At 73.8% G+C, this 56,138-nt stretch carries 46 protein-coding genes and 1 CRISPR repeat array (2 of these 47 only partly in view); of the genes, 18 read left to right on the top strand and 28 right to left on the bottom strand.

Annotated features, from left to right (window positions below; translation table 11 throughout):
* The 3 genes from AC5WAM_RS29605 to panB form a co-directional block, all read right to left on the bottom strand.
* A protein-coding gene (locus tag AC5WAM_RS29605) for an ABC transporter permease (RefSeq protein ID WP_366791451.1) crosses the window boundary here: on the bottom strand, nt 1-226 show its 5' end (the start). The gene continues 629 nt to the left of window position 1, outside the view; only the first 226 of its 855 coding nucleotides appear in the window; the start codon lies at nt 224-226; its stop codon lies off the left edge, out of view.
* On the bottom strand, nt 223-1,260 hold the full coding sequence (locus tag AC5WAM_RS29610) for an ATP-binding cassette domain-containing protein (RefSeq protein ID WP_366791450.1): 1,038 nt from the start codon (nt 1,258-1,260) through the stop codon (nt 223-225). The genes AC5WAM_RS29605 and AC5WAM_RS29610 overlap by 4 nt, the downstream gene beginning before the upstream one ends.
* A gap of 212 nt (nt 1,261-1,472) precedes the next feature.
* Nucleotides 1,473-2,354 carry a 3-methyl-2-oxobutanoate hydroxymethyltransferase gene (panB, locus tag AC5WAM_RS29615; protein WP_366791449.1) on the bottom strand — a complete coding sequence of 294 codons (882 nt, stop codon included), beginning with the start codon at nt 2,352-2,354 and terminating at the stop codon, nt 1,473-1,475.
* Nucleotides 2,355-2,573: 219 nt separating this feature from the next.
* Here panB and AC5WAM_RS29620 point away from each other — a divergent pair, with 219 nt between their 5' ends.
* The 4 genes from AC5WAM_RS29620 to AC5WAM_RS29635 all read left to right on the top strand — a co-directional run bounded on the left by AC5WAM_RS29620 (nt 2,574) and on the right by AC5WAM_RS29635 (nt 7,750).
* On the top strand, nt 2,574-4,178 hold the full coding sequence (locus AC5WAM_RS29620) for a DHA2 family efflux MFS transporter permease subunit (RefSeq protein ID WP_495519410.1): 1,605 nt from the start codon (nt 2,574-2,576) through the stop codon (nt 4,176-4,178).
* A gap of 150 nt (nt 4,179-4,328) precedes the next feature.
* Nucleotides 4,329-4,961 (top strand): TetR/AcrR family transcriptional regulator, encoded by a 633-nt coding sequence (locus AC5WAM_RS29625; protein ID WP_495519411.1) that lies wholly within the window; start codon nt 4,329-4,331, stop codon nt 4,959-4,961.
* Nucleotides 4,962-5,206: 245 nt separating this feature from the next.
* Nucleotides 5,207-6,229, top strand: a complete 1,023-nt coding sequence (locus AC5WAM_RS29630) for an endonuclease/exonuclease/phosphatase family protein (protein WP_138959388.1) — start codon at nt 5,207-5,209, stop codon at nt 6,227-6,229.
* A 303-nt stretch (nt 6,230-6,532) separates the two neighbouring features.
* The gene (locus AC5WAM_RS29635; protein WP_495519412.1) at nt 6,533-7,750 is read left to right on the top strand and encodes an MFS transporter; all 1,218 of its coding nucleotides are present in this window, start codon (nt 6,533-6,535) and stop codon (nt 7,748-7,750) included.
* A 203-nt stretch (nt 7,751-7,953) separates the two neighbouring features.
* Here AC5WAM_RS29635 and AC5WAM_RS29640 read toward each other — a convergent pair whose 3' ends face one another.
* The 3 genes from AC5WAM_RS29640 to AC5WAM_RS29650 form a co-directional block, all read right to left on the bottom strand.
* On the bottom strand, nt 7,954-9,702 hold the full coding sequence (locus tag AC5WAM_RS29640; RefSeq protein WP_495519413.1) for an NAD+ synthase: 1,749 nt from the start codon (nt 9,700-9,702) through the stop codon (nt 7,954-7,956).
* Between the two features lie 91 nt (nt 9,703-9,793).
* Nucleotides 9,794-11,500 carry a multicopper oxidase family protein gene (locus AC5WAM_RS29645; RefSeq protein WP_495519414.1) on the bottom strand — a complete coding sequence of 569 codons (1,707 nt, stop codon included), beginning with the start codon at nt 11,498-11,500 and terminating at the stop codon, nt 9,794-9,796.
* A gap of 128 nt (nt 11,501-11,628) precedes the next feature.
* On the bottom strand, nt 11,629-12,360 hold the full coding sequence (locus tag AC5WAM_RS29650; protein WP_495519415.1) for a ribosomal eL19 family protein: 732 nt from the start codon (nt 12,358-12,360) through the stop codon (nt 11,629-11,631).
* 70 nt (nt 12,361-12,430) lie between these two features.
* Between AC5WAM_RS29650 and gadC the strand changes: the two genes are divergently transcribed.
* From gadC to AC5WAM_RS29670, 4 genes are all read left to right on the top strand, one after another.
* Nucleotides 12,431-13,951 (top strand): glutamate/gamma-aminobutyrate antiporter GadC, encoded by a 1,521-nt coding sequence (gene gadC / locus AC5WAM_RS29655; protein ID WP_366791442.1) that lies wholly within the window; start codon nt 12,431-12,433, stop codon nt 13,949-13,951.
* Between the two features lie 13 nt (nt 13,952-13,964).
* Nucleotides 13,965-14,687, top strand: a complete 723-nt coding sequence (locus tag AC5WAM_RS29660) for a DUF998 domain-containing protein (protein ID WP_495519416.1) — start codon at nt 13,965-13,967, stop codon at nt 14,685-14,687.
* Nucleotides 14,688-14,695: 8 nt separating this feature from the next.
* Nucleotides 14,696-15,484, top strand: coding sequence for an alpha/beta fold hydrolase (locus AC5WAM_RS29665; RefSeq protein WP_495519417.1), 789 nt, complete (start codon nt 14,696-14,698; stop codon nt 15,482-15,484).
* Between the two features lie 596 nt (nt 15,485-16,080).
* Complete coding sequence (locus AC5WAM_RS29670; protein ID WP_495519418.1) at nt 16,081-16,509, top strand: DUF5990 family protein; 429 nt, start codon at nt 16,081-16,083, stop codon at nt 16,507-16,509.
* A 599-nt stretch (nt 16,510-17,108) separates the two neighbouring features.
* Here AC5WAM_RS29670 and AC5WAM_RS29675 read toward each other — a convergent pair.
* On the bottom strand, nt 17,109-17,750 hold the full coding sequence (locus AC5WAM_RS29675) for a DUF305 domain-containing protein (protein WP_495519419.1): 642 nt from the start codon (nt 17,748-17,750) through the stop codon (nt 17,109-17,111).
* A gap of 30 nt (nt 17,751-17,780) precedes the next feature.
* Nucleotides 17,781-18,452 carry a thioredoxin-like domain-containing protein gene (locus AC5WAM_RS29680; protein ID WP_366791436.1) on the bottom strand — a complete coding sequence of 224 codons (672 nt, stop codon included), beginning with the start codon at nt 18,450-18,452 and terminating at the stop codon, nt 17,781-17,783.
* A gap of 339 nt (nt 18,453-18,791) precedes the next feature.
* Here AC5WAM_RS29680 and AC5WAM_RS29685 point away from each other — a divergent pair, with 339 nt between their 5' ends.
* Entirely contained in the window at nt 18,792-19,274 is a 483-nt protein-coding gene (locus tag AC5WAM_RS29685; protein ID WP_366791435.1) for an RrF2 family transcriptional regulator, read from the top strand.
* Here the strand turns inward: AC5WAM_RS29685 and AC5WAM_RS29690 are convergent.
* Nucleotides 19,169-20,458 (bottom strand): globin domain-containing protein, encoded by a 1,290-nt coding sequence (locus AC5WAM_RS29690; RefSeq protein ID WP_495519420.1) that lies wholly within the window; start codon nt 20,456-20,458, stop codon nt 19,169-19,171. The genes AC5WAM_RS29685 and AC5WAM_RS29690 overlap by 106 nt on opposite strands.
* A 300-nt stretch (nt 20,459-20,758) precedes the next feature.
* Between AC5WAM_RS29690 and glnA the strand changes: the two genes are divergently transcribed.
* The 3 genes from glnA (at nt 20,759) to aac(3) (ending at nt 24,556) form a co-directional block, all read left to right on the top strand.
* Entirely contained in the window at nt 20,759-22,120 is a 1,362-nt protein-coding gene (gene glnA / locus AC5WAM_RS29695) for a type I glutamate--ammonia ligase (RefSeq protein ID WP_138966394.1), read from the top strand.
* A 229-nt stretch (nt 22,121-22,349) separates the two neighbouring features.
* A CRISPR array of direct repeats spans nt 22,350-22,683; the repeat unit is 29 nt; unit sequence GGGACCACCCCCGCACGCGCGGGGACCAC.
* Between the two features lie 464 nt (nt 22,684-23,147).
* Nucleotides 23,148-23,621, top strand: coding sequence for a F0F1 ATP synthase subunit B family protein (locus AC5WAM_RS29700; protein ID WP_495519421.1), 474 nt, complete (start codon nt 23,148-23,150; stop codon nt 23,619-23,621).
* A gap of 86 nt (nt 23,622-23,707) precedes the next feature.
* Nucleotides 23,708-24,556 carry an aminoglycoside 3-N-acetyltransferase gene (aac(3), locus tag AC5WAM_RS29705; RefSeq protein WP_495519422.1) on the top strand — a complete coding sequence of 283 codons (849 nt, stop codon included), beginning with the start codon at nt 23,708-23,710 and terminating at the stop codon, nt 24,554-24,556.
* Here aac(3) and AC5WAM_RS29710 read toward each other — a convergent pair.
* The 3 genes from AC5WAM_RS29710 to AC5WAM_RS29720 form a co-directional block, all read right to left on the bottom strand.
* A complete protein-coding gene (locus AC5WAM_RS29710; RefSeq protein ID WP_495519423.1) occupies nt 24,549-24,971 on the bottom strand; it encodes a VOC family protein in 423 nt (140 codons plus the stop codon). The two genes, aac(3) and AC5WAM_RS29710, sit on opposite strands and share 8 nt — an antisense overlap.
* A 77-nt stretch (nt 24,972-25,048) precedes the next feature.
* Nucleotides 25,049-25,483, bottom strand: a complete 435-nt coding sequence (locus AC5WAM_RS29715) for a VOC family protein (protein WP_495519424.1) — start codon at nt 25,481-25,483, stop codon at nt 25,049-25,051.
* 211 nt (nt 25,484-25,694) lie between these two features.
* On the bottom strand, nt 25,695-26,207 hold the full coding sequence (locus AC5WAM_RS29720; protein WP_495519425.1) for a pyridoxamine 5'-phosphate oxidase family protein: 513 nt from the start codon (nt 26,205-26,207) through the stop codon (nt 25,695-25,697).
* A gap of 128 nt (nt 26,208-26,335) precedes the next feature.
* On the opposite strand from AC5WAM_RS29720, the gene AC5WAM_RS29725 reads away from it, so the two are divergent.
* A complete protein-coding gene (locus tag AC5WAM_RS29725) occupies nt 26,336-29,326 on the top strand; it encodes a bifunctional [glutamine synthetase] adenylyltransferase/[glutamine synthetase]-adenylyl-L-tyrosine phosphorylase (RefSeq protein ID WP_495519426.1) in 2,991 nt (996 codons plus the stop codon).
* A 199-nt stretch (nt 29,327-29,525) separates the two neighbouring features.
* Here AC5WAM_RS29725 and AC5WAM_RS29730 read toward each other — a convergent pair whose 3' ends face one another.
* The 3 genes from AC5WAM_RS29730 to AC5WAM_RS29740 form a co-directional block, all read right to left on the bottom strand.
* Nucleotides 29,526-30,371, bottom strand: coding sequence for a phosphatase PAP2 family protein (locus AC5WAM_RS29730; protein WP_366791426.1), 846 nt, complete (start codon nt 30,369-30,371; stop codon nt 29,526-29,528).
* A 104-nt stretch (nt 30,372-30,475) separates the two neighbouring features.
* The gene (locus tag AC5WAM_RS29735; RefSeq protein ID WP_495519427.1) at nt 30,476-31,522 is read right to left on the bottom strand and encodes a LacI family DNA-binding transcriptional regulator; all 1,047 of its coding nucleotides are present in this window, start codon (nt 31,520-31,522) and stop codon (nt 30,476-30,478) included.
* Between the two features lie 25 nt (nt 31,523-31,547).
* Nucleotides 31,548-33,242 carry a glycoside hydrolase family 13 protein gene (locus AC5WAM_RS29740; protein ID WP_495519428.1) on the bottom strand — a complete coding sequence of 565 codons (1,695 nt, stop codon included), beginning with the start codon at nt 33,240-33,242 and terminating at the stop codon, nt 31,548-31,550.
* Between the two features lie 266 nt (nt 33,243-33,508).
* On the opposite strand from AC5WAM_RS29740, the gene AC5WAM_RS29745 reads away from it, so the two are divergent.
* Nucleotides 33,509-35,248, top strand: a complete 1,740-nt coding sequence (locus AC5WAM_RS29745; protein ID WP_495519429.1) for a SpoIIE family protein phosphatase — start codon at nt 33,509-33,511, stop codon at nt 35,246-35,248.
* Here the strand turns inward: AC5WAM_RS29745 and AC5WAM_RS29750 are convergent.
* From AC5WAM_RS29750 to AC5WAM_RS29770, 5 genes are all read right to left on the bottom strand, one after another.
* Nucleotides 35,245-35,952, bottom strand: a complete 708-nt coding sequence (locus AC5WAM_RS29750; RefSeq protein ID WP_366791423.1) for a TetR/AcrR family transcriptional regulator — start codon at nt 35,950-35,952, stop codon at nt 35,245-35,247. The genes AC5WAM_RS29745 and AC5WAM_RS29750 overlap by 4 nt on opposite strands.
* Before the next feature lie 74 nt (nt 35,953-36,026).
* Nucleotides 36,027-37,109, bottom strand: a complete 1,083-nt coding sequence (locus tag AC5WAM_RS29755) for a PDR/VanB family oxidoreductase (RefSeq protein WP_495523673.1) — start codon at nt 37,107-37,109, stop codon at nt 36,027-36,029.
* 2 nt (nt 37,110-37,111) lie between these two features.
* Nucleotides 37,112-38,026: a metal-dependent hydrolase gene (locus AC5WAM_RS29760; protein WP_495519430.1), complete on the bottom strand. Its 915-nt coding sequence runs from the start codon at nt 38,024-38,026 to the stop codon at nt 37,112-37,114.
* A gap of 160 nt (nt 38,027-38,186) precedes the next feature.
* Nucleotides 38,187-40,115: a hypothetical protein gene (locus AC5WAM_RS29765; RefSeq protein WP_495519431.1), complete on the bottom strand. Its 1,929-nt coding sequence runs from the start codon at nt 40,113-40,115 to the stop codon at nt 38,187-38,189.
* Between the two features lie 172 nt (nt 40,116-40,287).
* On the bottom strand, nt 40,288-43,413 hold the full coding sequence (locus tag AC5WAM_RS29770) for an alpha-N-acetylglucosaminidase (RefSeq protein WP_495519432.1): 3,126 nt from the start codon (nt 43,411-43,413) through the stop codon (nt 40,288-40,290).
* Between the two features lie 112 nt (nt 43,414-43,525).
* Between AC5WAM_RS29770 and AC5WAM_RS29775 the strand changes: the two genes are divergently transcribed.
* Nucleotides 43,526-43,951 carry a hypothetical protein gene (locus AC5WAM_RS29775; RefSeq protein ID WP_495519433.1) on the top strand — a complete coding sequence of 142 codons (426 nt, stop codon included), beginning with the start codon at nt 43,526-43,528 and terminating at the stop codon, nt 43,949-43,951.
* An 88-nt stretch (nt 43,952-44,039) separates the two neighbouring features.
* Here AC5WAM_RS29775 and AC5WAM_RS29780 read toward each other — a convergent pair whose 3' ends face one another.
* The 3 genes from AC5WAM_RS29780 to AC5WAM_RS29790 all read right to left on the bottom strand — a co-directional run bounded on the left by AC5WAM_RS29780 (nt 44,040) and on the right by AC5WAM_RS29790 (nt 47,536).
* The gene (locus AC5WAM_RS29780; protein ID WP_495519434.1) at nt 44,040-45,548 is read right to left on the bottom strand and encodes a DUF1996 domain-containing protein; all 1,509 of its coding nucleotides are present in this window, start codon (nt 45,546-45,548) and stop codon (nt 44,040-44,042) included.
* Between the two features lie 75 nt (nt 45,549-45,623).
* Complete coding sequence (locus tag AC5WAM_RS29785) at nt 45,624-46,274, bottom strand: LuxR C-terminal-related transcriptional regulator (protein WP_366791417.1); 651 nt, start codon at nt 46,272-46,274, stop codon at nt 45,624-45,626.
* Complete coding sequence (locus AC5WAM_RS29790) at nt 46,259-47,536, bottom strand: sensor histidine kinase (RefSeq protein WP_495519435.1); 1,278 nt, start codon at nt 47,534-47,536, stop codon at nt 46,259-46,261. Before AC5WAM_RS29790 ends, AC5WAM_RS29785 begins: the two co-directional genes overlap by 16 nt.
* A gap of 291 nt (nt 47,537-47,827) precedes the next feature.
* On the opposite strand from AC5WAM_RS29790, the gene AC5WAM_RS29795 reads away from it, so the two are divergent.
* The gene (locus AC5WAM_RS29795) at nt 47,828-50,011 is read left to right on the top strand and encodes an MMPL family transporter (RefSeq protein WP_495519436.1); all 2,184 of its coding nucleotides are present in this window, start codon (nt 47,828-47,830) and stop codon (nt 50,009-50,011) included.
* Nucleotides 50,012-50,052: 41 nt separating this feature from the next.
* On the opposite strand, the gene AC5WAM_RS29800 is transcribed toward AC5WAM_RS29795, so the two are convergent.
* From AC5WAM_RS29800 to AC5WAM_RS29820, 5 genes are all read right to left on the bottom strand, one after another.
* The gene (locus AC5WAM_RS29800; protein ID WP_495519437.1) at nt 50,053-51,036 is read right to left on the bottom strand and encodes an NAD-dependent epimerase/dehydratase family protein; all 984 of its coding nucleotides are present in this window, start codon (nt 51,034-51,036) and stop codon (nt 50,053-50,055) included.
* Nucleotides 51,037-51,103: 67 nt separating this feature from the next.
* Nucleotides 51,104-51,697: a winged helix-turn-helix domain-containing protein gene (locus tag AC5WAM_RS29805; RefSeq protein WP_366791413.1), complete on the bottom strand. Its 594-nt coding sequence runs from the start codon at nt 51,695-51,697 to the stop codon at nt 51,104-51,106.
* Nucleotides 51,698-52,074: 377 nt separating this feature from the next.
* The gene (glnII, locus tag AC5WAM_RS29810; RefSeq protein ID WP_366791412.1) at nt 52,075-53,103 is read right to left on the bottom strand and encodes a glutamine synthetase; all 1,029 of its coding nucleotides are present in this window, start codon (nt 53,101-53,103) and stop codon (nt 52,075-52,077) included.
* 178 nt (nt 53,104-53,281) lie between these two features.
* Entirely contained in the window at nt 53,282-53,752 is a 471-nt protein-coding gene (locus tag AC5WAM_RS29815; RefSeq protein ID WP_366791411.1) for a hypothetical protein, read from the bottom strand.
* A gap of 238 nt (nt 53,753-53,990) precedes the next feature.
* Nucleotides 53,991-54,359 carry an arsenate reductase family protein gene (locus AC5WAM_RS29820; protein WP_366791410.1) on the bottom strand — a complete coding sequence of 123 codons (369 nt, stop codon included), beginning with the start codon at nt 54,357-54,359 and terminating at the stop codon, nt 53,991-53,993.
* Nucleotides 54,360-54,526: 167 nt separating this feature from the next.
* On the opposite strand from AC5WAM_RS29820, the gene AC5WAM_RS29825 reads away from it, so the two are divergent.
* On the top strand, nt 54,527-54,883 hold the full coding sequence (locus AC5WAM_RS29825) for a hypothetical protein (protein WP_495519438.1): 357 nt from the start codon (nt 54,527-54,529) through the stop codon (nt 54,881-54,883).
* Nucleotides 54,884-55,126: 243 nt separating this feature from the next.
* Nucleotides 55,127-56,138 carry the 5' portion of a DUF2252 domain-containing protein gene (locus tag AC5WAM_RS29830; RefSeq protein WP_495519439.1) on the top strand. Its footprint extends 329 nt past the window's final position, so only the first 1,012 of its 1,341 coding nucleotides appear in the window; its start codon is at nt 55,127-55,129; its stop codon lies beyond the right edge, outside the window.

A 56,138-nucleotide genomic window follows, 5' to 3' on the forward strand; every position in this document is an offset into this window, starting at 1 on the left:
CGGAGCCGCCGAAGACGTACACGAACAGGAGCGTGAAGACGATCGGCATCAGGACGGCGTCGAACATCGACTCCACGTCCTGCTTGATCCACAGCAGATTGCGGCGCACCAGGGCGCCGGTGTGCCGCGCGAACGCGCGCGGGCCGATGCGGGTGTCCGCCTGTCCGGTGAGCGGGACGGTCTCGCTCGGGGGCCCGGGCGGCGCCTTGACTGCGGTCGCGCTCATGCGGCGACCTCCTCGTACTCGGTGGTCGCGGCGTCGTCCGTGAGGCCGGCCTTGTGGCCGGTCAGGGACAGGAACACCTCGTCCAGGCTGGGCAGTTCGGTGGCGATGTCGGCGAGCGTGATGCCGCGCGCGCTGAGCACGCCGACGACCGCCGTGAGCTGTTCGTCGCTGAGGATCGGCACGAGGACCGTGCCGTCCTCGGTGTCCACGGTCGTGGTGGCCAGGCCGGTCAGGCCCGCCTCGTCGAGCGCGAGGGCCGTGGGGCGCAGCTGCGCCGGGTCGGTCGGGCGGATCCGCAGGGTGCGGCCGCCGACCTTCGCCTTCAGCTCGCCGATGCTGCCGCCCGCGACGACCCGGCCGCGGTCGATGACCGTGAGCTCGCTGGCGAGCTGCTCGGCCTCCTCCATGTACTGGGTGGTCAGCAGGACGGTGACGCCGTCCTCGCGGACCATGCGCCGGACCTCGTCCCAGACCTCGTTGCGCGTGCGCGGGTCGAGGCCTGTGGTGGGCTCGTCCAGATACAGCACGGCCGGGCTGCCGATCATCGACGCCGCGAGGTCGAGGCGGCGGCGCATGCCGCCGGAGTACGTCCGCACCGGGCGCTTGGCGGCCTCCGTGAGGGAGAAGCGCTCCAGGAGGGCGTGGGCCCGCGTGCGGGCCTCCTTGCGGGGCAGATCGAGCAGCCGCCCGATCATGTACAGGTTGTCGTAGCCCGAGAGCTTCTCGTCCACCGACGCGTACTGGCCGGTGAGGCCGATGACGCGGCGCAGCTGGCGCGGCTGGCGCAGCACGTCGTAGCCCGCGACGACGGCGCTGCCTGCGTCGGGGGTGATCAGGGTGGAGAGGCAGCGGACGAGCGTGGTCTTGCCGGCGCCGTTCGGCCCCAGGACGCCGAGGACCGTGCCCTCGCGGACGTCCAGGTCGACGCCGTCCAGCGCCTTGGTCTCGCCGTAGTGCTTGACCAGCCCCCGTACCGAGACGGCACTCGCTCCGCCGCTCGCTCCCCGTTGGGGGGTGTTCTCGATGCGTGTCATGCCCTCCATGAGAGCAGCCGCCACCGACAACGCGCCGACAGATTTCCTACAGGCGGACGACAGCGGCACCGACAGACGCCGATGGATCCCTGCAGACCCCGACAGATCGGCTCTGCCGGGGGCCGGCAGCCCGCCGACGGGGGACGGTCGGCGGGCTGCCTTCAGTGCCGCAGTGGCTGGAAGGGAACGCCCGTCGGCGCTCCGGGCCGGGGCTAGCGGACGGAGTGCTCCGCGGCCGGGAACGCCCCGCCGACCACGTCCTCGGCGAACGCCTTCGCGGCGTCGCCCATCACCCCGCGCAGATCGGCGTACTGCTTCACGAAGCGCGGCATCTTCCCGCCGGTGAGGCCCAGCATGTCCGTCCACACCAGGACCTGGGCGTCGCAGTCGACGCCCGCGCCGATGCCGACGGTCGGGATGTGCAGCGAGCGCGTGACCTCGGCGGCGAGCTCGGCCGGTACGAGTTCCAGCACCACGGCGAAGGCGCCCGCGGCCTCGGCGGCCTTGGCGTCGCGCACCAGCTGGTGCGCGGCCTCCTCGCTGCGGCCCTGGACGCGGTAGCCCATGGTGTGCACGGACTGCGGAGTGAGCCCCAGATGGGACATGACCGGGATGCCGGACTGCACGAGCAGCTCGGTCTGGGCCAGCGAGCGCTCGCCGCCCTCCAGCTTGACCGCGCCGACGCCCGCCTCCTTGACCAGGCGCGTCGCGGACCGCAGGGCCTGGACCGGCCCTTCCTGGTACGAGCCGAACGGCAGGTCGGCGACGATCAGGGCGCGGCTCGTGCCCCGTACGACGGCCGCCGAGAGCATGGTGATCTCGTCGAGGGTGACGGGCACGGTGGTGTCGTACCCCAGGTGGCAGTTGCCCGCCGAGTCGCCGACGAGCATGACCGGGATCCCGGCCTCGTCGAAGACGGACGCGGTCATCGCGTCGTACGCGGTGAGCATGGGCCACTTCTCGCCGCGCTCCTTGGCGGCGGTGATGTCGCGGACCGTGATGCGGCGTGTGCCCTTGCCGCCGTACAGCGTCTTGCTGCTGTCGGTCTTCCGCCCGTTCAGGGCAGGGCTCTGGGCAGCCGAAAGCTGCGTCATCGCAACGGCTCCTTCTGTCGTCTCGAGGCGCCCTGACGGCGTCCCCGGATCACGTCCATGGTGGCATCGCGTGCCGCCCGGGCGCTAGAGGGGTTCTTTTCAGCCGTTTTGGAGACGTATGCCGGACGCGGGTGTTCCTTGGTGTCCTTCCGGGAAAGGCCTGGCAAAGCCTTTCCAATACGAGACGGTCTCGTATCGGAATGTGGCTAAGGTCGGAGCATGACAACACCTGCCGTCCCCGGCACGTCCCGGATACCGGAGGCCGTCCACCGGCGCCGCTGGGCGATCCTCGGCGTCCTGATGCTCAGCCTGCTGATCGTCGTCCTGGACAACTCCATCCTGAACGTCGCGATCAAGACCATCTCCACACCCGCACCCACCGGCCTCGGCGCCACCCAGGGCGAGCTGGAGTGGGCCATCAACTCGTACACGCTCGTCTTCGCCGGTCTGCTCTTCACCGCGGGCCTGCTCGGCGACCGCGTCGGCCGCAAGAAGGTGCTGCTCGCCGGGCTCGCGGTGTTCGGCATCGGCTCCGCGCTCGCCGCCCAGTCCGGCTCGCCCGTCGAGCTCATCGCGTTCCGCGGGGTGATGGGCCTCGGCGCCGCCTTCGTGATGCCCGCCACGCTCGCCGTCCTCATGAACGTCTTCGAGCGCGAGGAGCAGCCCAAGGCCATCGGCATCTGGGCGGCGGGCGTCGGCCTCGCCGTCGCCATCGGCCCGATCACCGGCGGCGTCCTGCTCGACCACTTCTGGTGGGGCTCGGTCTTCCTCATCAACGTGCCGATCGTGATCGTCGCGCTGATCCTCATGGTCGTCCTCGTACCGGACTCCAAGGACCCGAAGCCCGGCCGGATCGACCTGGTCGGCGTCGTCCTGTCCGTGATCGGCCTCGTGCTGCTCGTCTACGGCATCATCAAGGGCGGCCAGCTGGCCGACTTCACCGACCCGGCCGTGCTCGCGACCATCCTCGCCGGGCTCGCCGTGCTCGTCGGCTTCGTCTGGTACGAGAAGCGCGCCGACCACCCGTCCATCGACATCTCGTACTTCAAGAACCGCGTCTTCTCGGCGGCGATCACCGCGATCGCGCTCGTCTTCTTCGCGCTGATGGGCGTCACGTTCTTCTCGGTCTTCTACACGCAGAGCGTGCGCGGCTACACGCCGCTGCAGACCGGACTGCTGATGCTGCCGCTCGCCGCCGCGCAGCTGATCTTCGCGCCGCGGGCGCGGCACGTCGTCGACCGGTTCGGGGTGCGGGCCACCTGCGTGGGCGGGCTCTCCGTCATCGCCGTGACCCTCGCCGCGTTCACGATCTTCGACTCGGACACGCCGATCTGGGTCCTGGAGGTCGTCTTCTTCCTCATGGGCACCGGAATGGCGCACATCATGACGCCCACCAGCGTCGTCATCATGCAGGCGCTGCCGCGCGAGAAGGCGGGCTCCGCGTCCGCGCTCAGCAACACCTTCCGCCAGGTCGGCGGCGCGCTCGGCATCGCGGTGCTCGGGTCCGTGCTCTCCGCGGCGTACCGGGGCGGCGTGGAGGACGAGCTGCGCCTCCTGCCTGCGGGCATGCGGCACACGGCGGGCGAGTCCATCGAGGCGACTCTCGGCGCGGCGGCGCGGCTCGGGCCGCGCGGCGAGGGCCTGGTCTCCGCCGCCAACGACTCCTTCCTGCACGCGATGCACGTCACCGCCCTGTGCGGCGCGGGCGTCGCCCTGGTGGGCGTCGTGATCGTGGCCCTGTTCCTCCCGGGCAAGCCCCCGGCCGCCGCCGCACCCGCTCCCACCGAACCCCACGACCGGGAACCGGCCTCCGCGGGCCGCTGACGCGGCTGGGAGCGCTCGCTGCTGTGCCCACCCGTTCCGCCCAGGGGGCGGAACGGGTGGGCGCGGCCCACAGCTGCCCCGCACCGCTGGCGAAGGGCGCGGGCGAGGCCCGCTGCAAGGGGGCACGCCGCACGGCCGGGCCAGGGGAAAATGGGGCCACCGCCCCACCGCAGAGGAGTCGACACCGTGGAGCAGAGCCCCACCCGAGCCGCCCGCGGCCGCCCCCGCAGCGAGGCCGTGGAGCGGTCGATCCTGGAGGGCGTCATCCGGCTCATCGAGGAGGGCACCCCCCTCGCCGAGCTGTCCATCGAGCGCATCGCCCGCACTGCGGGCGTCGGCAAGGCCACCATCTACCGCCGCTGGAGCGGCAAGGAAGAGATCTTCGTCGACGTCCTGCGCACCCTGGAGGCCCCGCCCGCCGTCCTGCCCGGCACCTCCATGCGCGACGACCTCGTCGTCCTCCTGGAGCAGATCCGCCGCCGCGGTCTGAACCTGCGCGCGTCGGCGATCCTGCACAACGTCTTCGCGCAAATGAAGACCTTGCCCAAGCTCTGGGACGCGTACCACGCGACGGTCATCGAGCCGCAGCGCCGCCGCACCCACGACGTCCTGCGGCGGGGCCAGGAGAACGGCGAGCTGCGCGCGGACGTCGACATCGCGCTCGCCCACGAGCTGTTCGTCGGCCCCATGCTGGTCCGTACCGTCATGCGCTCCGACGCCCCCCTCGACGAGGACCTGCCGGAGCGCGTGGTCGACCTGATCCTCAACGGACTGCGCCCCTGAGAGTGAGCCCCCGAGAGGGGTGCGGGGTGTTAGCGTGTCGCCCCGAGCAGCCCTGAACTCGCAGGCGATATGCGCGTTTCGTCACAGAGTGCGGACCCTGGGGGCGCATCCGGAACCTGTCGTGCGCCCCCGCTCGTCCTCGGCTCCGTAGGGCCGTCCGCGGACGGCGGGGACGACACCCGATCATCGCCTAGGGTTCAGGGGCGGGGGACGGTGTGCACGGCAGTCAGTGAGGCGACGAAAGTATGGCGCAGGCGTACAAGGCGGAGACGGACAGCGGCAGCTCGCGGCCCGAGCGCCAGGGCTCCCCGCTGCGGCGTTTCGTCGACGGCTGGCGGGGTGACCCCGGCATCTGGCGGCGCGGACTCGTCACGGCCGGATTCGCGGTCGTGATCGGTCTGGTGATGCTCGTGCACGCCCAGATCCCGAACGGCGTGGGCAACCTCGGCAGTCTCACCGAGACGTTCCTGCCGTGGCTCGGCCTCTTCATCCCCGTGCTCCTCGTGATCGCCGTCGTCCGCAAGTCCGCGACCGCGCTCGTCACCCTGCTGCTCCCGGTGATCGTCTGGCTCGACGCCTTCGGCGGCCTCGTCACCGACAAGTCGGGCAGCGGCGGCGACCTCACCGTGGCCACGCACAACGTGAACGCGGACAACCCCGACCCGGCCTCGACCGCCCGCGACGTCGCCGCGTCCGGCGCGGACGTCATCGCCCTGGAGGAGCTCACCTCCGCCGCGGTCCCCACGTACGAGAAGGCCCTGGCGGGCACGTACAAGTACCACTCGGTGCAGGGCACCGTCGGGCTGTGGAGCAAGTACCCGCTGACCGCCACCAAGCCCGTCGACATCAAGCTGGGCTGGACCCGGGCCATGCGGACGACCGTGCACACGCCCAAGGGAGAGGTGGCGTTCTACGTCGCCCACCTGCCGTCGGTGCGGGTCAAGCTCGACGCGGGCTTCACCGCCGGGCAGCGCGACGACAGCGCCGACGCGCTCGGCGAGGCCATCTCCCACGAGAAGATCAGCAAGGTCATCCTGCTCGGCGACCTGAACGGCACGATGAACGACCGCGCCCTGAACGCCGTCACCTCCCAGATGCGCTCCACGCAGGGCGCCGCGGGCGACGGCTTCGGCTTCAGCTGGCCCGCGTCGTTCCCGATGGCCCGCATCGACCAGATCATGGTCAAGGGCGTCGAGCCGGTGTCGTCCTGGACGCTGTCGCGCACGGACAGCGACCACCTGCCGGTGGCGGCGAGCGTCGACCTCTGAGGTCACGTCCCGGCTGCCGCCGACGGCCGCGCCCCGTCTGCCCCTGACGGCCACGCGCCGTCGCCCTCCGGCGGCCACGCGCCGTCGATCCCCGGCGGCCACGCGCCGTCGATCCCCGGCGGCCACGCGCCGCCGGCCCCCGGCGGGCGCGGGCTGTCGACCCACGACGGTCATGTGCCCGTCACCTCCCGGTACGCGCGGGCGGAATACTGGGTGCGGACCTCTTTGTTCCGTACGTGAACCAAACGATTCCCTGGATCGTCCCTGCCCTCGTACGGGCTGTTCGGAAGGTAGTACGTCTCCATGCCCCTGGCCCTGCTCGCCCTCGCCGTGGGCGCCTTCGGCATCGGCACGACCGAGTTCGTGATGATGGGCCTGCTGCCCAACGTCGCCGACGACCTGGACATATCCATACCCACCGCCGGACACCTCGTGTCCGCGTACGCGCTCGGCGTCGTCATCGGGGCCCCGCTGCTCGCCGCCGTCACCGCGCGGCTGCCCCGGCGCCGCGTCCTGATCGGCCTCATGGTCCTCTTCGTCGTCGGCAACGCGCTCTCGGCCGCCGCCTCGGACTACCACCTGCTCCTCGCCGCCCGCTTCCTCAGCGGACTGCCGCACGGGGCGTTCTTCGGCGTCGGCGCGGTCGTCGCCACCGGGCTCGTCGCGCCCGAGCGCAAGGCGCGGTCGGTGTCCCTGATGTTCCTCGGACTCACCGTCGCCAACGTCGTCGGCGTGCCCATCGCCACGCTCATGGGGCAGCAGCTCGGCTGGCGCGCCACGTTCCTCGCCGTGAGCGCGATCGGGCTCGCCGCCATCGCCGCGCTCGCGCTGCTCGTCCCCGCCGACCACGGCCACGGCGAGAGCGTGGGCCTGCGCGGCGAGCTGCGGGCGCTCGGCTCGCTGCCCGTGTGGCTCGCGCTCGGTACGACCGTCGCGGGCTTCGGGGCGCTCTTCGCCGCCTACAGCTACGTCACGCCGATGCTCACCGACTCCGCGGGGTTCGCCGAGGCCAGTGTGACGCTGCTGCTCGCGCTCTTCGGCGTCGGCGCCACCGCGGGCAACCTGCTCGGCGGGCGGCTCGCCGACCACGCCCTGCGCGGCACCCTCTTCGGCGGCCTGGCCTCCCTCGCCCTGGTCCTCCTCCTCTTCCCGCTCTTCATGAAGGCCGAGTGGAGCGCCGCCGTCGGCGTGACCCTCCTCGGCATGGCCGCCTTCACCACCGGCTCGCCCCTCCAGCTCATGGTCATGGAGAAGGCCGCCGCGGCGCCCTCGCTCGCCTCCTCCGCCAACCAGGCCGCGTTCAACCTCGCGAACGCCGGTGGCGCGTGGATCGGCGGCCTCGCCCTCGCGGCGGGCTTCGGCGTCGCGTCCCCCGCCCTCGCCGGCGCGGCCCTCGCCGTCCTCGGCCTCGGCGTCGCGGCGATCGCCTACGCCGAAGACCTCCGCCGCGCCCCGTCGACACCCCCGGCCCGGGTCATCACCGGCACCCCGAAGCCCACTCGGGAGCGGACCCACCACTGACGGCCACGCCGCCGCCCAAGGGCCCGGCCCGTCAAGACCGGACGACAACACCGCGCCGCGCGCGGCCGGGGCGGTCCCACCCACCCGCCCCCACCCGGGCACAGACGGGGAAGCCCCGCCCGCGCAGCGGGGGAGTTCCGGGAGGGCGGGTGGGAGGAAGCCCCGCCGCGGTAGCGGTGGGGGAAGCTGCGGCCCGCCGGGGGCTATTCGCGCCAGGCGTTGGTGATCGGCAGCCGCCGGTCCTTGCCGAAGCCCTTGGGGGAGATCTTGGTGCCCGGCGGGTACTGCCGCCGCTTGTACTCGGCGGTGTCCACCATCCGCAGCGTCCGCGCGACGAGCTCCGCGTCGAAGCCCGCGGCGACGACCGCCTCGGCGCCCTCGTCCCGGTCCACGTACCGCTCCAGGATCGCGTCGAGGACGGGATAGTCCGGCAGCGAGTCCGTGTCCACCTGGTCGGGCCGCAGCTCCGCGCTCGGCGGCTTGCTGATGGAGTTCTCGGGGATCGGCGGCGTCCCGCCGCGCTCGGCGGCGGCCCGGTTGCGCCACTTCGCGAGCCGGAAGACCGAGGTCTTGTAGACGTCCTTGATGGGCCCGTACGCCCCGACGGAGTCGCCGTACAGCGTCGAATAGCCCACCGCCAGCTCGGACTTGTTGCCCGGCGCGAGCACGATGTGGCCCTCCTGGTTGGAGAGCGCCATGAGCATCGTGCCGCGCAGCCGCGACTGGAGGTTCTCCTCGGCGAGCCCGGTGAGCCCGAGGGACTCCATGTACGCGTCGAACATCGGCGCGATCGGCACGGTCCGGAAGTCGAGGCCGGTGCGCCGCGCCAGCTCCGCCGCGTCGGCGAGGGAGTGCTCGGAGGAGTACCGGGAGGGCATCGCGACCCCGTACACGTTCTCCGCGCCGAGCGCGTCGCAGGCCAGGGCGGCCGTGAGTGCCGAGTCGATGCCTCCGGAGAGCCCGATGAGCACGGAGCGGAAGCCGTTCTTCTGGACGTACGCGCGCAGGCCGACGACGAGGGCCGAGTAGACCTCCTCGTCGTCGTCGAGGCGTTCCGCGTACGTGCCGGTGTGCTCGGCCTCGTACGGCGCGAGCGGCTCGGCGGAGAGCGTGACGTGCTCGATGCGCAGCCCGTCGTCGACGACGCCCGACGGCGCCTGCGCGGCGGCAGCGGGCAGCTCCAGGTCGAGCACCACACAGCCCTCGGTGAACTGCGGGGCCCGCGCGACGACCTCGCCGTCCTTGTCGACGACGATCGAGTCGCCGTCGAAGACCAGCTCGTCCTGACCGCCCGTCATCGCGAGGTAGGCGGTGGTGCAACCGGCCTCCTGCGCCCGCTTGCGGACCAGTTCGAGCCGCTGGTCGTCCTTGTTCTGCTCGTACGGGGACGCGTTGATGGACAGCAGGAGCCCGGCCCCGGCCGTGCGGGCGGCCGGGACGCGGCCGCCGTCCTGCCACAGGTCCTCGCAGATCGCGAGCGCCACGTCGACGCCGTGCACGCGGACGACCGGGAGCGTCTCGCCGGGGACGAAGTAGCGGAACTCGTCGAAGACGCCGTAGTTGGGCAGATGGTGCTTGGAGAAGGTGAGCGCCGCCTCGCCGCGGTGCAGCACGGCCGCCGCGTTGCGCGGGGCCCCTGCGGGCTGGCCGTAGCGCGGCTTGGCCTCGTCGCTGCGGTCCAGATAGCCGACGACGACGGGCAGTTCGCCCAGGCCCTCGTCGCGGATGCGGACCGCGAGCGCGCGCAGGGCCTGACGGGACGCCTCCACGAAGGAGGAACGCAGGGCGAGGTCCTCCACCGGGTAACCGGTGAGTGCCATCTCCGGGAACGCGACGAGGTGCGCGCCCTGTTCGGCGGAGTGCCGGGTCCAGCGGAGGACCGCGTCCGCGTTCTTGGTGAGGTCGCCGACGGTGGAGTCGATCTGATTCAGCGCAAGGCGTAGTTGAGGCACGGCCCCAGTGTAATCGTCAACCCGACGCGATGCCCCTGGAACGGACGGCGGACGACCGTCCAGGAGCACCGCGCCACGGCCTTGACCTGGGTCAGGAGCGATAACCGAGGACGGTCATCATTCCTGCCTCCGCGTGGTAGACGTTGTGACAGTGGATCATCCACAGGCCTGGATTGTCCGCTTCGAAGTCCACCGTCAGGCGGCCGTTCGGCAGCACGATCGCGGTGTCCTTGCGGGGGCGCCCGGGGGCGCTCGCCAGGGTGAAGGTGTGGCCGTGCAGATGGAGGGGGTGCCACATCGACGTGGAGTTGCTGAACTCCAGGCGCACGCGCTCACCGGCGCGCACCGGGTGACGCCGGTCGGGTGCGTACGGCTTCTTGTCGAAGGCCCAGTCGTACTTCTCCATGCCTCCCGTCAGCCGGATCTTGATGGTGCGGTCGGGCTCGCCGGGCTTGAGGGCCACGGAGTCGTCCGCCGTGAGCCGCTCGGCGAGCACCACGCGGCCCTTGAGCTCCTTGGGCCGGACCGACGGTGACGGCGCGCGGCCGCCGCCCGTGCGGAGCACCGCCTGGGCCGCCGCCTTCTTGCCCTCGGCCACGGCGGTCAGCGGGAAGACGCCGTCCTTGGCGGTGACCAGGACGTCGTACCGCTCGCCCATGCCGATGAGCAGGGCGTCGGCCTTCCGGTGCCGCACCGGGAAGCCGTCGGTGTGCGTGACCGTCAGCTCGTGGCCGCCGAGCGCCACCCGGAAGGCGGTGTCACCGCCCGCGTTGATCAGGCGGAGCCGGATGCGGTCGCCGGGGCGGGCGCGGAAGGAGGTGGGGGCCTTGGGGGTGCGGCCGTTGATCAAGTAGTGCGGATAGGCCACGTCGCCCGCGTCCCGGCCGAGGATGTCGCTGGTGGAGCCCATGAGCATGCGGGAAGGACCCTTGGGGGCGGGCTCGGGGGAGGCCTTCGCGGAGCCGGTCAGGGCGGTGCGGGACATGTGCCCCTCGTGTCCCGAGCCGCCGCCGCTGCCGCCGGAGCCGTCCGAACCGCCGCTGCCGCCGGAGCCGCCGTGGTCCATGCCGCCCCCGTGGTCCATGCCGCCGCCCATGTCCATGCCGCCGCGCAGCTCCGCGAGGACCGCGTCGGGGGTGGAGCCGTCGACGCCGTCGACCCAGTCGTCGAGGACGACGACCCACTCCTTGTCGTACGTCAGGGGCTCCTTGGGGTCGTCGATGATCAAGGGCGCGTACAGCCCCCGGTCCAGCTGGGTGCCGGAGTGCGGGTGGAACCAGTAGGTGCCCGGGTGCGGGACCTTGAAGCGGTAGGTGAAGGCGGCACCGGGCTTGATGTCCCGCTGGGTGAGGCCGGGGACGCCGTCCATGTCGTTGCGCAGGGCCAGGCCGTGCCAGTGCAGGCTCGTGGACTGCGGGAGGTGGTTGGCGAGGGTGAGCGAGAGCGTGTCGCCCGCTGTCGCGCGGATCTCCTTGCCGGGCAGCGCGTCGCCGTACGCCCAGGACTTGACCGTGGGGCCGCCCAGGTCGAGCGTCGCGGGCATGGCCATGAGCTTCAGCTCGCGCAGGCGGCCGCCGCCCGGGCGCTTCTTCTCGGCGGCGGCGACCTCGGGGCCGGAGGGCGACACATAGCCCTTCGAACCGGCCGAAGGGCCGCCCCGGCCGCCGTGGCCGGAGTGCGAGCCGCCGCTGGAGTCGCCGGAGCAGGCCGTGACGAGCCCGGCCCCTGCGGTGGCGAGGGCGGCGCCGAGCAGGGCTCGGCGGGATGTGTGCGGGGTGCGCTCGGTGTGGGTGCGCATGACTGGATACACCTCGTCCGTACTGAGTGGTGCGTGCAGAAGGGCGCGTCTGCTGCTTCTGGTGCACCGCCGCGGCCGCGGAGGTTCCCACCGCGGCCCGGGCAGCGCGAAGCAGCCGGTACGGCGGCCTAGATCCGCAGCACGGAGAGACGGGCGAGGAGCGCGCGCGGCGGGGGCGGCTCGGGCCACGGCGCCGCCCGGAGCCCGGCGGGCAGCAGGACGGGCGCGGCTGCCGGAGGCCGCGCCGCCACCGTGCCGAACAGCGCGAGCACGAGGGCGCCGCCCAGGACGGCCAGGCACACGGACATCGGGTCCATGCCGGTGTCGTGGGAGGGAGAGCCGGGCGGCGATGCCGTACGGGCGACGAGGTGACTCGCGGTCAGAGGCTGGGCCTCCGCGTGCGGTGCGGCCTGATGCGCGACCAGGGGTCCGGTGCCCGCGCCCGCGACGACGTCGTTCACCGCCATGGCCCCGACGCCCGCGTGCGCGATGGCGTGACTCGCGGTCAGGGGCCGGGCCCCCGCGTGCGGTGCGGCCTGGTGCGCGGCCATGGGTTCGACGCCCGCGCCCGCGACGACGTGGTGCACGGCCATCGGTCCGGCGTCCGCGTGTGCGACGGCCTGGTTCCCGACCGCGGGCCCGGCCCCCGCGTGCGGGGGCGGCCCCGCCGCGGTGCCCCGAGTGGCCGCGTGGGCCTCCCCGGGGCCCGTGGTGTCCGCCACGCGCGCGTGGGCCGAGGGTGCCGGGCCGCCGCCGTGCTCCTGCGGATGCCCCAACGTGTGCATCGTCACGATGCCGAACAGCAGCGCCACGAGGAGCAGGAATCCGCTCGCGCTCGTGGGCTGTTGCTTCGGGCTCATGGACGGGAGCTTACCCCTCCCCGGTATGGAGCGATGTGCGGGGCCCGCGAGAAACATTGATCATGAACCCATGACGACTACGGACAAGCCCGGACAGAGCGCGGGCGAGACGACGGCGGCCGAACAGGCCGCGGCGGCCGCGAAGGCCGGTGACGCCGGGGCCGCGGAGTTCGGGGAGGACACCGGGACCTCACGGCAGTTCATCTCCTGGGTGACGCTCGCCCTGATGACCACCGCCTCCGTGGCGAGCCTGCGACCCTCGCCCGCCATGGCCATCTACGGCCTCGCCGCCGTCTTCCTGTACCTCCTGCCCGCCGTGGTCTTCCTGCTGCCCACGGCCCTCGTCGGCGCGGAGCTGGCCTCCGGGTGGACGGGCGGCATCTACCGGTGGGTGAGCGAGGCGCTCGGCAAGCCGCTCGGATTCGTGGCGGTGTGGTGCCAGTTCGCGATGACCATCGCGTACTACCCGAGCCTGCTCGCGTACGTGGCCTCGACGTTCGCGTACGTCGTCCATCCGAGCCTCGCCGAGGACGGCCTCTACGTGGCCATCGTCATCGTCGTCATCTACTGGACCGGGGTGTGGATCACCTCGCGCGGCACCAAGACCGTGGCGGGCCTCTCGTCCCTGGGGCTCGTGATCGGCACGCTCGTCCCCGGCGTCGTGCTCGTCGCCCTCGGCCTCGTCTTCCTGGGGCAGGGCAACGAGCCCGCCGCGCCCATGACGGCCGACCACTGGCTGCCGCCGTGGACGGGCCTGGCCAGCCTCGTGCTCATCGTCAACAACTTCCTGTCGTACGCCGGCATGGAGATGAACGGCGTCCACGTGTCGTCGCTGCGGCACCCGCGCGCGGAGTACCCGCGGTCGATCTTCCTGGCCACCGGCCTCGTCCTGCTGATCTTCGTCGTTCCGGCCCTGGCCATCAGCTGGGTCATGCCGTCCGAGCAGCTCAGCCTCACCGCCGGGCTCATGCAGGCCTTCCAGGCGTTCTTCGACCACTTCCACATCGGCTGGATGACGAAGGTCGTCGGGATCATGCTGGTCATGGCCGCGCTCGGCGGCATGCTGACGTGGCTCGCGGGACCCGCCAAGGGCCTGGTCACGCTGGCCCGGCAGGAGGGCTATCTGCCGCCGTTCCTCCAGCGCTTCAACAAGCACGGCGTGCCCCTGAACATCATGATCGCGCAGGGTGTGATCACCACCCTGATCGGCGTCCTGTACGCGTTCAGCGACGACGTCTCCAGCGCGTACTGGATGTTCTCCGTGATCACCGTGCAGATCTATCTCATCGCGTACCTGCTGATGTTCGTGGCCGTGGTGCGCCTTCGCCGCACCCAGCCGCACGTCGAGCGCGGCTTCGTCGTGCCCGCCGTCACGCTCGTCGCCGGGGTCGGCTTCGTCGCCTCGGCGTGCGCGCTCTGCATCGGCTTCGTGCCGCCGGACCAGTTCGGCGACGCGCCGCTGTGGCGCTATCTGATGATCGTCGGCGGCGGGCTGCTCGCGATCGGCGTGGCCGCACCGGTCGCCTTCCTCAAGTTCCGCAAACCGGAATGGATCCACCCCGACCACCAAGGCGCGCATGCTCTCAACTAGCCTCACGACGCGTATGTCCCCCACGCCCCGGGCCACCGGAGCGCCCCGCGCCGTGCGCGTGGCCGTGGCCGCGCTCCTGGTCGCCGGCGCCGCCGCGTACACCTCGTGGACCCTCGAAGCGGTCCTGCCGACCGGGCTCTCGCCGCTCCGGACGTACGTGAGCGAGCTCGCCGCCGAGGACCAGCCGTACGGGGCCTTCTTCCGGACCGTGGACTTCGCCGCGGGCGTGCTGGTGTGCGCGGGGGCCCTGGGCGGCCTGGCGCGGCTGCGCTGCCGGGCCGCCGTGCCGCGCGTCCGCGCCCTGTCGGCCCTCGGCTGGGCCGGGCTCGTCCTCTTCGGCGCGGCCACGGCCGCCGACGCGCGCCTTCCGCTGAGCTGCGCGCCCACCGTGGACGCGGCGTGCCTCGCGCGCGAGCGGGCCGGGCTCGTGCCCTTCACGCACTCCGCCCACGCGGTCAGCAGCAGCGTGGCCGTGGCCGGGGCGCTGGTGGGGATGGTGCTCCTGACGGCGGCCGTACGCCGGGCGGGCGCGGGCGGGGCGCGGCAGCGGGCGGCGCTCGTGGTGCTCGTGGCCGTCGAACTCGCCGCCACCGGCTGGACCCTCGCGGCCGTCTTCGCCTTCGACGCCGGGCACGGCACGTGGGGGCTCGGCCTCGGCCAGCGGCTCCAGGTGCTCGCGATCGCCCTGTGGCTGGCGGGCCTGGCGTGGCTCGTCCTCGGACGGCGGCGGAGGTGACCGGGAGGGTGTTCGTACGGATCGACGGGGTGCCGCACCACGTAGACGTGACCGGGGACGGCCCCGTGTGCGTGCTCAGCGCGGGGCTCGGCCTCGCGTGGTTCGAGTGGGACCCGGTGGTCGAACTGCTCGCCCCCGCCCGCACCGTCGTCCGCTTCGACCGGCCCGGGCTCGGCCGCAGCGGGCCCGCGCGCGGGGTGCCCACGCTGGCGGGGGAGGCGGAGCGCGTCGCCCGTGTCCTGGACGCCGTGGGGCTGGGGGAGCGGGCCGTGACGGTCGTCGGGCACTCGCTCGCCGGGTTCCACGCGGAGGCGTTCGCGCGGTGGTGGCCGGGGCGGACGGCCGGGCTCGTCCTCGTCGACTCCAGCGTGGAGGAGCGGACGCGGGCGCTGCCCGCACGCGGGGCGCGGGTCGCGGGGGCGTGGGCGGGCGGGGCGGTCCTCGGCGCGCTCGGGGTGCCGCGGGCCCTCGGGCCCCTGCTGCGGGGCGGGGGCGTGCCGCGTGGGCCGCGGGCGGTGTACGGGGTGAGCCGGGTGTGGCGGGCCGGACTCGTCGAGTACGTGACGTACGGCGACGTGGCGCATGAACTCGCCCTGCTCAGGCGGGCGGCCGCGCTGCCGGACGTGCCGGTGGCGGTGCTCGCGGCGGGCCCTGCGGGCGCGAGCCGCTGGGTGTCCCGGCAGCGCGGCCTCGCCGCGTCCCTCGGGGCGTCCTTCCAGGCCCTGTGCCCTGCGGGCCACCTCCTGATGCGGGACCGCCCCCACGAGGTCGCCGAGGCGATCCTGGCCACGCGCTAGCCGGGGCCCTGACCCTGGCCCTCCGGCCCCTCGGCAGCTGTGGCTGTGCCTGCCCGCCCCTGCCGCAGCCGCACTGGGAGGAGCGGTTGCTCGGTAGCTGTGGCTGTGCCCGATGGCCCGCGGCGGGAAGCCGGGCTGCGCGCTGCCGGGGTCGTCTCCCACCCGTCCCCGCCGGGGTCGGGCCCTTGCCTCAGCGGTTGCTCGGTAGCTGGGGGCTGTGCCCACCCGTCCCGCCCTGCGGGACGATTGCCCACAGCGGGGGGGGGGGGGGGCGGCTGGCCCGTGGTGTCGCGCTGCGCGCGGCCGGGGCGGGCCCACCCGCCCGCCCCCACCCGGGGCGGGACCCCCTGGGGCACCACCCACCCAGCCGCGAGCGCTCCGCGTCGGGGCCACACCCGGCAACGCCGAGGAGACCCGGGTGGGCGGGTGGGAGATCCCGCCGCGGTAGCGGCGGGAACCACCCACCGGGCGGTGAGCGCGACGCGTCGGGGCCCGGTGGGGCAAGGCCGAGGCGCCACGGGTGGGCGGGCGGGGATAATCCGCCGCGGTAGCGGTGGGGGCGGCTGTTGTCAGAGGCTCGTGGTGCCATGGACCGCATGACTCAGAGGCTGGTGTTGCGGGTGGTGGGGCGGGAGTTGCCTGGGGCGGAGTGCGGGGGGTTCCGGGACGTGCACGTGGCCGTGCAGCGGGGCAGGGAGCCCGAGGGCCCGGTCCGTGGGGACGCGCCCGAGGCGGTGTGGGAGTTCGGGGTGACGATGGCCCCGGCACCCGACGGCACGCCCGACTTCAAGGGCCCGTACGTGCAGGGAGCGCGGGGCGCGAGGTTCTTCTACCTGACATGGGGCGAGCTGCCGCCCGGTGGCGGCTTCGCGATGTTCCGCCGCGCCAAGCTGTTCTTCGCGGACCTCCCCGACGAGGTGCTCGCGGCCGGGGCAGGCACCGCCGAGCTGAGGCTCACGGACGGGGCGGGGATGCCGCTGTGCGCGGCGGTGCGCCCACCGCACGTGGAGTGGCGAACGGGCTGACCCGCGCCGCCATGGGCCCGGGGCCGCCATGGGGCCGGAGCTGGTCCGGGCCCCGGCCGCGGTGGGGCCGGGCCGCCATGAGCCCAGGCCTGCTTCGGGTCCGGGCCGCGATAGGTCCAGGGCTGCTCGGGGTCCGGGTCGCGATAGGTCCGGGGCCGCTTCGGTGTGGAGCCTCGACGGGGCCAGGGCTGCTCCGGGTCCGCACCGCAATGGGTCCGGGACAGGTCTGGATCCGGACCGCGACGGGCCCGGGGCCGCTCCGGGGCCAAGTCGCGCTGAGCCCGGGGCCGCGATGGTCCGGGGCCATGGTGGGTCCCGGCTGCAACGGGCCCGGGGCCGCTCTGGGGCCAGGTCGCGCTGAGCCCGGGGCTGCGATGGTCCGGGGCCATGGTGGGTCCCGGCTGCCACGGGCCCGAGACCCCTCCGGGGCGGAGCATCGACGGGGCCAGGTCGCAATGAGCCCGCGCCGCAACGAGCCCGGGGTCGCCATGGTTCCGGGGCCGTGAGGGGGCCGGGCTGCAACGGGCCCGAGGCCGCTCAGGGTCCGGGGACGTGAGGGGTCCGGTCCCCTGGGCCGGACCACTGCTGCCGCCGGAGGGCTACGGCTTCGCGCCCCGCGCCTTCAGGAGGTCCGCCATCAGCTTGACCTCGGACTCCTGGGACTCCACCATCCCCTGCGCGAGCCGCCGCTCGACCGGCACCGCGCAGCGCTCCACGCACCCCTGCGCCATGTGGATGCCGCCCTTGTGGTGGGCGGTCATCAGCCGCAGGTAGTAGATCTCGGCCTTGCGGCCGTTGAGTTCGCCGAGCCGCTTCATCTGCGCGTTCGTCGCCATGCCGGGCATCAGCGCGCCGTCGTCGCCCGCCGGGGCGTCGCCCATGCCCATCCACTTCATGGGCGCGTCCTCGGACACCTTGGGCAGCTCCCACAGGTCGAGCCAGCCGAGCATCATGCCGCGCTGGTTGGCCTGGGTCTGCGCGATGTCGTACGCGAGCCTGCGGATCTCCTCGTTCTCGGTGCGGTCGCGGACGACGTACGACATCTCCACGGCCTGCTGGTGGTGCACGGACATGTCGCGGGCGAACCCCGCGTCGGCGGAGGTGGCCGAGGGCGCGCCGTCGACGCCGGAGCCGGAGCCCGAACCGGAGGAGTCGTCGGTGGCGGCCACGGCGGCCGTGATGCCGCCCGCCGCGAGCACCGCGCCCGCGATGGCGCCGATCAGCCAGTCGGTGCGCTTCATCACTGCCCCATCCCCGTCCTCACGGACGTGTCACTGCCCCTTGCCGTTGGTGCAGGCGGCACCCGGCTCGGGGGTCTGCTTGCCCTGGACGAACGTGGAGAAGAACGAGCCGACCTTCGGGTCGTCCGCGCCCGTGATGGCCCGCTGGTGGCCCCAGGCCGTGAGCAGCAGCGGCTCCTTCTGCTTCTTGACCGGGCTCATCAGCGAGTACGGCGTCTTCTTCACCTTCGCTTCGAGCTTCTTCAGGTCGGCGGGCTTCGCCTGGTCGTTGTACGTCACCCAGACCGAGCCGTGTTCGAGGGAGTGGACGGCGTTCTCGTTCGGGATCTCGTTCTGGTAGACGTCGCCGTTGCAGTTCATCCACACCTGGTTGTGGTTGCCGCCCACCGGCGGCGTCACCGGGTACGTCACCTTGCCCGCGACGTGGGTGCGGCCCAGCTTCTTGGCGTCCCAGACCTTCTCGCCGTCCTTGGTCCTGGTGAACTTCGCCACGGCCGCCGCGTCGCCCGCCTTGCCCGAGTCATCGTCGTCGTCGGCTTGCGAGACGAGGAAGTAGCCGCCGATGCCGAGGGCCGCGACGATGACCGCGCTCAGGGTGATGGTGAGTGCGCGGGTGCGGCGCTCGCGGGCGGCTTCGGCGCGCCGCATCTCCGCTATTCGGGCCTTGCGTTCGGCGCTGCTCGTCTTCTTGGCGGAACCCATGGTGTGTCCTTCTGCGGAAAGGGACGGATCGGATGGGTCGAACAGGGGGCGTTGCGAGTGCGTTGATCGTAGCCCGCGTGCCGCCGAGCGGAAGGGCCGCGCTTCCAATCTCCCAAATCCAGCACGGGCGGCGCCCCTTGACCGTCGCCATCCGGCCGACCGCGCGCGGGGGCGGGGCCGGGCCGGTGCCACCCCCACGCGCGGTCGGCCGGTCCGGCACCGCACGGCAGCCGGGTCGGCCCCGCACGGCGGCCGCGCCGGACCCCGCCGCTCCCGGGCCCGCCGCCCGCCCGCCTCGAAAATTTGAACCCCTCATGCGCATTCCCTACGCTGCGCGACATGCGGCTCCTGCACTCCACCGACCTGGCCCTGCGCATGCTCATGCGCCTGGCCGTCGCGGACGCGCCGGGCCGCCGCCACGGGGACGCGCCCGCCCCCGCCCCCACCACCCGCCAGGTCGCCGAGGACATGGCCGTCCCCTACACGCACGCCGCGAAGGTCGCCGCGCGCCTGACGCACCTCGGCCTCGTCGAGGCCCGCCGCGGCAGGGGCGGCGGGCTCGTGCTCACCGAGGCGGGGCGCACCGCGTCCGTCGGGGCCCTGGTCCGCGAGTTCGAGGGCGACGGGGACGTCGTGGAGTGCGAGGGCGCGACGCCCTGCCCGCTGAACTCGGGATGCCGGCTGCGGGGCGCGCTGCGCCGTGCGCAGGAGGCGTTCTACGCCACCCTCGACCCGCTGACCGTCGCGGACATCGTGGCCTCGCCGACGGGACCGCTGCTGCTCGGGCTCGCGAGCCACAGGTCGGGGCCGAAGACCTCGTAGTGGACGGCGGCGGGCGCGACCCCCTTGGCGAGGAGCTGGGAGCGTACGGCCTTCATGAAGGGCAGCGGCCCGCACAGGTACGCGTGCGTGCCGCGCGGCACCGGCAGCGCGGCCAGGTCCACGCGGCCCGTGCGGTCGGCGGGGTGGCCCGGCTCCGGGCGCTCGTACCAGAAGTGGGCCGTGGCGCCCGGCAGCGCGTCCGCGTACGCGCGGTGGGCGGCGCGCAGCGCGTGGTCGGCGGGGGAGCGGTCGGCGTGCACGACGGTGACCGGGCCCCGGTGCCCGGCGGCCGCGAGCTGGTCGAGCATCGCGACCACGGGGGTGACGCCGATGCCCGCGGAGGCGAGCAGGAGCGGCGCGGGCGTCCGGCCGTCCGGGCCGCGCAGGACGCCGTCGTCGAGGACGAGGTCGCCGTAGGGGGCGGAGATCCGCAGCCGGTCGCCGACGCGCACGCGCGCGTGGAGGTGGGCGGAGACCTCGCCGTCGGGCCCGGCGCCGCCCCGGACCCGCTTCACGCTGATCTGCCGGACGTCCGCGCCCGGCAGCCCTGACAGGCTGTACTGGCGTATCTGCCGGGCCCCGTCCGCGAGCTCGACCTGCACGGACACGTACTGGCCCGCGCGGAAGGCGGGCGGGGGCGTGCCGTCGGCCGGGCGCAGCCGGAAGGTGGCGACGTCCGCCGTCTCCTCGATCCGCTCCACCACTTCCCACGCGCGCAGCGCGTCCGCGCCCGCCGTACTGCCCCGCTCGGCGTAAAGGCGGGCCTCGATCGCGATGAGGGCGTTCGCCATCAGCCAGTACACCTCGTCCCAGGCTGCCGCCACCCGGGGCGTGACGGCGTCGCCGAGGACCTCGGCGATGGCGGCGAAGAGGTGCCGGTGGACGGTCTCGTACTGGTCGGGCGCGACGCCGAGGGACGCGTGCTTGTGGGCGATGCGGGCGAGCATGACGTCGGGCCGCTCGTCCGGGCGGTCCACGAGGTGCGCGGCGAAGGCGGCGATGGACCCGGCGAGGGCCCGGCGCTGGGTGCCCGCGGCTTGGTTGCCGCGGTTGAAGAGGTCCCGGAGCAGCTCCGGGTGGGCGGCGAAGAGCCGGTCGTAGAAGCGGGCGGTGATGTCCTCCATGGCGGCCCGGACGGCGGGCAGCGTGGCGCGGACGGCGGCGGCGGACTGGTCGGACAGCAAGGTGCCTCCTCTCGCGGGACGGACGTCCCGGCTCGCGCGGCGCGGCGCCCCGTCCCCCGCGGAGCCGGGGCACGGCTCCGCACGGGACCGGAGCCCGGCCCGCGTAAAACTTGCATCTGAGATACCACTTTAAGCGGATGGTCCGACGCGGCTGTCACCGCCTCCGGAGAACCGTGCAGTATGGGCGATGAGCGGCCGCAACGCGCGTGAAACCGTGTGGTGGGATGCTCATGTGCCGGGGCGACGTCCCATGGCTTGGGAGCAGCCGGTTCCGACCAGCAAGGATGGGTGGAAGTCGAGATGGACAAGCAGCAGGAGTTCGTGCTCCGCACTCTGGAGGAGCGCGACATCCGGTTCGTGCGCCTGTGGTTCACGGACGTACTCGGCTTCCTGAAGTCGGTCGCGGTCGCCCCCGCCGAGCTGGAGCAGGCCTTCGACGAGGGCATCGGCTTCGACGGCTCGGCGATCGAGGGCTTCGCCCGCGTCTACGAGTCCGACATGATCGCCAAGCCGGACCCGTCCACCTTCCAGGTGCTGCCCTGGCGCGCGGAGGCGCCCGGCACGGCCCGGATGTTCTGCGACATCCTGATGCCGGACGGCTCCCCGTCCTTCGCCGACCCGCGCTACGTCCTCAAGCGCGCCCTCGCCAAGACCTCCGACCTCGGCTTCACCTTCTACACGCATCCCGAGATCGAGTTCTTCCTCCTGAAGGACCGCCCCCTGGACGGCTCGCGGCCCACCCCCGCCGACACCAGCGGCTACTTCGACCACACCCCGCAGAACGTGGGCATGGACTTCCGCCGCCAGGCCATCACGATGCTCGAATCCATGGGCATCTCGGTCGAGTTCAGCCACCACGAGGGCGGGCCCGGGCAGCAGGAGATCGACCTGCGCTACGCGGACGCGCTCTCCACGGCGGACAACATCATGACGTTCCGCCTGGTCATGAAGCAGGTGGCCCTGGAGCAGGGCGTCCAGGCGACGTTCATGCCGAAGCCGTTCTCCGAGCACCCCGGCTCCGGCATGCACACGCACCTGTCCCTCTTCGAGGGCGACCGCAACGCGTTCTACGAGTCCGGCGCCGAGTACCAGCTCTCCAAGGTCGGCCGCTCCTTCATCGCGGGCCTCCTGAAGCACGCCGCCGAGATCTCCGCGGTCACCAACCAGTGGGTCAACTCCTACAAGCGCATCTGGGGCGGCTCCGAGCGCACCGCGGGCGCGGGCGGCGAGGCCCCCTCGTACATCTGCTGGGGCCACAACAACCGCTCGGCCCTCATCCGCGTGCCCATGTACAAGCCCGGCAAGACCGGCTCCGCCCGCGTCGAGGTCCGCTCCCTCGACTCCGGCGCCAACCCCTACCTCGCCTACGCGGTCCTCCTCGCCGCGGGCCTCAAGGGCATCGAGGAGGGCTACGAACTCCCGCCGGGCGCCGACGACGACGTCTGGGCCCTCCGCGACGCCGAACGCCGCGCCCTCGGCATCGAACCCCTCCCGCAGAACCTCGGCGAGGCCATCCACCTCATGGAACGCTCCGAACTGGTCGCGGAGACCCTCGGCGAGCACGTCTACGATTTCTTCCTGCGCAACAAGAAGCAGGAGTGGGAGGAGTACCGCTCCGAGGTCACCGCGTTCGAGCTGCGCAAGAACCTGCCGGTCCTGTAAGCGCGGCTCGGCCCCCTTTCGGACGGCCCTGCGGTGAGGGACCGCACTCGACGACCGCGGCCCCTCACCGCCGTCCGCCTACCTCCGGGCCGCCTGCGGGCCGTCGAACACCGAACGGGTCCGCCGCGCGGGGACCACTGGCAGCGACCAGACCCGCGCCGCAGCCCCCCGGGACCACCCGCGCGTGCAGGGATCACCCGCTCGTCGCACCATTCCCGGTCAACGAGTCGGGACCATCCCCGCACGCGCGGGGACCACTCCCACAGGGCGTCGTGGTTGGTGCCGGGCTGGGGACCATCCCCGCACGCGCGGGGACCGCCGGAGCGCTGTCATCCACGCGATGGACGACATGGGACCACCCCCGCACGCGCGGGGACCACGCTCCCGCCTGCGCCAGCCCGGTCCGCGACCAGGGACCACCCCCGCACGCGCGGGGACCACCCTGCGTCATCCCGTACCGGAATCCCTTTGCCGGGACCACCCCCGCACGCGCGGGGACCACTCAGCGGCGGAAGCGGAACCCTTGTCGTCGCGGGGACCACCCCCGCACGCGCGGGGACCACACGAGCTGACCAGGCACGTTAGCGGGGCAGAGCTCCGGTTTCATTCGCTTCCAAAAGAACGGACATTTCGCCCCAGGGTCGAGTTGAAGCGGTGCTTCGGATTCTAGGGGCCCTCCGCGGCGCGTGGCTCCGGGTTCGGTTGTGCGCTGTGCAGTGCGTGAGGAGTGGGTGAATGTCCCGGGCGTGGTGGCCGAGGCGCAGGGCAGGGGCGCTCTGGACTGTCGATCTATGCGGCCTCCGGAGTCGTGTGCGCAACAAGGAGCAGGCAGGAGTGGGAGGAGTACCGCTCCGAGGTCACGGTCTTCGAGCTGCGGAAGGGCCTGCCTGGGCTGTAGGGGTGCGAACCTTCCGGGTTCCTGGGGGGCTTGGGGGGCGAGAGGTCCCGGGCGGGGGTGCGGGACTTTGGGCGAAGGCCTGCTCGAAAACGCGTTCGTTCCGGGTGGGATATGGGTAGATCGTCCGGCATGGATCTCCTCGCGCTCGAACTCGGTCCCCTTCGGCCGCGCGCCGTCGATCTGTTCCTCGGTGGCGTGCTGTTCACCGTCGTCTTCTGGGTCTTCGCCGGGGTGCTGCTGCCCCGTCTCACGCGGGCGCTGGCCGAGCGCGAGCGGCTGACGGAGGGGCGGGCCCGTGCGGCCGAGGCGGCTCTCGCCGAGGCGGCCAGGGCGGGTGAGGCGCGCGCGGGCATCCTGGCCGACGCGCGGCACGAGGCCGCCCTGACCCGGCAGCGCGCCCTGGAGGAGGGCACCGAGGCGATACGGGCCGCCCGGGAGGCCGGGCTGCGGGAGCGGGACCAGGCCGTGGCCGCCGGTACCGCCCGCGTCGCCGCGGAGCGTGCCGCCGCGCGGGGTGAACTGGAGCGGGACGCAAGGCGCTTGGCTGCCCGTCTCGCCGAGCGCATCGTCGGCGAGCCCTTGGGTGCCGCGACCGACCGCTGAGCCGCGCGGCGGTCGCCGCCTTCCGGACTCCCCGTACGGGTAAATGAGTTGCCCGCGCGGCGTGGTGCGCGGTTAGCGTCGCGGGCATGGACGAAGAGGAACTGCTGAAGCGCTCCGGCGGTCCCGTGACCCGGGGGCGGCTCGTGCGGGACCTGCGGGCACTGGGCCTCGCCGCGGGCGACGTCGTCATGTTCCACACCCGGATGTCCGCCATCGGATACGTGGCGGGCGGCCCGCAGACGCTCATCGGGGCGCTCGGCGATGTCGTGGGGGAGCGCGGCACGCTGATGGTGACGTGTGGGTGGAACGACGCGCCGCCGTACGAGTTCAGCACGGAGTGGCCGCAGGAGTGGCAGGACGCCCTGCGCGCGGAGCACCCCGCGTACGACCCGGAGTTGAGCGAGGCCGACCACAACAACGGGCGGCTGCCCGAAGCGCTGCGCCGCTGGCCCGGCGCCGTGCGCAGCCGCCACCCCGACGCCAGCTTCGCCGCGCTCGGCGCCGACGCGCGGGCGCTGATGGACGACCACCCGTGGGACGACCCGCACGGCCCGGACAGCCCCCTCGCCCGGCTCGTGGCGAAGGGCGGCCGGGTGTTGCTCCTCGGCGCGCCGCTCGACTCGCTCACGCTGCTGCACCACGCCGAGGCCCTCGCCGACGCCCCCGGCAAGCGCTTCGTGGACTACGAACAGCCCGTCCTGGAGGGCGGCCGGCGCGTCTGGCGGCGCTTCCACGACATCGACTCCGCCGACGGCGCCTTCGACTACTCCGCGGTCGTGCCGGACGGCGTCTGGCCGTTCGAGGTCATCGCCCGTGACCTGCTCGCCACCGGCAAGGGCGCGCGCGGGCTCGTCGGCGCCGCCGAGAGCCACCTCCTGGAGGCCCGGGACGTCGTGGAGTTCGGCGTGGCCTGGATGGAGGAGAAGCTCAGATGACCTCCCGCAGCGGCCGTGCCGCCCGGACCTTGTACTCCTGGATGCACCAGCCGTTGCCGTCGGGATCGGTGAAGTACATGAAGGAGGCGCCGTCCGCCTCCGCGTAGGAGACGGTCTCGGACAGTTCGAGGCCGCGGGCGGTCAGCTCCTCGCGGGCCTGCTTCAGATCGGCGACCACGAGCTGGAGGCCCTGGTACGAGCCGGGTTCGGGCGTCGGGCCCGGCGTCGACTCCCAGACGGTGTCTCCGAGGATCACCGAGCAGCCGGAGCCGGTCGGCGTCAGCTGCACGAGCCGTATGCCGGGCGCGACCTCCCCGTCGATGTCGACGTGGAAGCCGCACTTGTCCGCGTAGAAGTCCCTGGCCCGGTCGATGTCGGTGACGGGCAGGGGGATCACTTCGAGTGTGTAGTCCATCGACTCTCCTCGTGGCCGGGCGCCCGCGGGGCCGGGACGCCCTCGTGGTCGGTCGTTCGGCGTTCGGCGTTCAGCGTTCAGCGTTGCGCGAGCGGGGCCGGGGCCTCCTGCACCGTCCAGCCGTTGCCGTCCGGGTCCTTGAAGAAGCAGAAGGAGCTCCACTCCGCGTCGCCCCTGCCGTCCTCCCAGCCCCGCGCGCCCAGCGTCCGCACCGGCGTGACGTCCACGCCGCGGTCCGCGAGCTCCGCGCGGGCCGCCTCGATGTCGGTCACGCAGAGCTGGAGGCCCTGGAGCGAGCCGGGGGCCATCGCGTCCTGGCCGGGGGCCAGGGGCAGACCGGAGACCATGGCGAACGAACAGCGCGAGCCGGGCGGCGTGATCTGGATGACGCGCACGCCCGGCGCGACCTCGCTGTCCAGGTCCGCCCCGAAGCCGCACTTGTTCTCGTAGAAGTCCTTGGCCCGGTCGAGGTCCGCGACGGGCAGCGTCACGACTTCGAGCGTCCATTCCATGGCTCGATCCCTTCCTTCGGGGCGTACGCCGCGACCGGGGCGCACACCGGCCCGCCCATGGTACGGATATTTGTTCGATTGAGGAGGGTCTTCGGCGACCCCGGCGACCCCGGCGACCCCGGCGACCCCGGCGACCCCGGCGGCCCTGGCGTGCCCGCCGCCCCCGAGCGCCCGCCGCCCCCGGCACGCCACCGCCCCGGCCCGCCCGCCCTCACCCGAACCGCCACCGCGTCTGGCTGAACGGCTCCCCCTTGCCGAAGCCGAACACCGTGCGCGGCGCCACCGCGAAGACATACGCGTTCCCGGCGCCGTGGTGGAAGCAGCCGTCCCGCACCTCGTAGTGCCAGAAGCTGCCGTACTTGTCCTCCCAGGCGGCGGCGAGGGCCAGCAGCCGCCGCTCGTCCGTGACCCGCGTCGCCGTGCCCTCGACGACCACGTCGTAGCCCTGGTCCCACTGTCCGGTGCCGGTGGTCAGGACCGTCTCGGGGTTGCGCGCCAGATTGCGCGCCTTGCGCTCCTCGGGGCCCGTCGCGAAGTGCAGCGCCCCGTCCTGCCACACCGCGGGCAGCGGCGTGACGTGCGGGCGGCCCTCGGGGCGCACCGTCGAGATCCAGAACTGCTCGGCCGACCGCAGCAGCTCAAGGGCGTACGCCCAGGGGACGGCGACGGCGTCGTCGCTGCTGTAGCGCGGATCGAGCTCGGTCACCGGTTCCTGGCTCGTCATGACGGCCCTCCTGTCGCTTCCATGCTTGCGTCCCGGGGCAGACCTCGCACGCGCGGGAAACTCATCGGACCGCGCCCGGTCACCGCTCGGTAGGCTCTGGCCAGGACAGGCGAGCGAAAGGCGTGCAGATGACGCTGCCGCAAGGGCGCAGGAGCAGCACGTTCACGCGGCTGCTGCGGCACGGATTCACCGACCCGTCGGCCGCCGAGCGGCTGCTCGCCGCGCCCGGCCTCGACGCCGTCCGCGCCGACCCGGTGCTCCTGGACGCGCTCGGCGCCACCGCCGACCCCGACGTGGCGCTGCTCGGCCTCGTCCGCCTCGTGGAGGCCCAGCCCGAGGAGTCCGCCGGGACCGACCGGCGTGAGCTCCTCGACACCCTCGTCAGCTCCAAGCCGCTGCGCGACCGGCTGCTCGGCGTCCTCGGCGCCTCCGAGGCGCTCGCCGACCACCTGGCCCGGCACCCGCGCGACTGGCGCGCCCTGGTCACGTACGAGGCCGCCGATCTGCACCCGGGCGTCGAGGAGTTCGAGCGCTGCCTCGCCGGGGCCACCGACCCGGTCTCGCTGCGCGTCGCCTACCGCCGCTGCCTGCTCTCCATCGCCGCCCGCGACGTGTGCGGCACCACCGACGTCGCCCAGACCGCCGCCGAGCTCGCCGACCTCGCCACCGCCACGCTGCGCGCCGCGCTCGCCATGGCCCGCGCCGCCGCGCCCGCCGACGCCGCCCAGTGCCGCCTCGCGGTCATCGCCATGGGCAAGTGCGGCGGCCACGAGCTGAACTACGTCTCCGACGTCGACGTCATCTTCGTCGGCGAGGCCGCCGACGGCGTCGACGAGGGCAAGGCCCTGCGGGCCGCGACCCGGCTCGCCTCGCACCTGATGCGGATCTGCTCGGACACCACGGTCGAGGGCACCATCTGGCCCGTCGACGCCAATCTGCGCCCCGAGGGCCGCAACGGCCCGCTGGTGCGCACCCTGTCCTCGCACCTCGCCTACTACCAGCGCTGGGCCAAGACCTGGGAGTTCCAGGCGCTGCTCAAGGCCCGGCCCGTCGCCGGTGACGCCGAGCTCGGCGAGGAGTACGCCGCCGCCGTCGCGCCCCTGGTCTGGCAGGCCGCCGAGCGCGAGAACTTCGTCGCCGACGTGCAGAAGATGCGCCGCCGCGTGATCGCCAACATCCCGGCGGGCGAGGTCGACCGCGAGCTGAAGCTCGGCCCCGGCGGCCTGCGCGACGTCGAATTCGCCGTACAGCTCCTGCAGTTGGTGCACGGCCGCGCGGACGCGTCGCTGCGCAGCGGTACGACGCTCGACGCCCTGGCCGCGCTCGCCGCCGGGGGCTACGTCGGCCGCGTCGACGCCACCCAGCTCGACGACGCCTACCGCTTCCTGCGCTCCCTGGAGCACCGCATCCAGCTGTACCGGCTTCGCCGCACCCACCTCGTGCCCGAGGACGACGCCGACCTGCGCCGCATCGGCCGCTCCCTCGGCATGCGCACCGAGCCCCTCACCGACCTCGGCCGCGCCTGGAAGCGGCACACCACCGTCGTCCGCCGCCTGCACGAGAAGCTCTTCTACCGCCCGCTGCTCGACGCCGTCGCCCAGCTCGCCCCCGGCGAGACCCGGCTGAGCACCGAGGCGGCCCGCGAGCGGCTCGTCGCCCTCGGGTACGCCGACCCGGCCGCCGCCCTGCGCCACCTGGAGGCCCTCGCCTCCGGCGTCACCCGCAAGGCCGCCATCCAGCGCACGCTCCTGCCGGTCCTGCTCGGCTGGTTCGCGGACTCCGCCGACCCCGACGCGGGCCTGCTCGGCTTCCGCAAGGTCTCCGACGCGCTCGGCAAGACCCCCTGGTACCTGCGTCTGCTGCGCGACGAGGGCGCGGCGGCGGAGAACCTCGCCCGGGTCCTCTCCGCCGGGCGCCTCGCCCCCGACCTGCTGCTGCGCGCCCCCGAGGCGGTCGCCCTGCTCGGCGACGAACGCGGCCTGGAGCCGCGCGGCCGCGCCGCCCTCGAACAGGAGGTGCTGGCCGCCGTAAGCCGCGCCGACGGGCCCGAGCAGGCGGTGGCCGCCGCCCGCGGGGTGCGGCGGCGCGAGCTGTTCCGCACCACCGCGGCCGACCTCATCGCCTCGTACGGCAGCGCGGGCACCGACGCGGGCGCGCTGGTGGACCGCGTGGGCACCGCCGTGTCCGACCTGACCGCCGCCACCATCGCGGGCGCCCTGCGCGCCGTGGTCCGCGACGGCTGGGGCGACGAGCTGCCCACCCGCTTCGCCGTCATCGGCGTGGGCCGCTTCGGCGGGCGCGAGCTCGGCTACGGCTCCGACGCCGACGTCCTCTTCGTGCACGAGCCCCGCGAGGGCGTCGACGACCAGGAGGCGGCCAAGGCCGCGAACAAGGTCGTCGCCGAGATGCGGCGCCTGCTCCAGCTGCCCTCCGCCGACCCGCCGCTGCTCATCGACGCCGACCTGCGCCCCGAGGGCAAGAGCGGCCCGCTGGTCCGCACCCTGAAGTCGTACGCCGCCTACTACCGCCGCTGGTCCCTCGTCTGGGAGTCCCAGGCGCTGCTGCGCGCCGAGCCCGTCGCGGGCGACGCGGACCTCGGCAGGGCCTTCGTCGAGCTCGTCGACCCGCTGCGCTACCCCGCCGAGGGGCTCGGCGAGGAGGCGGTCCGCGAGATCCGCCGGCTGAAGGCCCGGATGGAGACCGAGCGCCTGCCGCGCGGCGCCGATCCCACGCTGCACACCAAGCTGGGCCGCGGCGGCCTCTCCGACGTCGAGTGGACCGTCCAGCTCCTCCAGCTCGGGCACGCCTGGGCCGAGCCGGGCCTGCGCACCACCCGCACCCGGGAGGCCCTCGCCGCGGCCTGCGCGGCCGGGCTCATCCCCGGCGAGGAGGCCGGGATCCTCGACGAGGCGTGGGTGCTCGCCACGCGGGTGCGGAACGCGGTGATGCTGGTGCGGGGGCGGGCGGGCGACACGTTCCCGTCCGACGGGCGGGAGCTGGCCGCGGTCGGGCGCTACCTGGGGTACGAGGCCGGACACGTCGGGGACATGCTGGACGACTACCGCCGCACCACCCGGCGGGCCCGGGCCGTGGTGGAAGCGCGCTTCTACGGGGCGTAGCCCTCGCGGGGCGCCCCGGGCCCGCCCCTTCCCGAACAAGGGGGCTCCGCCCCCTTGGACCCCCTTATCGGCGCTCCGCGCCTCGTCCTCAAACGCCGGACGGGCTATGAATAGCCCCTCCGGCGTTTGAGGAGCGGGGGTCTGGGGGCGGAGCCCCCAGGAATCGGGAAGGGGCGGGTCTGGGGCGCCCCGCGAGGGATCAGGCCCGGAGTGGCGGGATCTGCTGCGGCAGGGCGTAAGGGAAGGCGCCGTACCAGAGGCGGACGACCGCGAAGCCGAAGGCGAGGCAGATCATGCCGCCCACCGCGTCCAGCCAGAAGTGGTTGGCGGTGGCGACGATGACCACGAGCGTCGCCACGGGGTAGAGCAGGCCGAGGACCTTCGCCCAGGGCACCGAGGCGAGGGCGAAGATGGTCAGGCCGCACCACAGGGACCAGCCGATGTGCATGGACGGCATCGCGGCGTACTGGTTCGACATGTTCTTGAGGTCGCCGGACGCCATCGAGCCCCACGTGTTGTGCACGATGACGGTGTCGATGAAGTCCCCGCCGGGCATCAGCCGGGGCGGCGCCAGCGGATACAGGTAGTAACCGAGCAGGGCCACCGCCGTGGTCGCGAAGAGGACCAGGCGCGTGGCCGCGTACCGGCCGGGATGACTGCGGTACAGCCACACGAGAACACTGAGCGTGACGATGAAGTGCAGCGTCGCGTAGTAGTAGTTCATGCCGACGATGAGCCATGTCACGGAATCCACGGCGTGGTTGACGGAACGCTCCACGGCGATGCCGAGGGTGTTCTCCACGTCCCAGATCCAGTCGGCGTTGCGCAGCGCGGCCGACTTCTGCTCCGGCACCGCGTTGCGGATCAGCGAGTACGTCCAGTAACTCACCGCGATCAACAGGATCTCGAACCACAGCCGTGGTCGCCGGGGCGTACGCAAGCGGCGCAGGAGATTCCGCCCAAAGCGGTCATCCGGCTCGCCCGCGCTGGGTGATGTGGTGGGCCGCTGGCGGCCTTCCAGTGTCGTCACAGTCATCTCACCCATAGGCACAGAGTCTGCCAGATACCCACCTCACCTCAGATCATCCCCCCGATGGGTTCCGGGCGCACTCCCTACGCCTCAGGGACGAGTCGCTTCAGGCCGATTTCCTAAGGGGCGGACCGGGTGCCGGGCCGCTCGTCCGGGCACATCGCCGTGGAGCCGCGCACCACCAGCTCCGGCATGAAGACGAACTCGCTGTGCGGCGCGGGCGTCCCCGCGATCTCCTCCAGGAGCGTGCGGACCGCGGCCTGGCCCATCGCGGGCACGGGCTTGCGGACCGTCGTCAGGGGCGGATCCGTGAAGGCGATGAGGACCGAGTCGTCGAAGCCGACGACGGAGACGTCGTCCGGCACCTCCAGGCCCCGGTCCCGCACGGCCCGCACCGCGCCGAGCGCCATCATGTCGCTGGCGCAGACGACGGCCGTGCAGCCGCGGTCCAGGAGCGCGGAGGCCGCCGCCTGACCGCCTTCGAGCGTGTACAGGGAGTGTTCGACGAGCTCCGCCTCGACGGCGTCCGGCGCCAGCTGGAAGCGCTCCCGCATGGTGCGCGTGAAGCCCTCGATCTTCCGCTGCACCGGTACGAAGCGGCGCGGGCCGAGGGCCAGGCCGATGCGGGTGTGGCCGAGCGAGGCCAGGTGCGTGACCGCGAGGCGCATGGCCGCGCGGTCGTCGGGCGAGATGAACGGCGCCCGCACCGCGGGCGAGAAGCCGTCGACCAGCACGAACGGGACGCCCTGGGCGCGCAGCCGCTCGTAGCGCTCGGTGTCCGCGGTGGTGTCGGCGTGCAGGCCCGAGACGAAGATGATGCCCGCGACGCCCCGGTCCACCAGCATCTCGGTGAGCTCGTCCTCGGTGGAGCCGCCGGGGGTCTGGGTGGCCAGGACGGGCGTGTACCCCTGCCGGGTGAGGGCCTGCCCGATCACCTGGGCGAGCGCGGGGAATATCGGGTTCTCCAGCTCGGGCGTGATCAGGCCGACGAGGCCCGCGCTGCGCCTGCGCAGCCGTACGGGCCTCTCGTAGCCGAGGACGTCGAGCGCGGCGAGCACGGACTGACGGGTGGCCGCAGCGACGCCCGCCTTGCCGTTCAGGACCCGGCTCACGGTCGCCTCGCTGACCCCCGCCTGGGCTGCGATGTCGGCCAGTCGCGCGGTCACAGGATTGGACTGTACCGGGCGACTCTCACGCTGCCCACCAGACCGTCGTGTCGGGGGGTACGACGACGCCCGCGGCGGAGCCGTCCAACTCGGCCTCCGACGGGTCCGAGTTGGCGCTGCTCAGGAGCAACCGGCCGGGAGCGGGGAGGGGCACCGGACGGTCCGTGAGGTTCACGGCGACGACGACGGCACCGCCGGGGCCCTCCTCGGCGTGCCGTCGGAAGAGGAGGACGCCCTCCGGAGCCGGGAGCCACTCCACGGACTCGCCCGCGCCCAGCGCCAGCTGCGCCCGGCGCTGGGCGAGCGCGGCGCGGTACAGCGCCAGCGTCGAGCCCGGGTCGGCCTCCTGCGCCTCCACGGTGAGGTCCTTCCAGGCGGCGGGCTGCGGCAGCCAGCTCGGGCCGCCCTCCACGGGCCCGAAGCCGAACGGCGGCCGGCTCCCCGACCAGGGCAGCGGCACCCGGCAGCCGTCGCGGGTGCCCTCCTGCCCCGCGCCGCCCGGGCCCGAGCCGCGGAAGAACGCCGGGTCCTGGCGCACCTCGTCGGGCAGGTCCGTGACCTCGGGCAGGCCGAGTTCCTCGCCCTGGTAGAGGTAGGCCGAGCCGGGCAGTGCCAGCATGAGCAGGGTCGCGGCGCGGGCCCTGCGCAGGCCGCGCGCCGGGTCGCCGGGGGCGAGACGGGTGGCGTGCCGGACCACGTCGTGGTTGGAGAGCACCCAGGTCGCCGGGGCGCCGACGGCGTTCATGGCGGCCAGGGAGCGGTCGATCACGGCCCGCAGCGCCGCCGCGTCCCACTCCGTCGTCAGATAGGTGAAGTTGAAGGCCTGGTGCAGCTCGCCCGGGCGCAGGTACAGCGCGCTGCGCTCCACCGTCGGCGTCCACGCCTCGGCCACGGCGACGCGCTCGCCGTCGTACGCGTCGAGGATCGTGCGCCAGTCGCGGTAGATCTCGTGCACGCCGTCCTGGTCGAAGTACGGCGTGGGCCGGGAGCCGAGCAGCTTGACCTGTTCGCCGTGGCCGACGTCCGGCAGGCCCGGCGCCTTGATCAGGCCGTGCGCCACGTCCACGCGGAAGCCGTCGACGCCGAGGTCGAGCCAGAACCGCAGGACGGAGCGGAACTCCTCGCGCACCGCCGGGTGCTCCCAGTTGAAGTCGGGCTGCTCGGGCGCGAAGAGGTGCAGGTACCAGGCGCCGTCCGCGGTCCGGGTCCAGGCCGGGCCGCCGAACACCGACTCCCAGTCGTTGGGCGGGAGTTCGCCGTGCGCGCCCTTGCCGGGGCGGAAGTGGAACCGCTCCCGCAGCGGCGATGCGGGGCCGTCGGCGAGGGCCGTGCGGAACCACTCGTGCTGGTCGGAGCAGTGGTTCGGCACGATGTCGACGATCACGCGCAGGCCGAGCCCGTGGGCCGCGCGCACCAGGTCGTCGGCGTCGGAGAGGGTGCCGAACACCGGGTCGACCGCGCGGTAGTCCGCCACGTCGTACCCGGCGTCGGCCTGCGGCGAGGCGTAGAACGGCGAGAGCCAGACGGCGTCGACGCCGAGACGCCTCAGATGGGGGAGCCGGGCGGTGACGCCCGGCAGGTCGCCCATGCCGTCGCCGTCGGAGTCGGCGAAGCTGCGCGGGTACACCTGGTAGATGACCGCGTCGCGCCACCAGCCCGAGGGCGCGGCGGCGGTGCGGTCGGCGTCGTCGGCCGGTGCGTCGGTGAGGTGCTGGGTCATGGGGTCCCTTGCCGGTACGGGGATCGACTGCGGCTCTCCCGACGCCGTGCGCGGGGGAGCCGGACGCCCTGGTGAACGCCCGGCGGGAGGCGAAGGTCACGAGCGGGCGGCCCCGGCACGGGCCGCGCGTTCGCAGCCGGCGGGGGCGCAAGGGTGCCATGCGCTCCCCAGGAGCGTGGCGGAGCGCTAGCGTGGACGGGCGATCCGAGCGTGCCGAGGGGGCCCGCTGTCGTCCGCAGCTCCGGGGGGCAGTCCACGTGGGCGTCATGGAGAACGTCGCGGGCCGGAAGGAAGAGGCCCGGCCGGACGCCACCACCGTTCTGGTGGTCGACGACGTCCCCGCGAGCCGGTACGCGCTGGGCGCGGTACTGCGCCGGGCGGGCCACCGGGTCCTGCTCGCCGGGAGCGCGGGCGAGGCCCTGCTCGCCCTCGACGCCCGGCTGCGCGCGGGCGAACTGCCCGACGTGGCGCTCGTCGACGTCGGCCTGCCCGACATGAGCGGCTACGACCTGTGCCGCCGCATAAAGGCGTCACCGACGACCGCGGGCCTGCCCGTCGTGCACTTCTCCGCCGTCGCGCACGGCTCCCTCGACCGCTGCCGGGGCCTGGACGCGGGCGCCGAGGCCTATCTGACCGTGCCCGCCGAGCCGGAGGAGATCGAGGCGGTGGTGCGCGCCGCGACCCGCGGCGCCCGCCGCCACAGCGCGGCCACCATCCGGGCGGGCCGGCTCACGCTGCTCGCCGAGGCCGTCCTCGACGTCCAGTCCGCGGGCTGCCCGGGCGAGCTGGCCGAGACCGCGGCCACCCAGGCGGCCCGGCTCAGCGGCACGCCCGCCGCGGCCTTCGTGCTCGACGACGAGGGCGAGATGCACCGCGGCCTGTCCCGCCGCCGGGCCGCCACGGCGCTGCCCGACCGGGGCGCCCACGACGCCGTGGCCCGGCTGCTGCGCAGCCTCATGTCCGGCAGGACCGGCGCCCACAGCACGGTGATCCCCGCGCCGGTCTGGCCCGCCGGGTTCTTCGGCGCGGGCCCCTTCGCGGCGGGCCCCGACGTCCTGGAGTCCCGCGCGGGCAACGGCCACGGCGGCGATCGCGCGTACGACGACCCGCTCCTCGCCCCGCCCGACGGCGCGCTGCTCGCCCTCGCCCGGACCCGCGACGACCACGCCCCGGTGTGCCTGGCGACCCCCGCCCACGCGCACGACCACGCCGCCGAGCTCACGCGGCTCGCCCACGCCACCGCACGCGTCGCGGAGCAGCTCTTCATGTACGAGAAGGAGCGCCACGTCGCCCTCACCCTCCAGCGCAGCTTCCTGCCGGCCCGGCTGCCGCACACGCCCGGCGCGGAGGTCGTCGTCCGCTACGAACCGGCCTCGCGGCAGGCGGAGATCGGCGGCGACTTCTACGCGGTGCTCGCCACGCCCGCGGGCGTGCTCACCGGCATCGGCGACGTCGTGGGCCACTCCCTGGAAGCGGCCACGGTGATGGTGGAGCTGCGCCACGCGCTGCGCGCCTACTGCGTGGAGGACCCGGACCCCGGCGCGCTGGCCGGGCGCCTGGACCGCATGCTCCAGAGCTACCACCCGGACGTCACGGCCACCCTGTGCCTGGCGCTCGTCGACCCGGCGACGGGCCGTGTCCGGGTCGCCAACGCCGGGCACATCCCGCCGCTGGTCGTCCACGACGGCGGCAGGGCCGGGTACGTCAGGGCGCGCGGCCCGCTGCTCGGCCTCGGGCTGCCGCGGCCGGAGACCACCGAGGTGTGCCTGACGCCCGAGGACCGCCTCCTGATGGTCACCGACGGCCTGATCGAGACGCGCGGCACGGACCTCGCCGTGTCGATGGAGCACCTGCGCGTCGCGGCCGCCGGGGCTCCGCACGGCGTGACGGCCCTGTGCGACACGCTCCTGGAGTGCTTCGGGCGCGAACGGGAGGACGACGTCGCGCTGTTGGCGCTGCGCCTCACCGGCGACGGCGGGCACGCCGCCGACGGGCCCGGGAGCTAGGACGGCAGCACGGCGGCCGGTGCGAACGCGGCGAGGCGGGAGAGCAGGTCCGCGAACGGTCCGTCGGCGGGTTCGTCGGCGAGGACCTGGCCGAGCAGCTCCGCCATCTCCTGGTCGTACGCCGCGCTGACCGCCGCCAACGCCGCGAAGTCGTGCACGAGTTGCCGTTCGAGCTCGGCGCGCGGAATGCGGCGGCCGTCCAGCCAGATCAGGGCGGTGGACTCGGCGAGGGAGATCCAGGAGCGCACGACGAGCTCCAGGCGCGCGGGCGGCGCGGCGATGCCCAGGTGCGCGACGATCTGGTCGTACGCCGCCTGGCGCACCGAGTCGATCAGGGCGTTCGTCGTGGAGGAGCCGACGGCGGGGCCGCCGCGCATCAGCGCGTAGAAGCCGGGTCCGTGCTCGTCGACGAAGCCGAAGAAGCGGCCCGTCACCCGCAGCAGGCGGGCGCCGAGGGGCCCTTCGCGCGGCTCCACGAACCGCTCGGCCAGCTCGTCCGCGGCCCGCTGCAGGGCGGCCTCGTACAGGCTGAGCTTGCCGGGGAAGTAGTGGTACACCAGCGGGCGCGAGATGCCCGCGGCCGAGGCTATCTCGTCGATGGAGACGTCCTCGGGCGAGCGGTGGCTGAACAGTTCGAGGGCCACCCCGATCAGTTGCTGCCGCCGCTCCTCGACACCCATCCTGCGCCGCGTCCCCGTAGTCATGCGAACACTCTACCGATCCGTTCGGGGCACGAACGGAGGCCCCCGCTCCGCCCGTTCGCCGCCGCCTGGCGCGCTCACAGGTCGAGGACGATCCGCTCTCCTCGCGCCCGGGACACGCAGATCAGCATCGAGTCGCTCCGCTCGCCGTCGGTGAGGAGCTCGTCCCGGTGGTCGATCTCGCCCTCCAGGACCCGCTGTTGGCAGGTGCCGCAGAAGCCCTGCTCGCAGGAGTACGGGGTGCTCGGCAGCTCCTCGCGGACGGCGGCGAGCACCGTGGTGTCCGCGCCGACGGTCACCGTGCGGCCGCTGCGGCGCAGTTCGACCTCGAAGGCGCCGCCGTCCGCCGGGGCGCGGGGCGCGAACCGCTCCAGGTGCGGCGGGCGGCTCTCGGGCAGCGCGGCGGCCACGGCGTCCATGAGGCCTTCGGGCCCGCACACGTACACGGCGGCGCCCTGCTCGGCGGCGCCGTCGAGGAACGCGGCGACGTCCGGCCGTCCGTCCGTGTCCTCGGCGACGACGGTGACGCGCTCGCCGCCCGCCTTCTCCAGCTCGTCGAGGAAGGGCATGGAGGCCCGGCCGCGCCCGCAGTACAGCAGCCGCCAGCTGCCGCCCCGGGCCTCGACGGCCCGGACCATGGGCAGGATCGGGGTGATCCCGATGCCGCCCGCGACGAACACGTACGCGGGGGCGTCCGCGACCAGCGGGAAGCGGTTGCGCGGCCCGCGCACCTCGACCTCCGCGCCCTCGTACAGCTCCTCGTGCACCTCGCGCGAACCGCCCCTGCCGCCCTCGTCGGCGCCGATCCTCCGGGTGGCGATCGTGTACGAGGAGGGGTCGCCGGGGTCCCCGCACAGCGAGTACTGCCGTACGAGCCCCGAGGGCAGCACCAGGTCGAGGTGGGCGCCCGGCTCCCAGGCGGGCAACGACCTTCCCTCCAGGAGCAGTTGGACGACGCCGTCGGCGACCGGCTCGTGGCGGGCCACGCGCAGCCGCAGCGCCCGCGAGCGCGGCCGTCCCGAGACGGGTGTCTCCAGGGCGGGCAGCGGCCACAGCGGGGACGCGCCGACGCGGCGGCGCAGGGCGCGCCTGGTCCGCCCGGCGACCAGGACGGCGCCGGTGACGAGCAGGGCGGTGCGGGCGGTGCGGGGCAGCGGCATGGTCACGCGGCTCCGTTCGCGCGGGCCTCGGCGGCGGTGGCGGCGGGGGACGCGGCGAGGTAGGCGATGGCCTGGGCCGTGCTGCCCTCCTGCGAGGGGTGGTAGGAGCGGCTCAAGTACGTGGGGATGGAGCGGAGCATGGCGCCGGTGCTGGGCAGCGTGCCCGCGCGCCCGCTCCGGTGGAAGTCCCTGAAGGTCGCCTTGCCGTCGCGCAGCGTCGGGTCGTTCGCCATGAAGAAGCGGGCGCCGCGCTGCCACAGGAACACCAGCGCCGTGAAGGCGGTAGCCCAGGTGCGGGCCCGGCGGCGGTAGCAGCCGTCGAGGTGCACGAACAGGTCGAAGGCGACGGAGCGGTGCTCGACCTCCTCGGCGCCGTGCCAGCGCAGCAGGTCCAGCATGGTGGGGTCGGCGCCGCGCCGGTCCAGCTCGTGCGCGTTCAGGACCCAGTCGCCGAGGAAGGCGGTGTAGTGCTCGATCGCCGCGATCAGCGCGACGCGCTCCAGGAGCCACCAGCGGCGGGCCCGGCCCGGCGGCAGCGTCCGGTCGCCGAGCAGCTTCTCGAAGAGCCAGTCGACCTGCGCGGTGTACGGGGTCGGGTCGAGGCCCTGCTCCCGCAGGTGCGGCAGGACTTCGTCGTGGGCCTGCGCGTGCATGGCCTCCTGGCCGATGAACCCGATGACGTCCTCCCGCAGCCGCTCGTCGCGGATGAGGGGCAGCGCCTGCTTGTACACGTGCACGAACCAGCGCTCTCCCGCGGGCAGCAGGAGGTGCAGGACGTTGATCGTGTGCGTGGTGAAGGGGTCGCCCGGGAGCCAGTGGAGGGGCGTCTTCTCCCAGGAGAAGGAGACGTTGCGGGCCTTGAGCGGTATGTGCTCGGAGGCGACGGGCTGGGGGAGCCGGGCCTTCGTGTTAGACATGGCGTCAATGTACGGCCGGGTAACCCCGTGGGTACACCCCTCGGAAGGGGCTTTTCGGGCCGCGCCCCCTAGAGGTCGCGGCCCGAGGGCCCGCGCCCCATGGGGGCGCGGGGAACTGCGCGACAAGCCACGACGGTCCGCAGACGATCGACGGCAGAGGTCAGTGAAGAACGCTGAGCCTGGAGCCGTCCGCGAGCCTCGCGGTCAGCTGAAGCCGTTCCCCCCGCTTCGCGGGCAGCGCGGCCACGGGACCGGCAACAGGCTCTCGCCCGGAGACCCGCACCGAGGCCACGTCCTCGCTGCCCGCGGCCAGGACGTACCAGCTGCCCGTACGGGCCTTCCACAGCACGCCCGCGAGCACGCGCGGCTCCCGCTCGCCGCAGGCGGGCGCGTTCTCCGCCTTGGCGGCGACGGCGCCCGCCGCGGCGCCGGGCGTCAGGACCTGGGCGAGGGTCCGGCTCCCGTTGCCCTGCCACGTCTCCGCGCGGGTGCACACCCAGCGCGCCGGGCCGCTGCCGTCGGGCAGGGCCTGGCGGGCGTACTGCCACGCGTTGACGGACCGGACGCCGTGCGAACGGGCGGCGGCGAGGGAGCAGGCGGTCCGGTCCCAGTCGGCGGCGCGGGCGTCGCGGGGCGCGGTGGGCCGCCCCGCGGTGAGCCGGGCGGGGGTGAGCTCGCCGAGGTCCGTGGAGAGCCGCGTGGCGCCGTCCGCCTCGCGCAGCTGGAGCGCGTTCCAGGACCGGCAGTCGCCCGCGAGGGCCGGGCTCGCGAAGGGCGCGGTGACGCCGTCGGCGCCGCGCCGCAGCGCGGTGGCGGCGCCGCTCGGCCTGAGCAGGTCGCGGACGGCGGCGGAGCGCACCCAAGGAGCCGTCAGATAGCGGACGTTGCCGTCGGCGCGGCCGAGCACGACCGCGCCGGAGTCGGCGGCGGTGGCGCCGTCGACCCGGGCGAAGTCGAGCGCGGCGCCGCCGGTGCCGTCCTTGGGCTCGGCGTACCGCACGACGCGCAGGCCGTCGTGGAGGAGGACGACGCGCGCGGCGTCGACCTCGCCCGCGAAGAGCAGCTGCGCGGGCCCGGGCGGCGCCCCCGCCGCGGTGCCCGGCGTCGCCGACACCCGTACGGACTTGCCGGGCCGCGCCCACACCGCGAGGGCGCGGCGCAGCAGGGCGGTGTCGCCGGTGAGTTCGCCGCGCGCGGGCCACACCGTGAAGTCGGTGCGCGGGGAGCGCTTCCAGGCGGCGGGCGCGGCCTTCGTGAGCTTGGCGGGGTCGAGCGCGGCCTCGGCGGCCGGGTTCTTCGCGTACGGGGGCGCGGCGGCTCCGTCCGGGCCCCAGCCCTCGCCCGGCATGCCGAGGAGCGCCCCGCAGACCAGGGCGGCCGCGGCGGCCACGGCCGCGGCCCGCAGGTGCTGCCTGCGCCGCATCAGGTCGGTGGGCCTGGCCTGGAGGGAGCACGGGTCGAACTCGGGGGACTCCAGGAGCGCGTACAGGGCTTCGACGCCGTCGGCCTCGGTGAGGGCGGTGTCCACGTCGGTGACCCCGGCGGCGTCGAGGGCGCGGCGCACCTCGTCGTCCCCGAGCCGTTCGAGGCCGCGCAGCACGTACGCGGCGCGGGCGGGCCCGGACAGGGCGGAGAGCCGCTGGTCCAGGGCGAGTTCGTCGGCGCCGCCGGAGCGCGGGAACAGTCTGAGCCCCCACACCTGGGGCAGCAGCGGCGGCAGCTGGGACCGCTTGGGCCAGGCCCGGCGCTTGAGCGGGAGGCCCGCTTCGAGGGCGGCGCGCAGCACTTGGCGGCGTACGTAGGCGTAGCCGGGGTCGGCGCTCCGGCCGGGGCCGCGCTGGTCCGGCACGACCGCGGTCTGCGTGCGGCCGCGGGGCAGGGCCCTTTGGACGAGCGCGTGCGCGGTCAGGACGCGGCGGTTGCGGCCGAGGCCGGGCGGCAGGACCAGGTAGGCCAGGCGGACCAGGCGGGGGTAGTGCTCGACGAGGGCGGCTTCGGCCTGCTCGACGTCGACGACGGACCTGGCGGACCCGGTCTCCCCGGCCCCTCCGGTCGGCGCGGCGGCTTTCGTGGACTGCGATGACGACACGTTCAGCAGAACGAGCGAATGGTCCGACGGTCACTTCACACTCGGGGCTGCCGCCCCCGGGCCCCCGCTGCACGGCAGGGTTTCAGCCCCTCCGGCGTCTGAGGAGCGGGGGTCTGGGGGCGGAGTCCCCAGGAAGCGGGAAGGGGCGGGTCCGGGGCGCTCCCGCGAGAGGTCAGGCCAGGTGCCAGGCGCTGAACTCGGCGAGGCCGTGGGCCCCCGTGCCGCCGTTGGCCGCGGTCATGAAGAGGCCCACGTCCTGAGCGGCGGCCACCCCGGGCAGGGACACCGTGGCCACCGACCGCCAGGAGCCCCCGCCATCCGTGGAGAACTCTCCGGTGAAGGAGCCCCCGGCCCGGGTCAGGCGCAGCAGCACCGGCGCCTTCACCCCGGTGACGCGCCGATAGGTGTCCAGGGTGCCGTCGCCCGTCGTGTCGTAGGAGAGGACGACCCCGTTGGCGGGGGTGACGGCCAGGTTCAGGAAGCCCGGGGAGCCCGGGGCGGCCAGGGAGTTGCGGGCGATGAGGCCCGCCCGGGCCCAGGGCCCGGTGGCCGCCTGGGAGTCGACGCGCACGGTCGCGGAGACTCCGTCCCGCAGGGCCCCCGGCCTGAAGAGCGTGCCGAACTCCGCGGTGCCGCGCCACAGATCGGCCCCGGCGCCGTCGATGGCGTACCGCCCGTCGAGCTCGCCGAAGACGGCGGCGTTGGTGGTGTGGGTCCGCCAGTCGGGGCCGAGGGGTCCGGCTTCGAAGAGGGTGCCTTCGTGGACCGCCCGCACCCGCGGCTCGCCCCGCGGACCGTACTCCACGGCGATCGTGTAGGGGAGGGGCCGCAGCGGCCGGTCGAGGGGGGTGCCGGGGGCGTGCGCGCGCCAGGCGACCGTGCCGGAGCCTCCGGCGGGCACGCGGGGCAGCGACGTCGGCCCGTCGGGGGCGGCGTCGATGCCGGTGAGGGCGAAGTCGACGCGGCCCGTGGCGCGCAGCCCGTTGACGTTGCGGAAGCGGGCCTCGACGCGGGCGCCGCCGCCGGGCGGGAACGCGGGCGGCTCGGCGGTGACCTCCAGGGAGCCCTGGTAGGGCGCGCGGGCGAGCACGTCGCGGACCAGCGAGGCCGTGCGGTGCGCGTCGGTGACCGGCCGCAGCGGATGGTCGTCGCGGCGGCGCGTCCACGGCTCCTCGAAGGCGGCGAACCAGTCGACCGCCCGGGGCGCGCGGCCCGCCGCGAGGGCGTCGGCCAGCTCGTCCAGCCACCGCTGCCAGCGCGGCGTGTAGAAGTCGCGCAGCAGGCCGTGCCACTCGCGGTTGCCGTAGTCGTGCAGATTGCCGCCCTCGGAGGTGGGGCGGTCGCCCCACACGGTGATGAGGACCCGCGCGGTGCGCTCGAACTCGGCGCGCTCGGCGTCGCCGGTGGCGAGCCGCCGCGCGTCGTCGAGCCACGGCCCGAGCAGGAAGGCCTCGTGCGCCCCGGTCACGTCGTCCGCGAGCCGCATCAGGCGCAGCCACAGCGTGGACAGGGCCCGGAAGGCGTCCTGGTCCTTGCGCAGATAGGCGGCTCTGAGCTGCGGCAGGAGCTGGCGGCTGCGGTGGGCGAGGGCCTGGCGCGCCACGTCCACCAGGTCGTACTTGTAGGCGGCGCTGGAGCGCAGCCGCGGTGCGACGCCGAGCAGGCCCGCGAGGGCCGCGTCGAAGCGGGCGGGGTCGTAGGTGAGGGCGCGCGGCGCGTACTCGGCGGCGCGGTTCGCGGCCAGGTCGGGGCGGGCCGCGAACAGCGAGTCGTGCGGGTCGCTGCGCTCCACCGCCGTGTGCTGGTACGCCGTGTCGTGCAGGGCGCGCCAGGCGGAGCGCGCGGCGCGGTCGTGCCCGCCGTAGCGGAAGTCGGCGTAGGAGGAGAACCACGCGGCGCGGTCCATCTCGCCGTCGCGCCAGGCCAGTTCGGAGAAGAGGGCGAAGGCGGCCGGGTCGCGGTCGGTGGCCTCCGGCAGGTAGGCGGTCCCGGCGAGCGCGCTGTCCGGCTTGTCGCGCCAGGCGAAGAACTTCTCCTGCCAGACGTGCGTGCGGGCGCCGATGGTGGTGCGTCCGCCGAAGTTCGGGATGGTGCCGAAGCAGTAGGGCGTGCCGCCCCAGTCCTTCTCGCGGTCGGTGACGCTGCCGTAGCGGTCGGAGACGCCGTCGACGATCAGCATCTTCTTCTTGTCGATGGCGTCGAGCAGTTCGGGCAGCGGGTTCTCCTGCCAGCCGAGGATCACCCAGGTCGCGCCCGGGTGCGCGGCGCGCAGGGCCTTCTCCACGCCGCGCGCGGCGTCCGGCACGGGCACGTCGCCCGCGGTGCCGCCCTCGTGCAGCAGGTCCATCTTGAAGTGCCCGGCCGCGCCGAACAGATCGCGCTGGTGGCGGTAGAAGGCCGCGGCGACCCGCGCGAACGCGTCGGTGCGCGGGTCCAGCCAGTCGGGCCGCTTGAAGCCGTGCCAGGTGCCCTGCGGGACGACGCGGGCGTCGCCGCCGTTGCGGGTGACGAAGCCGTCGGGGACGTGTCCGTAGTAGCCGGGCAGGACCGGCGCCATGCCCAGCTCGCGCAGCCGGTCCACGATCCGGCGGCCGAGCTCCGCGCGGCGCGCGATGAGCTCGGGCGAGAGCGGGCCGCCGTAGCCGGACAGGTTCTGCAGCAGCCACCAGGGCTGGTGCGAGGGCGCGGGCAGCCAGGCGCGGGACTCGGCGTCGGTGTACTGGAAGTCCTTCAGGAGCCGGTGGTAGACGGCCTCGGTGCCCGCGATGACGAAGACCTCGTTGCAGCCGTGCAGGGCGAGGAGGTCGATCATGCGCTCCCAGTACGGCCAGTCGGCGTACGGGGCGGTGTAGCCGTCGTTGGTGTCGTTGAGCGCGAACCGGTGGGGGAGCGCGGTGGACCGGGCGAGCGGGCGCGCGGGCGCGGGCAGCCGGCGCGGCAGGTTCAGCTGGCCGCCGTTCCAGGCGAGGTGCGCGCCGCACACGTACTTCAGGTACCAGTGGACTCCGGCGAGCAGCACGGCGGGCGTGGTGCCCGACACCTCGACGCGTCCCGTCGTCCCGGTCACGCGGAAGCGGTCCCGGCCGCCGTGCGCCGGGACGAGCCCGAGGCGGAACTGGTCCGCGTGGTGCGGGAGTCGACGATTGAGCACGGCGCGCGCCGCGTCCGTATCGAAGGCCGGGCCCCGGACGGGCCCCTCGGCCGCGCGGGCGGGCAGGGCCGGAAGGGCGGTGCCCAGGCCGGTGAGGCCGAGGGCGCCCGCGGTGCCGAGGACGGAGCGTCGCGATGGCTCGTACATGTGTACCCCCTGCGTCGATGGCTGCGGCGCACGGTATCCGGGCGGCCTGCGGGGCGCGACGGAACGCACGGACACGGCGCGTTCACATCACCTGATGAGACGGGAGCGGCGGATGAGGAGCATGGTGTGGGCGGCCGGGGCCGTTTCGGCCACCACGATCGGCCTGGTGATCGCGGCCGGGCTCGCGGGCGACGGCGAGGGCGGCGACGGCGGGTCCGGGGCCGGGCGGGGCAGGGCCGCGGCCACCGGCTCCCTGGAGCAGCTCGCGGCGAGGGTCGAGTGCGCGCCCGACGTCCAGACGGACGCGGCGGAGCTGCGCCAGGCGAACTGCCGGAACGGGGACGGCCGCTTCGTGCTCGCGACCTTCGCCACCGACCGGGGCGAGCGCGAGTGGCTCAACCAGGCCAAGGACTACGGCGGGAGCTACCTCGTGGGCCGCAAGTGGGTCGCGGTGGCCGAGCCGGGCGTGCTCAGGGCGCTGCGCGGCCGGCTCGGCGGGACGGTGGAGAAGTCCTCGCACCACACGTCGACGGGCTGACCGCGCGGAGCGCCCGAAGGGGCGCGGGGCTGCGCCTCTGTTCGGCTCCGCCCCGCGGGCGCGATCAGCCCGTCGACGGACCGTGGCGTCAAGAACAGCGACGGCCCTCGTTCAGGCACGCGGCGACACGGCGCATCAGCCGCTGGTCGAACACGTTGATGAAGTCGCCGTGGTCGGTGACGGGCTTGTGCAGCTGCTCGGGGAAGGAGTCCACGGCGAAGCCGGGGCCCGGCGGCACGTCGTACACGATGCGCTGCACCAGCTGCGGCACGGCGCGGAAGCCCTGGGGGCAGCGGCCGCTGCGCGGGTCGGCGAACGCGACGTGCGTGCGGTGGTTGGCGCTGTCGGTGTTCCGGCCGTCCCAGCAGCTCTGGAAGCGGAAGGTGCGGACCACCTTGCTGCCCTCGGGGCAGATCGGGTACTTGTCCTTGAGCTGGCGGTTCTCGAATCCGGTGCAGCTCCAGGAGGCGTTGGCGTTCGCGTCGCCGTTGGTGAACGCCTTGGCGTCGCCGGTGATGACGCGCAGGAACCGCGGCATCGCGGTGACCTTGCCGACGGGGCTGCCGACGAACTTCAGCGTGACCTGGTCCGGCGTCTGGATCTCGCCGACGTTCTTGTCCCGGCCGCCGCCGTCCGCACCGGAGTCGTCCTCGTCGTTTCCGTTCTGGAGCCGCAGGACGGGCCAGTAGTACGTCGACTTGTCGCCCTGGTTGCGGCAGCTGGTGCGGCCGCCGGCGAGTTCCTGGTCGCTGGAGAAGGCGTCGGTCTCCTGGTTGCCGACGTAGTCGTGCATGTGGTGGGCGCCGTTGCTCACGCCGGGCGCCACGATGACGTTGTCCGGGTTGAACTTGCCGTTCTCGTTCGTGCCGCAGCGCGTGGTGAAGGTGCCGCGTGACGCGCCGCGCTGGTCGCGGGGCCTTTGGACGTTGGGCCGTACGGAGGTGATGTCGACGAAGTCCCCGGCCTCGGGGCCGTTGCCCGCCTGGCCCTGGCCCTGGCCCGGCCCTTGGTCCCGGCCCGGCTCCTGGGTCCGGCCCGGCCCTTGGTCCTGCCCCGGCTCCTGGCCTCGGCCCTGTTCCTGGTCCTGGCCCGCGTCCTGGCCCGTGCCTTGCGGCGGCGGGCCGTCGTCGTCGGCGCGCATGGTGCACCGCGCCATGGTGTCCAGGTTCTCGGGGGCCTTGCCGCTCCGGTCGATCGCCGTGCGGATGGAGTCGAGGGTCGGCCGCCGCTGCTCCTCCAGCGGATCGAGGACCGCGCTCTGGTCCTCGGGGTTCTCGGCCTCGGCGAAGCGCGCGTACGCCTGGGTGAGCTGGCTGTCCAGCTCCGCGAGCCGCCGGTCGACCTCGGCGCGGGCGTCCTCGGGGACCGCGGGCAGCTGGTTGCCCACATCGGGACAGCTGATGGTGGTCGCCCGGGGACCGTCCCCCTGGACCTGGCTCTGGTTCCGGACGTCCGGCGGCGGAGGTTCCTCGGCGTTGGCGTAGACGTTCACCGCGACGAGACCGCCGCCGCCCAGGATGAGCGCCGCCGACGCGGCGATCGCCCGCCCGGCCCGCTTTGATCGTTTTCGTGACGTGCGTCGTGTGGTGCGTCCCATGGGATGACGTACGCGTCAGGGGCCCGCCGCGTTCAACGCGGAGCGGGTGAATCCCTTGCGGGGAACGGCAGTTGATCAGCGGCCCTGGTCGAGGAACGCGAGAACCGCGAGGACACGGCGGTTGTCGTCGTCGGAGACCGGGAGGTCGAGTTTCGCGAAGATGTTGGAGGTGTGTTTCGCGATGGCCCGCTCCGTCACCACGAGCTGCGCCGCGATCGCGGCGTTGGACCTGCCCTGCGCCATCAGCTCCAGGACCTCGCGCTCGCGCGGGGTCAGCGCGCCCAGCGGCTCGTTCGCCGACCGCCGCGACAGGAGCTGCTGGATGACCGTCGGGTCCATCGCGGTGCCGCCCGCCGCGACCCGGCGCACCGCGTCGATGAACTGCTCGGCGTCGAACACCCGGTCCTTGAGGAGGTACCCCACGCCGCCGGTGCCGTCGGCGAGCAGCTCGCGCGCGTACAGCTGCTCCACGTGCTGGGAGAGGACGAGGACCGGCAGGCCCGGGCGCGCGCGGCGCGCGGCGAGGGCGCACTGGAGCCCCTCGTCGGTGTGCGACGGCGGCAGCCGGACGTCGACGACGGCGACGTCCGGCTGGAGCTCCGCCAGGGCCTTGGCCAGTTCCGGCCCGGTCTCCACGGCGGCCGCGATCTCGAAGTCGAACGCCTCCAGCATCCGCACCAGGCCGTCGCGCAGCAGGAAGAGGTCTTCGGCTAGGACAACTCGCAAGGGATCTCCATGGTCACCATGGTCGGACCGCCAACGGGACTGCTGACGGCGAGTATGCCGTCGAATGTACCGAGCCGCCGTTCGATCCCGCTCAGGCCGGTTCCCGAGCCGATGCCGGCCCCGCCCTTGCCGTTGTCGGTGACCGCGATGCGGAGCATGCCGTCCGCGTGGTGGACGTCCACCCAGATCCGCTCCGCCTGCGCGTACTTGACCGCGTTCGTCAGAACTTCGCTCACCGCGAAGTACGCCGCCGCCTCCACCGAGGCGTCCGCCCGCCCCGCCAGGTCCACGTCCACGTCCGTCGCCACCGGCAGCCGCAGCGCGAGCGCCCGCACCGCGTCGCCGAGGCCGCGCTCGGCCAGGACCGGCGGGTGGATGCCGCGCACCAGGTCGCGCAGCTCGGTGAGCGCCTCGCCGGAGTTCTGCCGCGCCTTGGCGATCATCTCCTTGGCCTTGGCCGGGTCCTTCTCCACGATGGCCTCGATGGTGCCGAGGTCCATGCCCATGGCGACCAGGCGGGCCTGCGCGCCGTCGTGCAGATCGCGTTCGATGCGGCGCAGCTCGGCGGCGGAGCTGTCCACGGCGTCGTGCCGGGTCTCCTCCAGGCGGTCCACGCGCTGCGCGAGCTCCCGCTCGCGCATGGTGGCCGTCGGGGCCAGCAGGGCGCGCGAGAGCTGGAAGTGGGCGCGCAGCAGCAGCGGATTGACGTACAGGCTCAGGGCGAAGAAGGCGGTGCCGAGCGCGGCGGCGCCGAACGCGGCGTTCTGCGAGGTGACGTGGATGAAGGCGAACCACTCGCCGCCGCCCGCGTCGTAGATCGGCTTCCAGACGCCGCAGGCGAGGACCCAGCCGTACCCCATGTACAGGACCAGGGAGGGCGCCAGGACCGCCGGGACGAAGCCGAAGGTCATGTTCACCAGGAGCCACTGCAGGTCCCGCCAGGTCGCCGGGTCCCTGAGCATCCGGCCGCACCGCTCCACCTGCCCGACCACACCGCGGGTGGGGCGCGCGGGCTCCTGCCGGTAGGGGACCGGAATCGGCACGCCTGCCCACTCCCCGGCGTGCCTGCGGTGCAGCGTCGCGTACGCGCGTACGGCGGTCAGGACCAGCGGGGTGGTGAACACGCCGATCCCGAGCGGGATCAGCACGATCGACACGACCGAGAGCACGAAGAGCGTGATCGACCCGGCCAGTGAGAGCACCGTCATGTACAGGCCGCGCGCTCCCGCGAGCAGGCTCTCGCGCACCCTCGACGTCTTCATGGTCTCCCTCTCCTCGGCTGCCGTGACCGGCCGCGTCCGGATGTGTCCGCCCGTGGCCCGCCGTGTCCCGTCGTGTTCGAAACCACCGGGCACAAGGACAGTTTCCCTGGTCGGGGCGGCCTGGGTCATTCCGTTCCGCCCCCAGAACGGGGGTGTACCTGACGACACCCCCCGGCCTCGCCCTGTGCTTCACCGACAGGGGTGCTCGGCGGCTGGGGCCGGACGCCGCCGGTTCCTAGCGTGATCCACGTCCAATCGCTTAACTCACGCTTACCAATGGGGGCGAAGGTCATGAGCGCCAAGAGGCTGAACCTCGCGGCACGACTCGGGGTGTGGAGCGCGCACCACCGCAAGAAGGCGATCCTCGGCTGGCTGCTCTTCGTGGTGCTCGCCACCGTCGTCGGCGGCGCCACGGGCACCGTCACCGCCGACGACGACGAGATGGGCACCGGCGACTCGGCGCGGGCCGCGAAGATCCTCAAGGACGCGGACATCGACGAGCCGGCCTCCGAACTCGTCATGGTCAGCGCGCGCACCGCCGACGGCTGGCGGGAGGCGGCCGCGGACCTCGCGGCGGCGATCGAGAAGACCGGTGAGACGACGGAGGTGCAGCCGCCGCTGCCCTCGAAGGACGGCAAGGACGCGCTGCTCCGCTTCGCGCTCAAGGGCGAGTCCGACCGGGCCGCCGACCGCGTCGACCCGGTGCTCGACGCGGTCGACCGGGCCAGGGACGCAGGGAAGGCGCACGGGATTGCCGTCCACCAGTTCGGCGACGCGAGCTCCGAGAAGTTCCTCAAGGACCTGCTCGCCGACGACCTGAAGAAGGCCGAGTTCATGGCGGTGCCGCTCGCGCTCGCCATCCTCCTGGTCGCCTTCGGCGCGGTCGTCGCCGCGCTGCTCCCCGTCGGGCTCGCGCTGACCGCCTGCGTCGCGGCCTTCGGGCTGCTCGGGCTCGCCAGCCACGCGGTGCACATGGCCGAGACCACGTACTCCGTGATGTTCCTGATGGGCCTCGCCGTCGGCGTCGACTACTGCCTGTTCTATCTGCGGCGCGAGCGCGACGAGCGGGCCGCGGGCCACGACGCCGAGACCGCGCTGCGGATCGCCGCCGCCACCAGCGGGCGTGCCGTCCTGGTCTCCGGCCTCACCGTGATGGTGGCCATGGCGGGCATGTTCCTGTCGGGCCTGCTCCTCTTCAAGGGCTTCGCGGTCGCCACGATCCTGGTGGTGTGCGTGGCGATGCTCGGCTCCGTGACCGTCCTGCCCGCGCTCCTGTCCTGGCTCGGCGACCGCATCGACGCCGGGCGCATCCCCTTCCTCAACCGCCGCGCCAAGAAGGGCGTCCACGCCGGCGGCACGCTCGCCGGGTCCCTGGTGAAGCCGGTCCTCGCCCGGCCCAAGGTCTTCGCCGTCGCCTCCGCCGGGCTGCTGCTCGCCCTGGCCGCGCCCGCGCTCGGCATGAAGACCGAACAGCTCGGCCTGGAGAAGCAGTTCGGCTCGGACGCGCGGCTCTCCGTGGCGTACCGGGAGATCACCGACGAGTTCCCCGGCGGCCCCGCGCCCGCCCGCGTCGTCGTGCACGCCGACGACATCGGGGCCGCGCCGGTCCGCGACGGCCTGCGCGCGCTCACCGCGGGGGCGGGCAAGGGCGCCGAGCTGACGCTGCACAAGGCCGCGAACGTGGCCGAGATCGAGGTGCCGCTGCCCGGCACCGGCAGCGACACGGCCGCCAAGAAGGCCCTGGACGACCTCAGGTCGGACGTACGGGACTTCCGCGCCGACACCCGCGCCGACGGCCTCCAGGCCTACGTCGGCGGAGAGCTCGCCGGGTCGCAGGACTTCACCGACCAGCTCGGCGAGGGCATCGTGCCGGTCTTCCTCTTCATCGCCGCCGTCACCTTCCTGCTGATGCTCCTCAGCTTCCGCTCGGTGGTCATCGCGGTGACCTCGATCGCCCTGAACCTGCTCTCCGTGGGCGCGGCCTACGGCGTCATGACGGCCGTCTTCCAGCACGGCTGGGGCGCCTCGCTCATCGGCTCGGAGAAGGCCGGCGCCATCGAGAGCTGGATGCCGCTGTTCGTGCTCGTCGTCCTCTTCGGCCTGTCGATGGACTACCACGTGTTCGTGGTCTCCCGGATCCGCGAGGCCCGCGACCAGGGGCTCGACAACCGGGCCGCGATCCGCGAGGGCATCTCGCGGACCGCGGGAGCCGTGACCGGAGCCGCGGTGATCATGGTGGCCGTGTTCGCGGTGTTCGGCATGCTGTCCATGCAGGACATGCAGCAGATGGGCGTCGGGCTCGGGGTCGCGGTCCTCCTCGACGCCACGGTGGTCCGCATGATCCTCCTGCCCTCCCTCATGACCCTCCTCGGCGACCGCAACTGGCACACCCCCCGGTACCTCCGCTGGCTCCCGCAGGTCTCCCACGGCGACACCCCGGCCGAGGCCCCGGCCCGGGTCAGGGTCCCGGCGTAGCACTCCCCGGCCCGGGGCGCCGCCCGGCGCCCCGGCCAGGGCTACGCCAGGGCCTTCGCCTCCTTCTCCGGGGGCAGGCCCACCTCCGGGCGGTCCGGCCGGTGGGGGGCCACCCCGCCGAGGGCCTGGAGCCAGGCCCAGGTGTCGGCCACGGTCGCGGCCAGGGGGCGGCAGCGCGCCCCGGCCCTGGCCGCGCTCGTGTCGTGCATCGTGTCGTACAGCTCGCCCGGCGGCAGCCACACCGGCAGCTCCGACCACGGCTCGATGCCCGCGCCGAGCACGGCCTCCGGCGCCGTCCACCGCAGCTCGGCGCCGGGCCCCCCGGCCACGTCCACGCAGGCCTCCAGGAGGTCCCCCATCGTGGCGTGGCCCTGGGGGCACACGAGGTTGTAGGGCCCGTGCAGCCCGGCCGCCACCGCGTCGAGCGTCCACTGGGCGAGGTCCCGTACGTCGATGTACTGGATGCCCGCCGTCCGCGGCCCGGGCGCGAGGACGGGGCCGCCCCGCGCGACCCGGTTCAGCCACCACGGAAGGCGCCCGATGTTCTCGTAGGGGCCGAGGATGAGCCCGGCCCGCACGAGCAGGGTCCGCTCAGGACCGAAGGCGGCTTCGGCGGCCAGCTCACCGCCCCGCTTGTCCTCGGCGTACGCCACCGCGTCCGCGTCCGGATCGCCGTCCACGACGGGGAACGACTCGTCCGAGCCCGCCTCGCCGGGGTAGCGGTACACCGAGCCGCTGGACACGTACGCGTACCGCCCGGCGCGCCCCGCGAGCAGCCGCGCGGCGTCCCGCACGGCCCGCGGCGCCCCCGACCAGGTGTCGACGACGGCGTCCCAGGTGCCGCCGTCGGCGGCGAGGGCGGCGAGCCCGTCGGGCGCCGCGCGGTCGACGGTGACCGCCCGCGTCCCGGCGGGCGCCGGGTGCCGCCCGCGGTGGCAGACCGTCACGTCCCAGCCGCGGGCGAGCGCGGCCTCCGTGACGGCACGCCCCACGAATTCCGTACCACCGAGCATCAGAAGTCTCATGATCCGCACTCTGCCCGCCAGGCCCGGCCCGCGGGAACCGGATTCCGCCGACAGGAGAACGGGCGGGTCAGCCCGCCGTCGGCGGCGCGTACTTGTAGCCCACGCGCCGCACCGTCTGGATCGTCCTGCGGTGCTCGGCGCCGAGCTTGCGCCGCAGCCTGGCGACGTGGACGTCGACGGTCCGCCCGTCGCCCACGTGGCCGTAGCCCCACACCGTCGTCACCAGCTGGTCGCGGGTGTGCACCCGGTGCGGGTGCGCGACGAGGTGCGCGAGCAGCTCGAACTCCAGGTACGTGAGGTCCAGTTGGCGCCCGTCGACGTGTGCGGAGCGCCGCGCGGCATCGATCCGCACGGGTCCCTCGCCGCTCGCCCCGGAGGCCTGTTCGGGGTCGGGCGCGACGGACGCCAGGTGCTCCTGCCCGGCGGGCAGCAGGACCAGATAGCCGATCATCGGCGGCTGGCCCGGCAGCGTGGGCAGGGTGTGCTGTGGCGCGGGCAGGAGCGTCGCGCCGGGCGGCAGGAAGCCGGAGAAGTCGGCGAGGTCGGAGATCCGCGCCACCTCGTCGGGCGTGACGGCCCGCAGCCGTCCCCGCGCCGAGGGCGCGGCGGGACGGGTGGCGGTGGCGGCGTTGGCGGCGGTGAAGGTACGGGAGTTCGCCATGAGTCAGCTCTTTCGCGCTAAGGAGTCGTCGAGGACGTACGTCGTGCGCGTCAGGCCGGAGGCCGGGGGAACGGCTTTAGAGGGCCCGCGCGTTCAGCGCGCGGCAACACACCCGGTCGAAGTCGTGGTGCTGCCGGGAAGGCCAGAAGGGCTCAAGGTCATGATGACCCGTCGCGGTGTTCTGGAAGCTGCCCATGGCCCCATTGAAGCAGATGAGAACGGGTCCGGCGGACCCCTTCTCGTACGTTGATACGCCGTCTTGACATCTGGATGGCGTGAAGTGACGCCTTTGGCAAGGGGCGTTGAGCAGCACGAAAGGGGCGCCCGCCACAGTGGTGGGCGCCCCTTTCGGAAACCGGCACAACGGACGGAACGGGTCAGACCTGGCCGGCCTTCTCCAGGGCCGCGCAGCAGGTGTCGACAAGGAGCCGCGTCACCACGTACGGGTCCACGTTCGCGTTCGGGCGGCGGTCCTCGATGTAGCCCTTGCCGTCCTTCTCGACCTGCCAGGGGATGCGGACCGAGGCGCCGCGGTCGGAGACGCCGTACGAGTACTCGTTCCAGGGGGCGGTCTCGTGCAGGCCGGTGAGGCGGTCGTCGATGCCCGCGCCGTAGTTCTTGACGTGGTCCATCGGCTTGGAGCCCTCGCCGAGCGACTCGCACGCGGTGATGATCGCGGGGTAGCCCTCGCGCATGGCCTTGGTGGAGAAGTTCGTGTGCGCGCCCGCGCCGTTCCAGTCGCCCTTGACCGGCTTGGGGTCGAGGGTGGCGGAGACCTTGAAGTCCTCGGCGGTGCGGTAGAGCAGCCAGCGGGCCACCCACAGCTGGTCGGAGACCTCAAGGGGGGACAGCGGGCCGACCTGGAACTCCCACTGGCCGGGCATGACCTCGGCGTTGATGCCGGAGATGCCGAGGCCCGCCGCGAGGCAGTGCTCCAGGTGCGCCTCGACGACGTCGCGGCCGTGGATCTCGTCCGCGCCGACGCCGCAGTAGTAGCCGCCCTGCGGGGCCGGGAAGCCCCCGGCGGGGAAGCCGAGCGGGCGGTCGCCCTCGAAGAACGTGTACTCCTGCTCGATGCCGAAGATCGGCTCCTGCGCCGCGAACCGCTCCGCGACCTCGGCGAGCAGCGCCCGCGTGTTGGAGGAGTGCGGCGTCATGTCCGTGTTCAGGACCTCGCACAGGACCAGGATGTCGGCGCCGCCGCGGATCGGGTCCGGGCAGGAGAAGACCGGCTTCAGGACGCGGTCGGAGGCGTGGCCCTTCGCCTGGTTGGTGGACGAGCCGTCGAAGCCCCAGAGGGGGAGCTCGGCGCCCTGTGCGTCATCGGTGAGGATCTTGGTCTTGGAACGGAGCTTGGCGGTCGGCTCGGTGCCGTCGATCCAGATGTACTCAGCCTTGAAGGTCACGGGGCTCATCCTTAGAACACTCGGTACGGCGCAGTCGTGCGGGTGCTGCGGGCCGTGGTGATGACCGCAGCCTGTCAACGCGCGATTTCCCGTCCGTTGCCCCTATGTGAACCACGTGTTACCTGGGGCGGGAGTGGCGGGGATCACCCCGCGGGGCCGGTGCCGGGCGGGCCCGGCGCTACTTGATCACCGCGTTGGCCGCCGCGATCAGCAGGCCGATCGCCGCGTCGGCGACGCCGATGAGCACGGCCGAGCGCCTGCGGTAGCCCGAGCGCAGTGCGGCGAAGGTGCCCCAGCCGAAGAGCAGTGCCGCGTTCAGGCCGAGCCCCGTGTACGTGACGCTCCGCTCGGGCCAGTCCATGATCCCGGCGAGGACGAGGAGCGCGACGGTCGGCCAGCAGGCGATGACGACCGGCCACTCGTCGGCGAGCGCCCAGCCGAGCCGGCGCCAGCGGTGGCTGCCGCTGCCCGGCTCGTGCGTGGCCATGTGGTGGGCGTAGCCGTGGGCGAGCGCCGCCGTGCCCGCGGTGACCATGACCCAGGCGGCGTCGTAGTACGGCGTGAAGCGCTCGCCCTCGGACTGCAGCGCGGCGAGCAGCGCGCTCGCCAGCACCGTGCCGTAGACGCCCCCGGCGAGCCAGCTGCGCACGGGCCGCTCCCTTCGCTCGTCCCGCGCCGCAGGTCCGGCCCGGGTGGAGCGCTCCACCCTACGTACGGATACGCAGGTGTTTGTAAAGGTTTGTCTGCTCTTGTCGCACGGTTGCCCCGCGCCTCGCCGTGCGCCTCGCCGGGCTGCCTCGCGCCTTGCCGGGTCACCTCGCGCCTTGCCAGGCCGCCCCGCGCCTCGCCCCGCTGCCCCGTGCCGCCCGGTCACCGGGCGGGGCGCGTCACCGCCCCAGCGCGTCCCGCACCGCCTCCTCCGTGCGGGCCACCACCGCCGTGCCGTCGTCCGCCGTGATGATCGGCCGCTGAATGAGCTTCGGGTGCGCGGCGAGCGCCTCGATCCACGCCTCGCGGCCGGAGTCGTCGCGCGGCCAGCGGCCGCGGTCCTTCAGGTCGAGCTCCTTGGCGGCGGCCTCCTGGGTGCGGGTGATGTCCCAGGGCTCGAGGCCGAGCCTGCCGAGCACGTCGCGGATCTCGTCGGCGGTGGGCACGTCCTCCAGATAGCGGCGCACCGTGTAGTCGGCGCCCTCCGCGTCGAGCAGCGTCAGGGCGCTGCGGCACTTCGAACAGGCGGGGTTGATCCAGATCTCCATGCCGCACACGCTACCTCCGAACCATCCGCCCCACGCCCCCTCAAACCCCGTCTGGCCAGCGGGGATTGCCTCTCTGAGCACGGGCCGTTGTCAGTGCCGGCACGTAGAATGGAAGCAATGTTCGAAGGGGCCCGCGAGGGTTCCCGAACCGCGACAGGAGGATGTCCGTGCCCGCTGCCGCAGTCCCGTCCGTGCCCGCCGAGCCGACCGCCCGCTCCCGCAACCGCACCCCGTCCCGAGCCTCCCGCACCCCGTGCCGGGGCCAGCAGCCGCTGCTCGACGTGCCGTACGTCCCGATGGAGAAGCACCCCCTGCCGCCCGGCCGCCCCCGCGAGTGGTACATCACGCACAACCGCCGCCTCAAGGCCATGCGCCTGGCCATCGCCCTGCTCGACGCGGGCGTCTACGTGCCGAACCAGGCGAGCAACGTCCGGATACGCACGATGGCCGAAACGGTGGGCATCCACCCCCCGTCCGACACGACGTGCCACATGGTGCGCGCCTTTATGCGCTACAACCGCTGACGCGGTTCATCCCCCGGCCCCGGCCCCGGCGTCCGCTGTCACCCGCTCGGCGTACCCGACATGCGCGCCCGCGCGCTCCGGCGTTGGCTGCTCTTGGCCCCTCAAACCCGTCCGGCGTTTGAGGCCGGGCGCGAAGAGCGACAGCCGGGGACGCAGGGGGAGGGCCCCTGACCACGGGAAGAGGGGCGGGCCCGGGGTGCCCCGCGCGCACCCCGGGCCCGCCCCGCGGAAAGGGGACCGCCCATGACCACCGCGGCCGAGCGCGCGGAGCGGGGCAAGGCCGCCCGCAAACGGGCCTCCCGGTCCTCGCACGGGATCTGGATCCCCTCGGCGGACCGGCCCGACCCGGTGGCCGTCCTGGAGCGCCAGGCCGCCGACCGCGTGCAGGAGCTCCTGCCGATCCGCTACGGGCGCATGGCCGCGTCCCCCTTCGCCTTCCTGCGCGGAGCCGCCGCCGTGATGGCGGGCGACCTCGCGGCCCAGCGCCACACCGGCCTCACCGTGCAGCTCTGCGGGGACGCGCACCTGCTGAACTTCGGCGTGTTCGCCTCGCCCGAGCGCCGCCTCCTGTTCGATCTCAACGACTTCGACGAGACCTACCCCGGCCCCTTCGAATGGGACGTCAAACGCCTCGCTGCCAGCGTCGCCGTGGCCGCCCGCGAGACCGGCAGGGGCGAGGACGGGGCCCACGACGCGGCCCTCGCCGCCGTCACCGCCTACCGCACCGGCATCCGGCGCCTGGCCCGCAAGGGCGAGCTGGACGTCTGGTACGCCAGCGTCGACACCGACGACCTGCTGCGCCTCATGGACTCCGCGCACCGGCGCGAGCGCGCCGCGGCCCGCCTCGCGCACGCCCGCCGCCGCACCAGCCTCCAGGCCCTCGGCAGACTCACCGAGGTCGTCGACGGCCGCCGCCGCATCGTCCACGACCCGCCCCTGCTCGAGCCGGCGGGCGCCCCCGACATGGCGGCGCTGCGCAAGATCTTCGGCGACTACCGCTCGACCCTCGCCGAGGAGCGCCGCCTCCTGCTCGACCGCTACCGCTTCGTCGACGCCGCCCGCAAGGTCGTCGGCGTCGGCAGCGTCGGCACCCGCTGCTTCATCGTGCTGCTGACCGGCCGGGACGCCGAGGACCCGCTGTTCCTGCAGATCAAGGAGGCCGTGCGGTCCGTCCTCGAAGAGCATCTGCCCACCGGCCCCTACCTCCACCCGGGCCACCGCGTCGTCGCGGGCCAGCGCCTGCTCCAGGCCGCGG

This window comes from Streptomyces sp. JLYT201, assembly GCF_059448825.1.

Coding starts and splice junctions, on each gene's coding strand:
- AC5WAM_RS29775 (WP_495519433.1), top strand. CDS start 43,526: ATGAGGAGCATGGTGTGGGCGGCCGGGGCCGTTTCGGCCACCACGATC.
- AC5WAM_RS29820 (WP_366791410.1), bottom strand. CDS start 54,359: ATGGAGATCTGGATCAACCCCGCCTGTTCGAAGTGCCGCAGCGCCCTG.
- AC5WAM_RS29630 (WP_138959388.1), top strand. CDS start 5,207: ATGGCGCAGGCGTACAAGGCGGAGACGGACAGCGGCAGCTCGCGGCCC.
- AC5WAM_RS29800 (WP_495519437.1), bottom strand. CDS start 51,036: ATGAGACTTCTGATGCTCGGTGGTACGGAATTCGTGGGGCGTGCCGTC.
- AC5WAM_RS29680 (WP_366791436.1), bottom strand. CDS start 18,452: ATGGGTTCCGCCAAGAAGACGAGCAGCGCCGAACGCAAGGCCCGAATA.
- AC5WAM_RS29790 (WP_495519435.1), bottom strand. CDS start 47,536: ATGAAGACGTCGAGGGTGCGCGAGAGCCTGCTCGCGGGAGCGCGCGGC.
- glnA (WP_138966394.1), top strand. CDS start 20,759: ATGGACAAGCAGCAGGAGTTCGTGCTCCGCACTCTGGAGGAGCGCGAC.
- AC5WAM_RS29620 (WP_495519410.1), top strand. CDS start 2,574: ATGACAACACCTGCCGTCCCCGGCACGTCCCGGATACCGGAGGCCGTC.
- AC5WAM_RS29660 (WP_495519416.1), top strand. CDS start 13,965: ATGTCCCCCACGCCCCGGGCCACCGGAGCGCCCCGCGCCGTGCGCGTG.
- AC5WAM_RS29685 (WP_366791435.1), top strand. CDS start 18,792: ATGCGGCTCCTGCACTCCACCGACCTGGCCCTGCGCATGCTCATGCGC.
- AC5WAM_RS29625 (WP_495519411.1), top strand. CDS start 4,329: ATGGGGCCACCGCCCCACCGCAGAGGAGTCGACACCGTGGAGCAGAGC.
- AC5WAM_RS29720 (WP_495519425.1), bottom strand. CDS start 26,207: ATGACGAGCCAGGAACCGGTGACCGAGCTCGATCCGCGCTACAGCAGC.
- AC5WAM_RS29650 (WP_495519415.1), bottom strand. CDS start 12,360: ATGAGCCCGAAGCAACAGCCCACGAGCGCGAGCGGATTCCTGCTCCTC.
- AC5WAM_RS29755 (WP_495523673.1), bottom strand. CDS start 37,109: ATGCCGCTGCCCCGCACCGCCCGCACCGCCCTGCTCGTCACCGGCGCC.
- AC5WAM_RS29770 (WP_495519432.1), bottom strand. CDS start 43,413: ATGTACGAGCCATCGCGACGCTCCGTCCTCGGCACCGCGGGCGCCCTC.
- AC5WAM_RS29635 (WP_495519412.1), top strand. CDS start 6,533: ATGCCCCTGGCCCTGCTCGCCCTCGCCGTGGGCGCCTTCGGCATCGGC.
- AC5WAM_RS29760 (WP_495519430.1), bottom strand. CDS start 38,026: ATGTCTAACACGAAGGCCCGGCTCCCCCAGCCCGTCGCCTCCGAGCAC.
- AC5WAM_RS29715 (WP_495519424.1), bottom strand. CDS start 25,483: ATGGAATGGACGCTCGAAGTCGTGACGCTGCCCGTCGCGGACCTCGAC.
- AC5WAM_RS29610 (WP_366791450.1), bottom strand. CDS start 1,260: ATGACACGCATCGAGAACACCCCCCAACGGGGAGCGAGCGGCGGAGCG.
- AC5WAM_RS29795 (WP_495519436.1), top strand. CDS start 47,828: ATGAGCGCCAAGAGGCTGAACCTCGCGGCACGACTCGGGGTGTGGAGC.
- AC5WAM_RS29670 (WP_495519418.1), top strand. CDS start 16,081: ATGACTCAGAGGCTGGTGTTGCGGGTGGTGGGGCGGGAGTTGCCTGGG.
- gadC (WP_366791442.1), top strand. CDS start 12,431: ATGACGACTACGGACAAGCCCGGACAGAGCGCGGGCGAGACGACGGCG.
- AC5WAM_RS29730 (WP_366791426.1), bottom strand. CDS start 30,371: ATGGGTGAGATGACTGTGACGACACTGGAAGGCCGCCAGCGGCCCACC.
- AC5WAM_RS29675 (WP_495519419.1), bottom strand. CDS start 17,750: ATGAAGCGCACCGACTGGCTGATCGGCGCCATCGCGGGCGCGGTGCTC.
- AC5WAM_RS29710 (WP_495519423.1), bottom strand. CDS start 24,971: ATGGACTACACACTCGAAGTGATCCCCCTGCCCGTCACCGACATCGAC.
- AC5WAM_RS29700 (WP_495519421.1), top strand. CDS start 23,148: ATGGATCTCCTCGCGCTCGAACTCGGTCCCCTTCGGCCGCGCGCCGTC.
- AC5WAM_RS29725 (WP_495519426.1), top strand. CDS start 26,336: ATGACGCTGCCGCAAGGGCGCAGGAGCAGCACGTTCACGCGGCTGCTG.
- panB (WP_366791449.1), bottom strand. CDS start 2,354: ATGACGCAGCTTTCGGCTGCCCAGAGCCCTGCCCTGAACGGGCGGAAG.
- AC5WAM_RS29645 (WP_495519414.1), bottom strand. CDS start 11,500: ATGCGCACCCACACCGAGCGCACCCCGCACACATCCCGCCGAGCCCTG.
- AC5WAM_RS29745 (WP_495519429.1), top strand. CDS start 33,509: ATGGAGAACGTCGCGGGCCGGAAGGAAGAGGCCCGGCCGGACGCCACC.
- AC5WAM_RS29750 (WP_366791423.1), bottom strand. CDS start 35,952: ATGACTACGGGGACGCGGCGCAGGATGGGTGTCGAGGAGCGGCGGCAG.
- AC5WAM_RS29740 (WP_495519428.1), bottom strand. CDS start 33,242: ATGACCCAGCACCTCACCGACGCACCGGCCGACGACGCCGACCGCACC.
- AC5WAM_RS29805 (WP_366791413.1), bottom strand. CDS start 51,697: ATGGCGAACTCCCGTACCTTCACCGCCGCCAACGCCGCCACCGCCACC.
- AC5WAM_RS29780 (WP_495519434.1), bottom strand. CDS start 45,548: ATGGGACGCACCACACGACGCACGTCACGAAAACGATCAAAGCGGGCC.